We start from the raw sequence: 57,671 nt of genomic DNA, 5'->3' as shown, positions 1-57,671 counted from the left end.
TAGCTACTGCTTTGATGGCTTGGTTTAAGGCGCCTGCACCAATAGCTTGGAGCTCAGCAGCTCCACGCTCACGCAAAACACCTGCCAATGCACCTGCTACGGAGTTTGGATTGGATTTTGCTGAAACTTTTAATACATCCATAAATAGTACCTCCTCGGGAATGATGGATAGATTCCATTACCCATCATATTCTCAAGGTTTAACAAACATGCTATCGTAGCCAATTTAAATATTCACAATAGTTAGAATTATCTGCTAATCCATGAAGACTTGATCTTCATCATAACGGATAAGGTTAATTCCTTTGGCCAAACCAGTCTGATCGTTCAATTCAATCACAACAGCATGGAAATGCCATTTGCCCTCATCCGTTACGAATCGAACTGGAAGCTGAGTTTTGAACTTTTGCAGTACGGCATTACGTTCAACCCCAAGAATACCATCCCGCGGCCCTACCATCCCTACATCAGTTACATAAGCTGTTCCTTGCGGCAAAACACGGTTATCATTCGTTTGTACATGTGTATGGGTGCCGACAACTGCTGACACTTTACCATCCAAATGCCAGCCCATCGCAATTTTCTCAGAAGTAGCTTCTGCATGGAAATCTACGAATACAAATTTATGTTTTTTCTTATCCGCTTCAAGAATTTCGTCCACTTTGCGAAATGGGCAATCAATTGGCGGTAAGAATGTGCGTCCCTGCAAATTAATGATCAGCAATTCCTGATCCTTGACCTTAATGACCGTATGTCCTCGCCCCGGTGTTCCAGGAGGAAAGTTAGCGGGACGAACCATCTTCTCGTCACGATCAATGAAATCAAAAATTTCTTTCTGATCCCACGTATGATTGCCCATCGTTAGAGCCTGAATGCCCATCTCATAGATTTCCTTAGCAATTGCCGCTGTAATCCCTTTCCCTGCGGCAGCATTCTCTCCGTTAGCAATGAACACTGCGTGAGGATGAGCTTGTTTTAATCTAGGCATAATATTTTTCAAAGCTTTTCTTCCTACAGATCCTACGATATCTCCGATAAATACAATTTTCATAACAAATATATAGCTCCTTTATAAACCATAGATGCGAAGGCAAGCAATTCATAAATTCAATGACCAGCCTGAAAATAAGGAAAAGTGGCTATATCAGCCACTTTTCGCATTGGTATCTTATTTAGCGTACTCAACAGCTCTTGTTTCACGAATGACCGTAACCTTAATATGTCCTGGATAATCGAGTTCACCCTCGATTTTCTTCGTAATATCACGGGCTAAACGGAACGCTTCGGTATCATCCACTTTCTCCGGTTGAACCATAACGCGCACTTCGCGACCAGCTTGAATGGCATATGACTTCTCAACACCCTCGAATGATTCCGAGATCTCTTCAAGCTTCTCAAGGCGCTTGATATACGTTTCGAGCGTCTCTCTGCGTGCTCCAGGTCTTGCTGCGGATAATGCATCTGCAGCTCCTACTAACATCGCAATAACAGAGGTTGCTTCCACATCACCGTGATGCGAAGCAATACTATTAATAACGACTGGATGCTCCTTGTACTTCTTGCCAATCTCAACACCGATTTCCACATGAGATCCTTCAACCTCGTGGTCTAGCGCCTTACCGATGTCATGAAGCAGCCCGGCACGTTTCGCCAAAGTTACGTCTACCCCGAGCTCCCCGGCCATCAGACCAGCCAGATAAGCTACTTCCATGGAATGTTTCAACACGTTTTGACCGTAACTTGTTCTGAATTTCAAGCGACCCAAAATTTTGATCAAGTCAGGATGCAATCCGTGTACACCAACCTCAAACGTGGCTTGCTCTCCATATTCGCGAATACGTTCGTCCACTTCTTTACGGGATTTCTCAACCATCTCTTCAATGCGTGCTGGATGAATACGTCCATCAGCAACAAGCTTCTCTAAAGATGTACGAGCAATTTCGCGTCGGATTGGATCAAATCCTGATAAAATAACTGCTTCTGGCGTATCATCAATTATAAGGTCAATACCCGTCAATGTTTCCAGAGCACGAATATTACGTCCTTCACGACCGATGATCCGGCCTTTCATTTCTTCATTTGGCAATGATACAACTGAAACGGTAGTTTCAGCAACGTGATCTGCAGCACAACGTTGAATAGCGAGCGTGATGATTTCACGGGCTTTCTTATCGCCTTCTTCTTTGGCCTGCTGTTCGATTTCTTTAATAAGTTGTGCGGTTTCGTGACGAACTTCCTGCTCTACATTTGTAAGAATGATGCTCTTAGCCTCATCCATTGTAAGTCCAGAAATTCGCTCTAACTCCGAAACTTGGCTTTTATAAAGCTGATCAATTTGTGATTGTGTATCCTCGATCCGCTTCTCTTTGTTGGCAACTTGCTCTTCTTTACGCTCGAGAGATTCTAATTTTTTATCCAGCGATTCCTCTTTTTGCAACAATCGTCTTTCTTGTCGTTGAATTTCATTTCGACGTTCACGAATGTCTTTTTCAGCTTCGGACCTTAATTTATGCACTTCGTCCTTTGCTTCCAGAACCGTTTCTTTTTTCAGTGCTTCTGCTTCCTTCTTGGCAGATTCTCGAATCTGCTCAGCGGCTGTTTCAGCACTGGAAATTTTCGCTTCTGCAAGAGATTTACGGATAAAATAACCAATCCCTAAGCATGCAGCTCCAACAATGAGAATGATCGCGACCCAGATGAAAGTCATCTTGTTCACCTCCTCGTTGGTTTCTCCAAGGTGTTAGCCTGGGATACCCTTCGGTTTTTTAATCCGATTTTTAATTGTTTGACTAGTCATACATACCCTACTTATTAAGAGTATGGCTTTTAAATGAATGCGCACCGTGCGTTAGAGGCACTATAGTGCTAATAATCCATAATCAACAGTGTAAAAATTGGCGGTTTCTACATCTGTCCCCTCAAAATCAAAGAAAATGAGTATGATTTTGAATACATTATGAAAATATACACTGTTATTTTATCTTTTGTCGAAGAAGCTTGTCAAGCGATTGTCCCTTCGATGACGGAATAAGTATTTCCAGTACCCCAAAGGAATTTAATGACATTAACTAATTGATCCTATAATTAATGGCATTAATAATCAAACGAGTCATCTAAGATTTCATATTCCTCTTCACTCGATTCAGAGCTTAATACCCCCAAAACCTTGTTTACAATAGAGCCTGTATAGCCTCTCCGCATAAGAAAAGCTCCCGTCTTTCTTTTACGATCCACGGTCTTTCCTGAGGTTTGCTTCCATTTCGTTTGCCCCAATTTCATTGCCCCCGAATACTCATCTTCTGGATCGATAGTCTCCATGGCATTTTTGACTATTTCTTTATCTATGCCTTTTTGTTGGAGCTCTTGTCGAATGAGATTACGACCTTTTCGCTGCGAAATAATGCGATTATCTGTCCACATTTTCGCAAATTCCTCATCATTGATATAATTCTGCTGAACTAGCTTTTCACATGCCCATGCAATAATAGGCATTTCAAAGCCTTTCTCCTTCAGCTTGCGTTTTACTTCACTTAATGAATGAGGTCGTCTGCCTATCATACTTACTGCTTTTATATAAGCCATATTCTGTTCCTCATCAAGCGTTATACTCTCGATTTCTTGTGAAAGTATGGTTTCCCCTTTATTTAATCGATGCTTGATTAGAATGTCTTCATGAACCGAGAATGCGTACTCTTCATTTAGAAATATATTGTAGCGATGATTACCGCGCTTCTGTTTCTCAACCTTAGTTATAATCAATACTGGTTGCTCTTCATTATTCACAACTAACCAACTCCTTCCATGAAGAAAGCACCTTAACACAAGGTTTAAGGTGCTTTCATGTATGATCATTTAAACTTATTCGAAATCTGGTTCCAATTCATCATCTTCCTCGTCAACATTAACAGGGATTGCTTTGATTAAATTACTGTTTTCTCGAATCCGTAATTCAATCGTTTCCGAAATACTTTTGTTATCTTTTAAAAACTGCTTCGAATTCTCACGGCCTTGACCAAGACGCTCACCTTCATACGAATACCAAGCTCCGCTTTTATTAACGATATCCATCTCTGTTCCGATATCAATGATACTGCCTTCGCGTGAAATTCCTTCACCGTACATAATATCCACTTCTGCTTGTTTGAACGGCGGAGCTACTTTATTCTTAACGACTTTAATTCTTGTGCGGTTACCAACCATATCATTACCCTGTTTGATTGTTTCCACACGACGTACATCAAGTCGGACAGATGAGTAGAACTTAAGTGCACGGCCACCAGGTGTTGTCTCTGGGTTACCGAACATAACGCCAACTTTTTCACGTAATTGGTTAATGAAAATCGCGATAACTTTGGACTTGTTGATCGCACCAGACAGTTTACGAAGTGCTTGGGACATCAAACGAGCCTGCAGACCCACGTGGGAATCACCCATATCGCCTTCAATCTCTGCTTTAGGCACTAATGCCGCTACAGAGTCAATAACAATAATATCTACTGCACCACTTCGTACTAGCGCTTCAGCGATCTCAAGTGCTTGTTCACCGGTATCCGGCTGAGAGAGTAAAAGCTCATCTATATTAATACCAAGCTTGCTTGCATAGGAAGGATCCAATGCGTGCTCCGCATCGATAAAAGCCGCTTGTCCACCATTCTTCTGTACTTCTGCGATAGCATGTAGAGCTACCGTCGTTTTACCGGAAGACTCAGGTCCGTATACTTCAATAATTCTTCCGCGTGGAAACCCACCTATTCCAAGAGCGATATCAAGTGCAAGAGATCCGGATGATATCGTTTCAACTTGCATATGTGTAGATTCTCCAAGTTTCATAATGGAGCCTTTTCCGAACTGTTTCTCAATTTGACGTAAAGCATTATCAAGTGCTGCGCGACGATCTGACAAAACACTCACTTCCTTCTTCTATCATTATAGGTATATGATAACTTGTTTTCAGGTGTTTGCCAAGCATTTTTTCGAACATACATTCGACTTTTTAGCGAACAAACAAAAAACCGCAACAAAGTTATCGCTTTGCTACGGTTCTTCCGTTAACACTTAGTCTTATTATATGCGAACTCTAGCAATCTTTCAACTGTTTCCATAATTGGTAGAGCGCACTTTTGGCTGCTCTATGCTTAATGGACTCCCGATTACCAGAAAGCTGCAATGTGATAACCCTTGTTACTGCGCTCTTTTGAGCAAAACCTATATACACAAGCCCTACGGGCTTGCCTTCAGACGGACTTGGACCGGCTACACCCGTGACTGATAGTCCAAAGTCACTTCCGGTCACAGTAATCAATTGCTCCGCTAAGAGGGTCGCTGTCTCGCTGCTAACAGCACCTGGGGAACCTTCCCCTTCCAGCACTTCCATTGGAACACCGAGGAGCTTATGCTTTAAAGCATTGGAATAACAAATGATTCCTCCCAGAAAAGATTGGGAACTCCCCGGCACCGCAGTAATCAAATCACTTAACAATCCGCCTGTGCAGCTTTCAGCCACAGCAAGTGTCTGGCTCTTCTCGCCAAGCAATTGCAGCACAATCGTCTCGATGGGAACATCTTGCTCCGCATAGAGATGATCTCCTAATCGGGTTCTAATCTCCAGTTCAGTCGCTTGAAGTTTCCGTTCACCTTCTGAAGCCGTTTGTGCACGTGTTGTTAAGCGAATCGTTACTTCGCTTTCTTTGGCATATGGAGCAATTGTTGGGTCTGTTTGAGACTGGATTAAATCAAGTAATTGATGTTCCAAGTTAGATTCACCGATGCCGGCAAATTTCAGCATCTTGGAATAAAGCGGAATCTCATCCGTCATCCTTGCGCGCAGCCATGGAACCGCATACTTGGTGAACATCGGCTTCATTTCTTTGGGCGGGCCTGGTAGAAGAATGAAATGTGTCCCTTCGTAGGTAAATGCTATACCGACAGCAAGCCCTGTTTCGTTATGTAATGGATCACTTCCCTCTATCATCATCGCTTGTCGTCTGTTACTTTCGACCATATGGATCCCGCGCGACTGGAACAAATCCGTAATTGTTTTCATAGAGGGCTCATGTACAATCAATTCACGTCCTACAAACGCTGCAAGCACATCCTTCGTCAAATCATCCTGCGTAGGTCCAAGACCTCCAGTACAAATAACAACATCAGCCCTTGAAGCAGCTAATTTGAAGCTTTCTAGCAATCTCTGTTCGTTATCACCAACGACGGTTTGGAAATACATATCTACGCCAAGCACAGCACATTCTCTGGAGAGAAATTGAGCATTCGTATTTACAATTTGGCCTAGTAAAATTTCCGTTCCAACTGCGATTATCTCTGCTTTCATTTCAAATTCCCTCCTTAAAATAAGAACACCTCTTTCGAGGCCATTCAACTTATGCTTTCGTATGTAGTAGAAAAAGCAATAGGTTGCCCTATTGCGACTTTTCTGAAAAATCTATGACATGCTTATTCTTTACAAAGTACTCCACACCCGAATACACGGTAATAATTGCTGCTACCCAACTAGCTATAACATCAAAAGGGAAGTGCAGAAACGTAAAAGGAAAATTATTGATAAGTAGTGCAATGATGGCTGTAATCTGAGCTGCCGTCTTTGCTTTACCCCATTTGCTAGCTGCCATCACGGTGCCTTCCAATAGAGCAATTTGGCGAAGTCCTGTGACAGCCCACTCTCTACTGATAATGACAATGACAATCCATGCATCTACTTTACCCATTTCCACTAATGAGACGAGCACAGCCGTAACAAGCAGTTTATCCGCTAAAGGATCAAGCAGCTTACCCAAGTTGGTTACAAGATTACGTTTTCTGGCAATGTAACCATCTAAACTGTCTGTACTCGCTGCAATAATGAAAATTAAAGCAGCAATAATTTGATTATACGTTATGCTAAATTCCTCTATCCGTATATGAGGGAATTTCACCTTAATCAACAGAAAAAACATGATAATAGGTACTAATAAAATCCTCGCCACGGTGATGCGGTTAGCTAGGTTCATGCAATTACCTCCCCGGATAAGTCAAACTCATAAGAGTGGGTAATACGAACTTTAGCTAGTTCACCAATGTTAAGCTTCGCATTCGACACGAATACTTCCCCATCAATCTCAGGAGCATCAAATTGGGAACGTCCAATATACACATCACTTCTACCGTCGTATCTTTCGATTAGCACATCAATTTCCTGCCCGATGCGGCGTCCGCCACGCAGATTCGAGATTTCACGTTGAATTTCCATAATCGCATTCGCGCGATACTCTTTGACATCATCAGGAACTTGGTCCGGCAAACGTGCTGCTGGCGTATCATCTTCCTTAGAATATGCAAAAACACCGAGACGGTCAAACTGAACGTCGCGAACAAATTGTTTCAAGTTTTCGAAGTCCTGTTCGGTTTCACCTGGGAAACCTACAATGAGTGATGTGCGTAGGGCTACATCCGGAATCGCTTCACGAATTTTACGAACCAGCTCACGCGTATCCTTCTGGCGGCCAGGTCTACGCATCCGTTTGAGGATAGAGTCTTCACTGTGTTGAAGCGGCATGTCGATGTACTTACATACCTTCGGATTAGATGCCATGACAGCAATCAATTCATCGCTAAAGAATCCAGGGTAAGCATAGTGCAGACGCACCCACTCGATGCCTTCCACTTCACTCACTTTATTCAGTAAAGTAGGCAGCATGAAACCATCGTAAAGATCCGTTCCATAGTTCGTGGAATCCTGAGCAATGAGACTAATCTCTTTGACACCTTGAGCAGCAAGATTAGCAACTTCAGCAACGATAGACTCCATACTTCTGCTTTTGAAGCTGCCTCGCATAATTGGAATACTGCAGAATGTACATGCGTTATCGCAGCCTTCTGCAATTTTCACATAGGCTGTATATCGAGGAGTAGTCATGAGTCTTGGCAGGTCCGCATCATAATTAAACACCGGATTCCCAACAAGAACCGGTTTCTTACCGCGAAGCGCCTCATCTACAATATGGTTGATTTTATCGAAATCTCCGGTACCCACGATGCCATCGATCTCAGGCATTTCTTCCATCAACTGCTTTTTGTAGCGTTGTGTAAGACATCCGGAGACGATTAGCGCCTTGAGATTCGCAGTTTGCTTTAATTCTGCCATATCCAAAATTGTATTAACGGATTCTTCTTTCGCTGCATCAATGAACCCGCAAGTGTTCACGATAATGACAGTGGCATCTTCCTTGTTCTCAACAAGCTGAAAACCACGGCCATGAATTAATCCTGACATAATCTCGGAATCGACCAAATTCTTTTCGCATCCGAGAGTAACTACTTTAACCTTTTCTGTCATGAAAGAAACAACCTCCAATAGTCCTAAAAAACACTCCCTACCAGTATAATACAAGCCCTATAGGGTGTCAAAATGTAAAAACCCCCTACATGTAGGGGGAGACTCTCCAAAGAACATCGTATGTATGCCTATTTCAAGTTTACAAATTGTAAATCAAGAGGAATTTCCGCCTTACGCAGCAGCACAATAACGGCTTGTAAGTCATCACGACTCTTCCCGGTTACTCGGATTTGATCCCCTTGGATTTGCGTCTTAACTTTAAGTTTGGAGTCACGAATTAAAATGTTAATTTTTTTCGAGTTCTCTTGATCGACACCTTGTTTCATGCTAATTTTCTGCCTTACGGTGGAACCAGCCGCTGGTTCTACTTTACTGTACTCGAGATTTTTAATCGAGATACCGCGCTTCGTCATTTTGGCATGCATAATATCAAGGACATTCTGAAGCTTAAACTCATCATCGGAGGTGACAACAAGCTGGTCCTTATCCAATTTAATGCTGCTTTTACTGCCTTTAAAGTCAAAGCGGGTAAGGATCTCTTTTTCTGCCTGCTGAATGGCGTTATTTAGTTCCTGCATATCCACCTTGGATACGATATCAAACGAGCATTCTGAACTCATCTTAGACAAAACATCCTTTCCATCAAATTACAATAGCATTATAGCAAGAAGCTGTAAAAAAAGAAACATCCCAAGCCATCTCGGCTTAGGATATCTCTTGGTCATATTCATTACCCGGGAAAGCGCAGGAAACGTCAAAATGCTAGCTTTTTTGCAAATTGAGCTGTATCCTCTTAGGGTTTGGTGTATCCCCGACAGGAACGATTGTGCCATTCACAGTAAGTTCCAAAGCACTTGCTGCACCAACATTTAAATACGCTGAATTGGTCAAGTCAAAAGTGTCCGTGTCACCGGCTTTGTAAAGCTTCTGTCTAAGCATTTCTTTACCGCCTGCCTCAGTAAGAGAATCCACACGAATCCAACAAGAACCTGTTATTTTCATCTGAATATTCAGATTGGAAGTACCGGTTATCGTGTAATTATCTACACCTTTCTCGCTGGTGCTAAACTTAACCTGAACAGAAGGCGTTGGTGTCGGAACTGGTGTCGGTGTAGGAGTCGAAAGAGGCGCCACTTTACCGTCACCGGACGTATTCATTGTCGTACTAGGAGATGTGCTTGTCGCTGGATTCGTAGAATCAGTGATTCTTGGAGATTGCGTTTGAGCAGGTTTTTCATCTGCTGGCGTTCCCTTATAATTCTTGTATGTATAGTAGTATACGATACCGAATATAAGCAAAATGAAGCAGACAAACATCGTACCCGAAGCCCAGCGGCTCAATTTTTCAGTATTACGGACACTCGTTCTATTTTTACGAATCGTTTCTACAACTGGTTTCTCTATCGCGGGGGAGGGATTTGTCGTTTGGTACATGCCCAGAACTTCAGTAGGATCAAGTCCCACCGCCTCAGCGTAGCTTTTAATGAAAGCACGTACATAGAAACTGCCAGGAAGAACCTTATAGTTTCCTTCTTCAATTGCTTCCAAGTATCGTTTACGAATTTTCGTAACTTCTTGGAGATCGTCAAGAGAGATCTTTTTTTCCTGGCGTGTTTTGCGTAAAATGTATCCGAGATCAGACATATGGTCACCTCCCCGCGGGATCTACTTTATTTAATGACGTTACAGACATTAAAAAGGTTCGGACGTATACGTAAATGAATCATAATTGATTTCTTCATCCGGGCTATTTCGCAGCTCAATAATATAATCGAAGTGATTATAAGTGTATTCGGATTCCCGAATAAATATATCCGGATGCTCGATAACCTTCGTTGAAGGCATTCCCATAATGTCCTGCAACAGGCTGTAATGCTTCTCATTTGAACGAATAGTAGAAACGATTCCATCAATAATATATACATTATTTGGAGTCATTTCATCTTCGGATAATTGACTACGCACGGTTTGTCTGAGTAACGTAGAGGAAACGAATGTCCAACGTTTGTTTGCGCATACACTTCCTGCAATAATCGACTCCGTTTTACCCACTCGCGGCATTCCGCGAAGGCCAACGACTTGGTTCCCTTCTCGCTTGAAAATTTCACCAAGGAAGTCAACTAACAGTCCCAATTCATCACGAGTAAAACGGAAAGTTTTGCGGTCATCCGAGTCGCGCTCGATATACCGGCCATGACGGACAGCCAAAATATCAACAAGTTTAGGGGGTCTAAGAGCAGTAATAGTAATATTATCTACTTTTCTTAACATTTTACCCATTAAGTCAATTTTTTCTTCATCATTGGTTTGCAGAAGCATACCGCGTGTACGATCTTCTACCCCGTTAATAGTCACAATATTAATATCCAGCATCCCCATTAAGGAAGCAATATCCCCTAATAAGCCGGGACGGTTTTTGTGAATTTTGTACTCCATATACCACTCTTTAACGTCCAATCTTTCCACCTCATCGCAATATCTGTAACGAACAAGTCGCTACCTATATAATTAATTTCTACAATTTCCGTCAATGTCCTTCTTTTTTTGCGTAAATATTCACAAATTTATTTCATTTTTAGTTCTTTAAGCTCTTGTTCGTTGTAAATCGTACCGCCCTTTTTCCATGAGCTGCTTTTCATCATAGCAAGACGATTGTCCATGATTTGAGCCCAGTTGAGTTCAGCCGATACAGCTCCCGAAATATCAACTACCGATACACCGATAGACTTAGCCTTTTGTACTTGTGCATCTTCTACTGGAGTATAGAAAATTATAGTGTTGGAGTGATGCTGTCTCGTTTGGAAAGATAATTGCTGAAACCATTGTTCATTATTATCAAGTAAAACGATATGATCCGCTTCCTCCGAGGGTGCCCAAGCAGAAGGTATGGGACGATCGCTGCGAGTCACCCATTCCACAACAATGTTTTGTGCCAATAGGTCTTGGATCCATTTATTTTTCAAGGTCTCAACCTGAAGAGAATCAATTTGCAACAACGAGGCTTGCTCATTTACCTGACTTGTGATCCCTTTGGTATCAAGCTGACTTTGTAATAAAGTCCATTTACCCGCCGAAAGCCCTTGTCCGATCACCCCGTTAGCAGAAGGAAACAATTCATTACCAATGACATATATGTAATCATATTTGCTTTCTTTCAACTTTGTTATAATGCTTTCATCCAATTGATTCAAATCCTTGATCCAATCGAAGGCTATAAAATTCGCATCTCTCCACTGTTGAAGCGCATTTCCTACCGACTCTTTCGCTGGCGCAGACATGCTAGCACCCGTCAGCATTAGTACAGATAATTTATTATCCAATAATTCTTGCTTAATCGCTGGAATCCCACGATTTCCACAACCAGTTAAGATAAAAGATAAGAGCAAAAATGCAAGCACAAAACGTTTGATTACCATGAAATTACATTTCCTTTCTTCCTTATAAAGCGTGCAAAAGCCTCCGAAAGAGGAGGCTTTCACATAGTACCCTATTGAATTGTAAAACGGTTATTAACCTTTGTCTACTAATTTTACCATGAGGCGGGCAATTGTACGCTTTTCTTGCTCATCCCCTGCATCCCACAGTTCTTTGAGCACTCGTTCTTGTTCATTTTCGGGATCAACTTTATTGGCAAGAAATTCACCGATTTGAAAAGCGAGCTTAGAAATGGTTTCCTCACTCATCCCCGCATGTCCAGCCTGACTCACACGCTCAGCCAAAAACTCTTTCCACTTATCAAATACTTTAAGTACAGTAGCCATTGTAAGAAGCCTCCTTTGAGTTATGAGAAATGGTCATTACATACGTAATATTCGCTTCCCAGCTTAAAATTATGCGCGAGGCTTCCTACTCTGTACTCAGGTTAACCATCCACCGTTTGGACTTATGATTTGACCCGTAATATAACCGGATTCAGGCAGTGCTAGGAAATACACAAGCGAAGCAACTTCATCAGGCAATGCAAAACGACCTGCCGGAATTTCATTGGCAATCGCTTCCCGCTCCTCCGGTTGAAATCCTGCCATCATTTCGGTATGTACCGCACCAGGCGCTACAGCATTCACCGTCACGCCAGAAGGTGCCAGCTCCTTCGCTAACGCCTTCGTGAAGGCGTTCAATCCACCTTTGGCTGTTGAGTAAACAACCTCACAGGAGGCACCTGAGATGCCCCATATGGAGGATACGTTAATAATGCGGCCATACTTTTGTTTGACCATTGCCGTCATGAACGTTTGTGTACAAAGAAAGGCGCCTTTCAGATTAACATTCATCACCAGGTCCCAATCTTCTTCGCTTACATCAGAAAGCATACTAAAGTGAGAAATTCCCGCATTGTTCACGATTATATCAGGGACCATGTCTCTTTGTTCCAGCTTTTCTTGCATTTTGTTGATTTGCTCACGAGATTTGACATCTGCGGATACGGTTAACACTTTGGCGCCATGTTTCATACAGGATCTGGCCACTTCATTAGCAGCTTCATGTGACTCACGGTAGTGAATAACAACATTCATCCCTACCGCGGCAAAACGCTCCGCAATGGCTGCGCCGATTCCACGGCTAGCTCCTGTTATAAGAACCGTTTGTTCACTGAATGATTTATCGAACGTCACGATGGCTTACCGCTTTGCACAATGGATATTGCAAGTCTGCTCCAATCAAAATGCTCGCGGAATCGACGGTTCACTTCTTCAAGTGTAATCTGCTCGTAAACAGGCAAAATATCGAATAAATCAATATCTTTGAAACGGTATTTAGTGAATTCATTCGCAATGGATTCAGGTGAGTTCATCATCCGCAAGAAATTACCAATTTTCTTCTTACGACTCCGCTCGAAAGTGACTTCATCAAGTCCAGGATCCTTACGTTTCTCAACCTCTTCACGAATGCGCGCTACAAGTTGGTCCGGATCTTTGGTATCTCCTCCAAGAATGGAGAAAGCATATCCCTCGCTACAATTATACTCATGACCAAAATTATCAGAAATCAATTGTTCATCATATAAAGCCTGATAAATATCAGAGCTTGAACTGAACAAAACATCTAACATTAATTTCGTCGTCAATTCTCTAACTAACAAATCTTTCCCGCTTACAGAAGGCGCAGGCTCTTTGAATCCGATTAAACATTTTGGCATTGAAACAGGAAGAAGTGTTACTCTGCGCGCTTCCTTTACTTCTACTGGCTCCTCTGGGAAAAATCGGTGGATATCCCCTTGAGGTGGAAACGTTTTGGCAGCTTGGTTTTCTTTAACTAACGAAATAACCTCTTCTGGATCAACACCTCCAACAACAAACAGGCTCATATTGCTAGGGTGATAAAATGTGTTGTAGCACTCATAAAGGGTTTCTTTTGAGATTTCCGCAATGGACTCTACAGTACCGGCGATATCAATATGGATCGGATGTTTTGCATATAAGGATTCAATTAATCCATAATAGCTTCTCCAATCCGCATTATCCTCGTACATTTTGATCTCTTGACCGATAATGCCTTTTTCCTTTTCTACATTTTCATCTGTAAAGTAAGGATTTTGCACGAAATTAATTAATGTCGTTAAATTTGTCAAATAGTGATCCGTGGATGAAAATAAGTACGCTGTCCGATCAAAGCTTGTAAAAGCGTTAGCCGAAGCGCCGTTTGAAGCGAAAGTAGCGAATATATCCCCTTCTGGCTCCTCAAACATTTTGTGCTCTAGAAAATGAGCAATACCATCTGGTACTTGAACTGCATCTTTACCTTCAACCTGAAAAAAGTTGTCAACAGATCCGAATTGCGTCGTGAACGTCGCATAGGTTTTCTGGAAACCATCTTTGGGTAGAACAAATACATGTAGCCCATTATCAAGCTTCTCGTGATAAATAGTTTCACCCAGGTGTGGATAAGGAATAACCTGCATCTTCTACTCTCCCTTCTGGTCCCGCAAAAAGTATATCGTATCCAGTTGAACACGCTTGGCAGCCTCAGCAATAGCCGCTACATCTACCTGCTCCACAGATTCAATCAAGCTTGAAACCGTACGTTCTTTTCCAGATAAAATGGCATTAAAGTCAAAAGAAATTAATTCAAATGCGGAATCCTGAATTTCGCGCAGTTGATTGGCAATCATGGCTCGGGTTTGATTCCATTCAATATCACTGATCTCGCCTTGTTCCATGGCAGTGAGCTGCTTTCGAATGATATCTACCGCTTTTTCATAATTCGCCATTTCAATCCCCGATTGAATGGTCAGAATGCCCTTGTGACCATCAAACCGAGACGAGGCATAATAAGCAAGACTCGCTTTCTCACGAACATTCGTAAACAATTTGGAGTGAGGATAGCCTCCGAGAACACCATTATACATAAGAGCAACTGGGTACAGATCATCTCGATACGAAATATTTGTACGCAGTCCCATGTTCAGTTTCCCTTGATTAACATCCAAACGCTCAACGATTGTCTTCACATCACCTGTCGCTCCCCGCGGGGCAGATGTTACATAGCCGACATCCTCCTTACGTTCAATGGAGAATGCCTGTTTAACAATTCCTTCTACTTCAGAAAGCGTCGTATTTCCGACGACATAAATATCCATTGGTGCTGTTTGAAGCCAGTTTTTATATTGTTCGTAAAGCTGTTCGGCATTGATAGGGTCCAAATCATCTATTTTACCCAAAGGGTGAAGCCGATAAGGATCATCGCTGCACATTTCTTCGATACATCGTTCAGCTGCATAACGAATTTTATCGTTGATGACTGATTCTATGCGCTTCTGGAGAGTCTGCTTCTCAGCATCGACATATTTGTTTCGAAAATGTCCTTCTTCCAGCGCTGGCTTTGTCAAAGTTTCCCCAACGAATTCGAGTCCCTGCTTTAACAAAGATTGCGCTGATTTCACGAATCTGTCATTGATAATATCCATGCGTAACTGAACAATTTGGTAATCGCCCCGCTTGTAAATATCAAAACCGAATCCTGCACCATATAAATCATCTAAATATTCTCGAAATTGCTTCGTTTCTGGGCGTAATTGTGTACCTCTACGCAGTACAAATGGTGTTAATGCAGTACTCGTGACCGTTTCTTCTTCTAGAGGACGGCCTATGTACACAGAGATGGCAAACGTTTTAAACCGATCTGTCGGCAGCACATGTAATCGTATATGATTCCATGTAGTGCGCTCAAATTGTATATGTTTCAAAGGTCGATCTCCCTTCTTTGTCCGTGATATAAATCCATTATATTCCTATACGAAGAGGAGAAGCAACCAAAGCTGGTTCCTTCTCCTTGTCCATGTCTAAATTATTTACAGAAAATATGCTTCCCTATATTTTTCACTTGAGGCCTGCTCCAAATCCATTTGGAGGTCGCTGTTGCCGGGTTGAAATAATAAATACAACCGCCCGTAGGATCCCATCCACTCAGCGCATCTCTTACGGCTTTTTTCGTCGATTCGTTTGGCGTTAGCCAAATTTGACCATCTGCTACGGCTGTGAATGCACCAGGCTGAAAGATAACACCAGAAACCGTATTAGGAAAGCTAGCTGACTTCACCCGATTCAAAATTACAGCTGCTACGGCTACTTGTCCAATATAAGGTTCTCCCCGAGCCTCACCATGCACAGCATTCGCCATCAGATTAATATCCTGTTCAGATAAGCCCAGGTTATTAGAAGGCACCAAATTAGCTGGCTTTTGATTTGAAGTTGCACTATCATTGCCTGCATTATTGTTGCCTCCACCGCTTTGTCCTCCAGTGGATGGAGCAGTAGGCTTCCAATTCTTCGTAGCTTCCCACAGTTTAAGCTTGGTCTTGGGACCTACAATACCATCTACTTTCATCCCAAATTCACCTTGGAATCGCTTCACTGCCGTTAAAGTCTTATACCCATAATCTCCGTCTATACTGCCGTTATAGAAGCCAATGAACTTCAATCTGCCTTGCAGTTCGTTAACGTCAGGTCCTGTGGCTCCATAACGCACTTCATTTTTACTAAAAGTTTCTTCAGCAGGTGGATTAAACTTTCCTTTCAACTGAAAAGCGACAACTAGTACGAAAACAATACAAAATGTAAGTACAATTAATCGTTTATTCATTCCCCTTCTCAACCTCACTTTTCAAATTACAGCCTTTTCTTGCTTATTATGAGAAAGCGACTCTCTGTTTATGCAAAAAAAAACACTCTCCTTAGGAGAGTGCTTGTGCAATCGTTTATGTAAGCTAGGAACTGATCCGATTATGATGGTATTGTTCAATCGACATCAGCACTTCTCGAGGCTTACTGCCTTCGTAAGGGCCGACAACCCCTTTGGCTTCCATTGAGTCAACAAGTCTTGCCGCGCGTGTATAACCGACTCTCATACGTCGCTGCAGCAGGGAAACAGAGGCTTGCTTGGCTTCCAAAACAATTTGAACAGCCTGGTCGTACAGCTCGTCTTCAAATTCATTTTGCTGATCCGGCATTTCTTCAACATGCGGGACCAGTTCCTCTTGATAAATCGCCTGTTCCTGTGTGCGTACAAAGCCAACCACATGCTCAACCTCTTGGTCAGATAAAAAGGCTCCTTGGATACGAACAGGCTTGGACGCGCCTACTGGCAAATAAAGCATATCGCCTCGACCTAACAGCTTCTCGGCTCCGACCATATCTAAAATGGTCCTTGAATCCACTTGAGACGAAACACCGAACGCAATTCGTGAAGGAATATTCGCTTTAATCACGCCCGTAATAACATCAACGGATGGTCGTTGTGTAGCAATAATCAAATGAATACCCGCTGCGCGGGCCATTTGAGCAAGGCGGGTAATAGAATCTTCCACATCATTTGCAGCAACCATCATTAAATCGGCTAACTCGTCCACAATAACTACGTAATATGGCAGAGGAACTGCCGTACCGCTTTCTGTCAACATGGCGTTGTAGCCTTCAATATTTCGTGTTCCGCTTTTCGAGAATAATTCATAACGCTTTTCCATCTCAACGACGACTTTCTTAAGTGCTAATGAAGCTCGTCGAGGATCCGTTACAACAGGTGCCAGTAAATGTGGAATCCCATTATAGACATTCAATTCCACCATCTTTGGATCGATCATAAGAAACTTCACTTCATTTGGCTTGGCTTTGTACAAAATGCTCGTAATAATCCCATTAATACACACGGATTTACCTGAACCGGTGGCTCCAGCTACGAGTAAGTGAGGCATTCTTGCCAAATTTCCGACGATTGGTTGCCCAGAAATATCACGCCCGAGCACAACAGACAACCGCGAGCTGGATTCTTGAAAAGCGGATGTTTCCATGACTTCACGCATGGTCACGATCGAAACCTCCAGATTCGGCACCTCAATGCCGATCGCTGCTTTACCAGGAATCGGTGCTTCCATCCGAATATCCTTGGCGGCAAGCGCCAACGCGATATCATCGGTCAAGGAAACGATTCGGCTGACCTTCACACCTACATCGGGCTGTATCTCATAGCGTGTCACGGCTGGGCCTCTGACTACCTCCAGCACTTTGGCCCGAACCCCAAAGCTCTCCAACGTGGCTTCGAGCTTCCTTGCATTCGCTTTATAGTCCGCCATCTCACTGCCTTTGCCAACTGCAGGCTTTGCTAATAAATCTAGTGAAGGCATTTCATATGGCCGCGTTTGCACAATCGGCACATTCTCCTGAAATTCTAGCGTTACTGGCTCATCCTCCGTATCAACAGTCCCTGCTCCCTGTGCTTTAGAAACCGGAGCTGTAGAGGAAGCTGTAGGATGTTTGACTGCCTGTTGAGCTTCTTGAAATACCTGCTCTTGAAAATCACGAATAATAGGTGTAATCGGTTGATCTGCGGGTGGTGAATCTGCTTCGCCAGCTTGCTTCGCACTTGACTTATAAAGAACTTGTTCGGTTCCATCTGCTGCATCTATATCGTCTAATTCATCTGTATTTAAATGATTCTCGACTGCTGCTTTTTTCCGACTTTCCTTATTAGGACGAAGAAGCTCCATAAAAAGCGGAGTTTTCTTCACCCGTTTAACAGGCTGGAAAACCTCTTCATCGAATTCATCATCAACAGGAACGTAAGAGGATTTCTTCGCCTTTGTTGCAGTAGTACCAGCTGAGGCTGTTTGGGGCTGTCGTGTTTCGCGATCCTGCAGCCACTCTTTCATTCTATCTTTAAAATTTTGGCCAACATTACTAAATCGACCTTTCACGATATTACCAACGTCTACGTAAGAAATACCTGTTGCCAGAATAAAACCCATGACAAATAGCGCATATTGGATTAATCTAGCGCCCAAATAATCGAACAGAAAGTAAAGGATACTGTACAGCATAGCGCCAATCATACCGCCGCCAATACCATGTTCAAGTGCCGCTTTACCTGCTTCTGTTGGTTTCAGACCATCTAACATGGCATTCCATGTTGATCCAATGACTTTACCAGAAGTGAAACCGCCATCAGGATATAATTGAGCAAACAAATCTATGTGATTTTTTATTAGCAGTCCAAGAATGAACAGCAATATGCCTGCTTTCTTGGGCGTAACCATCTGTGGCCATGCTCTCTTAATCATCGCATACAAAGCCACATATATGAAAATCAGCGGTATAAGTGAATACCACGTTCCCACAAAAAATTTGAAAAGGTAAATCAACGAATTCCCGACATGCCCCTGATGAGCAAGTGCAATGACAGAGAAAATTAGAATGAGAATACCATATAACTCGAATAACAAGCTAGTTTTTAGTGCCTTACTTTTTTTCTTGCGTTTCGCCACGCTTGCCACCCCCAAGTCCACATTATACCATATTTGACTTGGGGGATGATACAGGAAGAGCACGCTAGAACGTTAAAGTTGCCTCAGCTACAGGACTATATGAAATAATAGTTCCAGGGGCATATTGATTGTTCAAATAGTCCTGAGGATTACAGCTGAACAGCCTGACAATTCGTGCCTGAAAGCCACTTATCGGTTCGATTTGCATTTTGACTCCACCCTGATCAATCTCGATAAATTTGGGTTCATACGTATCCATTCCTTCAAAAATTACATCCATAGGAATAACGGAGTAATGTATCATTGTACGATGCCTCCGTTCGCCGCTGATTTCTTAATTTCTATACGCTGATTAAGCTCGCGAATGGCATCCCCGATACCGCCTACTTGATCAATCAAGCCATATTTAACAGCATCAATACCAATGACCGTTGTTCCAATATCCCTTGTCAACTCACCGGTCTTAAACATTAACTCTTTAAACTTTTCTTCTGTTACATTTGAGTGCTTCGTTACAAACCGCACAACACGTTCCTGCATTTTATCCAAATATTCAAATGTTTGCGGGACTCCAATAATTAAGCCGTTTAATCGAATGGGGTGAATTGTCATCGTTGCTGTTTCGGCAATAATGGAGTAGTTCGCGGATACTGCGATTGGAACACCTATGCTGTGCCCGCCACCTAATACCAAAGCAATGGTAGGCTTCGATAAAGTTGCGACCATCTCCGCTATAGCTAGGCCCGCTTCCACATCTCCCCCTACCGTGTTTAAAATAATCATAACGCCTTCAATCTTAGGATTTTGCTCGGCGGCGACTAATTGCGGAATGATGTGCTCATATTTGGTCGTTTTATTCTGGGGAGGGAGAACGATATGCCCTTCCACTTGACCAATAATCGTGAGGCAGAAAATATTAGATTCGCCAGAAAGCGTATTAGTTTGACCTAACTGTTGAATGTTTTCAAGGACTGCATTTTTTTTACTTTCTTCTGTTTCCGGTTCTTGTTGTTTCGGTCCTGTGGGTTCTGCCACTGAAAAATCCCCCTTCGAGTTTTGCTTTTGCAAAAACAGCTTTGTAAGCTTAATCTGCATCATGCTAGCAAACTTTGCATGTACGATTCCTAATCTCCCATAGTATGAATAAATTTGCGTTCTTTCATGCATTTGCCCATCGAACTAAAATAAAAAAAGCTCCCTCCAGTGATGGAGAGAGCTTTACTATTTGCATAGGTTCAAGTGACTTGTTCGAGACTAGACTTCCATGATAATAGGAAGGATCATTGGTCTTCTTCTGGTTTGTTCATATAAAAAGCGTCCGAGAACATCTTTCACGTTTGTTTTTAAAGATGCCCACTCATTTACATTTTCATTCATTAATTTCGTTAATGTATTCGTTACGATACGATTGGCTTCTTCCAAGAGACCTTCAGATTCACGTACATACACAAATCCGCGAGAGATAATATCCGGTCCGGATAAAATTTTGCCATCTTGTTTGCTGAGAGTAACTACGACCACAAGGATCCCGTCCTGAGACAGTAATTTACGGTCACGCAACACAATGTTGCCTACATCTCCAACACCCAGTCCATCAATCAGAATGTTGCCGCTTTGAACTTTAGATCCTTTGCGAGCAACACCATTTTGAATTTCTACCGTGTCACCGATATCGCACATAAAAATATCTTCTTTAGGAATGCCGACAGACTCGGCAAGGATGCCATGTTGACGCAGCATGCGATATTCGCCATGAATCGGAATAAAGTACTTAGGCTTCATAAGATTGAGCATTAATTTCAATTCTTCTTGACTACCGTGACCTGATACGTGTACGCCAGTAACTGAACCTGGACCGTAAATCACATTAGCGCCAATACGGAATAACTCATCTACGGTACGGCCTACATAACGCTCATTCCCAGGAATTGGAGTTGCCGCAATAATAACCGTATCACCAGGTAAAATATCGATTTTACGATGAGTTGAACGTGCCATTCTCGTAAGAGCAGACATTGGCTCTCCTTGGCTTCCTGTGGAGAGAATGACAACGCGATCAGCGGCAAGCTTGTTAACTTCCTCTGGCTCAATTAGCATGCCATCCGGAATGTGCAAGTACCCTAACTCGCTAGCGATCGAAACCACGTTAACCATACTGCGACCGATTACGGTTACTTTACGATTTGTTGCTGCGGCTGCATCAAACACCTGTTGAACACGGTGAATGTTGGATGCAAATGTCGCAATTACAACTCTTTGCTTAGCTTTACGGAACACTTCTTCAATTTCAACCCCAACACTGCGCTCAGAGCCTGTGTAACCAGGGCGTTCTGCATTTGTGCTGTCGGAAAGCAAGGCAAGTACGCCTTTCTTCCCAATCTCTGCCATACGATGCAAGTCCGCATATTGATCATTTACAGGAGTTTGATCGAACTTAAAGTCTCCTGTATGAACAACAACACCTTCTGGTGTATCTAAAGCGACACCCACAGAATCAGGAATACTATGATTGGTTTTGAAGAAAGATGCTGTAAGAACACCTAAGGAAAGAACGGATTCCGAATTAATGAGGATCCTGTTCGTAGTACCGAGTAAATTTGCTTCCTTAAGCTTTGCTTCGATAAGTCCCATTGTAAGCTTAGTTGCATAAAGTGGAACGTTAAGATGCTTAAGCACATAAGGTAAGCCGCCAATATGATCTTCGTGGCCGTGAGTGATGATAATGCCGCGTACTTTATCCCGATTCTCCGTTAGGTATCCAATATCTGGAATGACGATGTCAATTCCAAGCATGTCCTCCTCTGGAAATTTCAAACCACTATCAATGACGATGATATCGTTCGCATACTGAACGCAATACATATTTTTTCCGATTTCGCCCACGCCGCCAAGAGCGAAGATCAAAAGTTTATCAATATTTTTTTTGGACAAGAATATACCTCCTTCTTAGATTGGACGACGAATTTTAAATGAAAAAACCGAACTAGTCACTTGCAACCATTATACATGAAAAAAAACAACAAATACAAGTTAATACCGATTACATTAGATTCCCCAAAAAAAGAAAACCGATGCCGGAAGCACCGATTCATTAGGCGTTATCATACAAAAAGTGATTGGATGAATTGTCCTTCTTGCTCGGATATTCGAACTAACGGAAGTCTTACGCCTCCAGTTTGAATGCCTTTCAGTGCAAGAGCATGCTTAATTGGAGCAGGACTCGGTACACGGAATATGCCAGTAAAAACAGGATGAAGCTTACGATGAAGTTCTGCCGCTTGCTGAATGTTACCTTCTAAATAATACTTTATCATAGATTGCATTTCTTTTCCAATCACATGACTTGCAACACTGATAATTCCCTGACATCCTACCGCTAGAGCAGGCAGCGCACTGCTGTCATCCCCGCTATAAACAAGGAAATTAGGAGCTGCATCATTAAGTATGCGTGTCAATTGATCCGTGTTAGCGCAATCTTTGGTAGCTACAATATTTGGAATCTGGGATAGACGAATGGTTGTCTCCGCATCCAAATTCACACCTGTGCGTCCCGGTACATTATAAAGCATAATCGATACCTGGACAGACTCGGCTACTGCTTTAAAATGCTGGTACAACCCTTCTTGGGAAGGCCGATTATAATAAGGAGCTACGATCAGTAACGCATCGACTCCAAGTTTCTCAACTTTTTGGGAAAAATGAATGGTGTGCGCAGTGTCATTACTTCCTGTGCCTGCAATAATCTTACAACGCCCACCGGCATAACGTACGGATAGTTCAATAAGCTTCAGCTTCTCATCATCTGATAAAGTTGGCGCTTCGCCTGTCGTACCACAAATAACAAGGCTATCTGACTGTTGCTCTTCAATTAAATAGTTAATTAATGGTTCCACTTGCTCCCAGTTCACTTGTAAGTTCTCGTCAAAAGGAGTGACCATAGCTGTAATTACTCTTCCAAAATCCAAAAGTTATACCTCCTCTATCTCACAATTTCACTTATTTAAATTGAACTTATGATGTAGTGCCCTCACCGATTTAATCATATCAACACCATGAACAAGTACCCAAATCGTTGTGTTTGAATCGGCTGATTGAAGGATACGTATGTCCTCTACTGTTAATGCCTCAACAATATGTGCCATAATACCTGGAACTCCATTCATACCGCCGCCGATCACCGAAACTTTCGCACATCCACTTACAGCCTTAGGATCATAACCTTGATCTATAAGCAGTTTTACAGCACGTTCCGCTTCATGATCGAACACCGTATAAACGACACCAGATGGATTGACATTTATAAAATCAACACTAATTTGATGCAGCGCCATCGTTTTAAATACACGAAGCTGAAGATCGAATTGACCTTCAACCGCAGCAACATGAATTTGAGTAATGTTCGTAAAATGGGCAATTCCAGTAACGAAGCGATCCTTCACTTGGCTCATATCTGTAGGGATACTGTCTGAAGCTGTAACCAACGTTCCTTCTTCTTTGGAAAACGTAGATCGCACGCGAATCGGAATGTTAGCCTGCATGGCTACTTCTACCGCGCGTGGATGTATAACCTTTGCACCATTATGAGCCATATTGCAGATTTCAGCGAAGCTTACGCGAACTAACGGTTTAGCATCCTCAACGATTCGTGGATCCGCTGTCAATATCCCGTTCACATCTGTGAAAATATCTACAATTTCAGCTTTAAGGGCAGCACCAAGAGCGGTTGCCGATGTATCACTACCCCCACGTCCTAGTGTGGTTAATTCGTCTTGACTTGTTTTACCTTGAAATCCGGTAACAATGACGACCATATCCTGCTCGAGCAATTCAAGGATCCGATTAGGCTGCATAGCTACAATTTGCGCATTTCCGTGAACATCATTCGTAAGAATACCAGCTTGCCCACCTGTCAAAACTGTAGACTTAATACCTGTTGCTTGTAATAAGCTGCACAAATGTACCGCAGAAATTAACTCTCCGCAGCCCATCAGCATATCGAGTTCCCGCGCTGGCAGCCCATCCCCGTTCTTTCGAACGAGGTCTAAGAGCGTGTCAGTCGCATAGGGTTCCCCTTTTCTTCCCATCGCGGATACAACAACAACTAATTTATAATGATTGATAAGTGCATCTTGAATGTGTCCAATAACATGTTCTCTAGCATGAGCGGTGGAAAGCGAAGTGCCTCCAAATTTTTGTACAAGGATTCGCATGAGTTTCCCCCATATTCACTGCATGATGATTAACGCAGTCCTACTTGCTGATTATTGTTCTATTGCAATATATTCAGCAATTTGTACAGCATTCCATGCAGCGCCTTTTAGCAAATTGTCAGAAACAATCCACATATTTAGCGCTTTCGGATTGCTCAAATCACGGCGTACACGACCAACGAAAGTTTCCAGCTTACCCGCTGCATCTGTTGCAAGTGGATATTGCTGTTCAGCCGGATTGTCAACAAGTACAATACCAGGGGCATTAGCAAGTAACGTCTTCACTTCTTCTACGTCGAAATCTTCTTTCAATTCAACATAGACAGACTCGGAATGACCGTAAACAACCGGAATACGAACACATGTAGCTGTAACTTCAATGGACTCATCGCCCATAATTTTTTTCGTTTCAAGAATCATTTTCATTTCTTCATTCGTAAAACCGTTATCGAGGAATTTATCAATTTGCGGAATTGCATTAAAGGCGATTTGATGTTTCACTGGCAACGAACCAACCGGCAAAATATCCGGATTCGCATCATTTCCTTCAAGCACTTCTTTGGATTGTCTCAACATTTCGTTTATCGCTTTAGCACCTGCTCCAGAAACAGCTTGGTACGTAGAAACGATGATACGTGAAATACCATAACGATCATATAAAGGCTTAAGTGTAGCTACCATTTGGATCGTGGAACAATTCGGATTTGCAATAATACCTTTGTGCTCGTTAATTTTCTCGACGTTTACCTCTGGAACCACAAGTGGTGTTTCAGGATCCATGCGGTATGCACTCGTATTATCGATACAAATCGTACCTGCCTTAACTGCGTGAGGAGCTAATGCCTTCGTAACATCGCCTCCAGCACTAAATAAAGCAATATCAACGCCTTGAAAACTTTCAGGTGTCGCTTCTTGAACAGTTACATCTTCACCTTTGAAAGTAAGCTTTACGCCCGCAGAACGAGCGGAAGAAAGTAATTTCAATTCCTTGATGGGGAAATTCCGTTCTTCCAATAGACGGATTATTTGTTCTCCTACTGCGCCTGTAGCGCCTACGACTGCAACGTTAAAAAGTTTCTGGTTAGACATGAGCTGGACTCTCCCCTTCAAGATGTTATATATGAATTAGTATTGAAATCTCTCAATAATCATGGGCTGCAATTGCTTGCCTTCAAGAGCAGCTTCACAGGCTTCCATAATCAAGTCCATCCGAGCTACCAACGAATTTGGCTTCGCTCCAGGTGCATCTTGACCATAGGGCACAAAATAAATGTTCTTGGTAATGAGAAGCTTAGCGATATTCATCGCGTTCAAACCCAGCCCATCATTGGTCGAAATCGCTAAAACTAGCGGTCGCAAATTTCTCATTTGCGCTTTTGCAGCCATAAGTACTGGACTCTCTGTCATTGCGTTTGCTAGCTTACTAGTCGTGTTCCCTGTGCATGGTGCAATAACCATCACATCAAGCAGCTTGGATGGACCTAGCGGCTCAGCGGCTACAATCGTAGATATAATTTCGTTCCGAGTTATATCCCTGATCTGTTGCTGCCAATCTACAGCATTGCCAAAACGAGTGTCGGTGGTCATGACTGTATTCGATACAATCGGGATGACACGTGCACCAGCATCTACAAATCTCTTAATCTGCGGCATGACTTCTTCTAATGTACAGTGAGAACCCGTTAAAGCATAACCGACTGTTTTCCCTTGCCAATTCATTCCACATCGCTCCTGTCTTTGAAGTCTTCCTCGATCAGCTGACTTAGTGTGTTTGCCATGATGCGGCCAGCTGTTTTGGGGGCGACGATGCCAGGTAAACCGGGCGCTAGCATCGCTTTGATGCCTCTTTTCTCGGCAAATCGGAAGTCCGTTCCGCCGGGTTTGGAAGCCAAATCGATGATGAGCGCGCGATGTGGGATATTAGTAATAACTTGCGCTGTGACTATCATAGTCGGAATTGTGTTAAAAAGCAAGTCAATATTCCCCACTTCCGGGTACAGATCCTTTGTATAAAAAGGCTGAAAACCCATCTCCCACGCCCTTGCAAAATGCTCCGGTTTCCTCACGCCAACCTTCACGGTTGCCCCTAATCCTTGCAAAGTTTTGGCCATTGTAAACCCTGTACGACCAAAACCTAAAACCATACTAACGGAACCATGGATGGTAATATCGGTGTTCTGGATCGCCATCATTAGCGCACCCTCGGCTGTCGGTATGGAGTTATAAATCGCAATATCATCACGCTCGAATAACTCCACAACCTCAATCCCATTTGCTGCACAAAGCTTTTTCAGAAAGCTTTTGGCCATTCCTGTATACACTTTGGCATGCTTTGGCAGTGAAGACATAAGATCGTCCGTCAGTCTCATTTCTTCACTCGAGAATATAGATTCCACTTGTCCTGAATCATCCGTACCTACAACTGGCAAAATAAGTACATCAACGGTTTGAAGCAGCATGGGATCGAGTTTAGCATTTGAAACACCGCTAAATTGCCTCCCTAAATTATCAAAGCCGAATAATGTCACCGTAGCATCAAGTTCAATAAATTTTTGAATTACTTCAAGTTGCCGGGCGTCTCCACCCATAATAGCAACCGAAATTCCAGTGAGCATTCTCGCTTACACCCCTTTCTCGGTCCGTTTCGATACGTTATAGTATGCGTTCGCCTAAGGATGGGTGACTTTCCGTGCTCAGTTCCATGGAAAACAAAAAGAACCCCTTCTATTGGAAGGGGTTCTTGCATTTATGCTTACATAATTAGTAGATCTATTTACCGTCCTGTATGACCGAAACCGCCTGATCCTCGCTCCGTCTCCGTTAATTCCGAAACCTCACCCAGCTGGATCTGCGGCACAAGCTGGAAAACCATCTGCGCAATTCGCTCATTCCGTTGAATGGTGAACGGCTCCTGCCCATGGTTAATTAGGAGCACTTTCACTTCCCCGCGGTAGTCAGCATCGATCGTACCCGGTGAATTCAGAGTTGTGATGCCATGCTTATAAGCGAGCCCGCTCCGCGGTCTGATCTGAGCTTCAAGCTCAGGCGGCATACTGAGTGCAAATCCTGTCGGGATGAGTTTACGCTCACCCGGACCTAGCACTACCGGCTCGCTCACTGCGGCATGTAGATCAAAGCCGCTGGCAGCGGCGGACATTTTCTGAGGCAGAAGAATATCCTCCTGTCCGGATACCCGTTTTATTTGAACATCAAAATTATAGAGAGACAAGCTGATCCCTCCTGAAGCCGTTAATGACATCATCCGAATTCCCCACCATGGACAGAGCAAAAGGAGCCTGGAATAGGGTTTTCGTTAATTGACGAATATCCTCCATCTGAACGCTTTCAATTCGCTCGATCATCTCGTCGAGACTGTAATGCTTACCTGTCATCAGCTCGTTTTTCCCGAATCGATTCATACGGCTGCTAGTGCTCTCCAAACTAAGGATCAAGCTGCCTTTCAACTGCTCCTTGCCTTTCTTGAGTTCAGAATCCGTCATACCTTTCACGGCAATATCATGCAGCAGCTCCATTGTCACTTTGAGCACTTCTTCCGTTTGTTTCGGTGCTGTGCCTGTATAAATCGTGAACATACCGCTGTCAATATGCGAGGAATGGTAGGAATAAACGGAATAGGCAAGGCCGCGTTTCTCACGAATCTCCTGGAACAATCTGGAACTCATTCCACCGCCAATGGCATTATTGAGCAGTACCATCGGATATAGATTCTCTTCTTGAAGAGAGAGACCTGGCAGCGAAAGACAAATGTGATTTTGTTCCGTTTTTTTCGCATGAAAAATCAATTCTCCAAGGAAGTCCGGTGAATCATAACTGGTTTCCACGCCTGTTTGAGCGAATTCACCGAAATGCTTCTCGATAAGCTCACGTACACTATCATCAATATTTCCTGCAATGCTAAGAACCGTATTATCCGTATTATAGTATTGCTTCATATAGTTACGCAGATCTTCAGATTTCATTTTCGATAAATTGTCTTGGGTTCCAAGGATCGTATATCCTAGCGGATGTGAGCCATAGGAAGCTTTGGCCAATAAATCATGAACCAAATCGTCTGGTGTATCTTCATACATAGAGATTTCTTCATATATGACATTCTTCTCTTTTTCTAACTCGCTCTCATCAAATGCAGAATGGAAAAACATGTCCGAAAGCATATCCATGGCAAGAGGCAAATGATCATCAAGAACCTTCGCATAATAGCATGTATACTCTTTGGAGGTGAATGCATTCACATTTCCTCCGATTCCATCAAATATCTCTGCGATATCTTTGGCTGAATGACGCGCTGTCCCTTTGAACAACATATGTTCAATAAAATGCGAAATGCCGTTATTCTCATGAGACTCATTACGCGAGCCCGTCTTCACCCAAATCCCGAACGTTACCGATCGAAATGTAGGAATTTGTTCCATGACGACTCTCAAGCCATTATGTAAGCGATATTTGATCACCAAGGTTCCTCCTCGAATTGTAGCACCTAAAGTCCTATTCCCAAATTATACTTACTCAGTCTAACAAAAATGTGCCAACGACTCAACTTTCCAGCTGATCCATCGATTATTTCGCGATTTGACCCGCTTCAGCAACACGTTTAGAGGATAAAAGCTCTGATACGGTGCCAATCGTCAATCCTTTATTTTTAATGATACGAATCATACCTTGCAATGCTTCTTTGGATGAGGGGGTTGGATGCATCAAAATTAGTGAGCCTGGCTCGACACTTGTCGATAACCGTTGCAGGATTCGCTCAGACCCTGGATCCTTCCAATCTATCGTATCGAAAGTCCAAAGTACGGTTTGCAAATTGAACTCCGAAGCAACTTGAATCGTTTCTTGGTTAAAATAACCCGAAGGAGGAGCAAACAGCATATTCTTCACACCAAGCTGCTGCTTCAACAGATCCTCTGTTTTAGCTATTTCCTCAACAACTTTACTACGCGTTATACTTCTCATATCCTTGTGCGAATAAGCGTGATTAGATACTTCATGCCCTTCGCTTTGGATCTTTTTAGCCATTTCCACGTTCTTCTTCAACCACGAGCCATCCAGAAAGAAGGTCGCATGTACATTTTCATTGCGAAGAGTCTCTAGCATACTAGGCAGATACTCATTTCCCCAAGCAACATTGATCATGAAAGAAGCCATTGGCTTTTTGGGATTCCCTTTATATATTGGATTCGGACCGAGATCGTTCAATTGAATACTTGGCTCTACTTCCTTCATTACATAATTGATTTTATTCGGCGTCAAGTGATGCTCTGCAAGCTTGAGCGTCTCCTCGATGTCGACTTCCAATCCATTGTAACCAGGAATAGCTTTCCAAACAGGGTCAAGTTTGGCGTTAATAGGAGGAATCTTTCGTTTTTCAGCCTCTTTCATAATCGTTTCTAGTAAAATGCTTATCTTTGACTTCTTCTGTTCGTTTGAAATCAAAGTCGCTGATGCAAAGACTGGAAGTGCTTCTTCGTCCATCCAATTGGAGTCTGCTAGATATGAAATTTGATTATTCTTCACTGCGTTAATATAAGTTCCTACGCTAGGGATTGCATCCAATGTAAGCAGAACCATAGCAAAAAAACTTCCAAGCAGAAGCCATTTTTTGTGGAGCATACACAGATCCCCCTTCCTTATTTCCTGATTTTATGCAGGAAAGGACAAGAGTAGAACGAGGCATGTCCAGGTAAGACTAAACAGCAAAAAAGAGACAGATAGATCTGACTCTTTATCCAAAACTATTTAAAAGGGACTTCACAAGTCACGCGGCTTAGGTTTGAGCCGGGACTTGCGAAGTTAATGTTGCTTTGCGAGAAAGATTTACTCTTCCTTGTTGGTCAATCTCGGTTACTTTAACAGTGATTTGATCGCCAATGTTCACTACGTCTTCTACTTTAGCTACACGCTCTGTAGAGATTTGTGAAATATGAACCAAACCTTCTTTGCCAGGTAAAATTTCTACGAATGCTCCGAATTTCTCAACGCGTTTTACTGTTCCTAGGTAAGTTTCACCCACAATAACTTCGCGTACGATGCCTTCGATAATTGAACGTGCTTTTTCGTTCATCTCTTGATTGGATGAAGCGATGAATACACGGCCATCTTGTTCGATATCGATTTTCACGCCGGTTTCTTCAATAATTTTATTGATGATTTTACCGCCTGCGCCAATAACATCACGGATTTTGTCCGGGTTGATATTCATCGTAAGAATCTTAGGCGCATATTTGGAAAGAGCTTTTTTAGGCTCAGAAATACGAGAAACCATTTTACCCAAAATGTGCAAACGGCCTTCTTTGGCTTGCTGCAAAGATTGCTGAAGGATGCTGCGATCAATCCCATCGATTTTGATATCCATTTGCAGGGCTGTAATCCCTTCAGCTGTACCCGCAACTTTAAAGTCCATATCACCAAGATGATCTTCCATACCCTGAATATCGGAAAGAATGGAGAAATGATCTCCGTCTTTGATCAGACCCATCGCGATTCCAGCTACAGGAGCTTTAATTGGAACACCAGCATCCATAAGAGCAAGTGTGCTTGCACAAATACTAGCTTGGGATGTGGAACCGTTCGATTCTAATACTTCAGATACGAGACGAATTGTGTATGGGAATTCGACTTCATTAGGAATGATAGGCTCAAGTGCTCTCTCACCTAATGCACCATGTCCGATTTCACGACGGCCTGGTGGACGAAGCGGTCTTGCTTCCCCAACGGAAAACGGAGGGAAATTGTAGTGATGCATGAAACGTTTCGTTTCAGTAAGATCCAAGCCATCCAATATTTGAACATCACCTAAAGCGCCTAATGTACAGATACTAAGTGCTTGTGTTTGCCCACGTGTGAACAAGCCAGAACCATGGGTACGCGGCAACAAATCAATATCACAATCAATTGGACGAATTTCTTCTGGTTTACGTCCATCTGGTCTCACTTTATCATGCGTGATCAAACGACGTACTTCTTCTTTAACGATATCATAAAGCGTTTCTTTCACATCACCAAGTAGACCAGGAGTTTCTGCATACAAAGCTGTAAAATGTTCCACAGCCTCGGCATTCACCACATCAATTGCTTCTTGTCTAGCATGTTTCTCAGGAATTTTAATCGCATCAACTAATCTAGCTTGAGCAAATTCACGAACAGCACGATTAACCTCGGCATCAACTGTATGAAGTTTAACCTCCATTTTCGGTTTACCCGCTTGTTCAACCAATTCTTCAATCACCGCAACGATCTTACGGATTTCATCGTGTCCAAACATGATAGCTTCAAGGACAACTTCCTCTGAAACTTCATTCGCACCAGCTTCTACCATCATTATCGCATCTTTGGTGCCAGCAACCGTCAAGTGAAGATCACTTTTATCTGCTGTCTCACCTGTTGGGTTAATAACGAATTGTCCATCTACTCGTCCAACAATTACGCCACCAACAGGGCCATTGAAAGGAACGTCAGAGATTGCTAATGCAGCAGAAGTACCAATCATTGCTGCCATTTCTGGCGGGCACTCTTGGTCTACGCTCATAACGATAGAAACGATTTGCACATCATTACGGAAGCCTTCTGGGAAAAGAGGGCGAATCGGACGATCCGTTAAACGGCTCGCAAGGATTGCTTTCTCACTCGGACGTCCTTCACGTTTAATAAAACCACCAGGAATTTTACCTACGGAATACAATCTTTCTTCATAATTAACCGTTAACGGAAAGAAATCCAGATCTTTCGGACCGCTTGACGCCGTTACTGTACATAGCACGACCGTATCGCCATAACGTACTGTTACAGCTGCATTGGCTTGTTTGGCCAGCCTACCCGTTTCAAGAATGAACGGTTTGCCGCCAAGTTCCATTTGTACCCTTTTCTCCATAACATCCTCCTAAGGAATTGTTCTATTCAATTCATATGTGTTTGATAAACATGCACAGAACGTAAGGATCAGAAATCTTTACTATTATGCTCCGTATGTACTCAAAAATTGCCTAGTGCTGGAGTCATCCACTATTTCTGCGTAATGTCTAGTATTTCCTTCTTTTTCCGTTTTAAAAATACAAGAAAAAGCAACCTCGTTGCTATTCTTCGCCAAAGCTTTATCAAGCCCAGCAAAGGAGCAACAGGTTGCTTCTCATTGTCGGTTTTATCGACGCAAACCAAGCTTTTCAATCAAAGCACTATAACGGCTCACATCTTTGTTCTTCACGTATGCTAGCAGCTTACGGCGTTGACCAACCATTTTGAGCAAGCCACGGCGGGAGTGATGATCTTTCTTGTGAGTCCGCAGATGATTTGTCAGGTTGACAATGTTTTCTGTAAGGATGGCTACTTGTACCTCAGGTGAACCCGTATCGGTATCATGTACCTTGTGAGTTTGAATCAGTTGTGTTTTACGCTCTTGAGTTAATGCCATGATTGTTCATCTCCTAAATTCTATTGTATCCCCGCTAGCCTAGAAATCGCCGATGATAGCGCATGTCCAAGCTAAGGTTCATGCCAGAAGGTATAGATCCTTTTGGCAACGTTATTCAGTATATCATAATCGCACAGTAGAAGTAAATGCTTGTTTCAACTGAAACGTTATAATTTGTTTTTGGCCTTCTCGACGTCAAGTTTAATTTGAGCAACCAAATCGTCAAGAGATGAGAATTTCCGTTCTGGTCGAAGGAAAGCAATGAGCTCAACATTCATATGTTCGCCGTAAATTTGTTCGGAGAAATCAAATAAATGAGCTTCGAATGAGGGCTTCAATTCTCCGGTAGTAAAGGTAGGTTTTACTCCAATGTTCATAACCCCTTTATAGGTTTCCCCTTTAACAGAGGCTTTAATCGCATAAACACCATTTGTAGGGATGACGTAAGACTCATCCAATTGAATGTTGGCGGTAGGAAAGCCAAGTGTTCTCCCACGCTTCTCTCCATCCACAACGATGCCGCTTATACTATAGGGACGCCCTAGAAGTCTGGTGACAGTTTCTATGTCCCCTTGCTGTAATGATTCACGAATGAGTGTACTGCTAACTTTTTCGCCATCCATATGAAAGGGTCTCACCACTTCTACAGAAAATTTCCCATGACTCAACTCACAGAGCGAATCCGGGGTACCTTTACCTTGAAAACCAAATGTAAAATCAAAACCGCATATGACACTTTCAACACCGAGTCGATCCAATACTTGATCCACGAAATGTTCCGGGGATAACCGCATTAGAGAGGCATCAAAGGTAACGATGTAGGTATGGTTCACCCCTAGTGATTCAAACATCTTCATTTTCTTACTCATCGGAGTTATGAGGTCCGTATATTTATCTTGACCCATTACGGCTCTAGGATGTGGGTGAAAGGTCATGATTGATGCCTTCAGCCCAAGTTTCTTAGCTGTACGCAGGGCTCGTCCAATGACTTCCTGATGTCCCAAATGCACACCATCGAAATCACCAATTGCCACCACTTGCTCTCCTACTATTAGGTCCAAATCATCCATATTAATGGGGTATGATATTGGTATTATGCGCATAAGTTCATTTCACCTACCCATGTCAACCTGTCCCGTGACGTTATAATTAGAGGAAAACTTTGGCTGGGTTCAGGACTTGGCTAGCGCTGTTCCATTCATACAAACCAAGAAAACGTTTATCAGGCGAATAAGCCCTGAAAATGGTTTGCGATGCATCTGCATGAGCCGTCCGATTCGCAGTCATAGCTATTTTCTTCCCCTGTAGTGCATGTACGGCTTCCCCGGCAGATAGTTCAATGAATGGGATATGTGAAATCGCCTGATCCATAGGAATCATATGCGCCTGCAGTAATCCTTGAACCTTCATTTGCTCAATCTGTTCAAATGTTAAACACTGCTCTTGGCGAATACTGCCCGTCGATGTACGAATCAGACTTTTCATCACCGCTGGATATCCAAGAGCCTTGCCAATATCTACACATAAGGTTCTTATATAGGTTCCTTTGGAGCAAGAAGCACGAAATTGAATTTCTGGATGCTTTTGCTTTAGGTCCATATGGAGAATGTCTAGCTTATGGATCGTCACTTTACGTGACTTCCTCTCTACTTCTTTGCCTTCTCGAGCTAGTTCATAGAGGCGTTTCCCATCAATCTTGACCGCCGAGAACATCGGTGGAATCTGTTCAATTTCTCCGACAAAAGAATGAAGAACCTCACGGACCCTCATTTCATCCAAAGTCACCTGTGAAACTTCTTCCAACACAGTACCCGTCATATCCTCCGTATCAGTAGAAAGACCAATTCGGAGCTCAGCTTCATATTCCTTAGGCAGTTCCTGAATGTATTCAACCATTCGAGTTGCTCTACCGATACATAATGGCAAAACACCGGTTACTTGCGGGTCAAGCGTACCCGTGTGGCCGATGCGTTTGATCCCCAGGATACCTCTAACTTTGGCTACAACATCATGAGAAGTGAAGCCCTCTGGTTTCCATACAGGCAAAATGCCTTCTAACGTCATATTAGCTCGTTCCCTACTTCCTGAACCATTTTGGCAACTGCTTCCTCAAGTGTACCATGGATTGTACAGCCTGATGCACGAACATGGCCGCCACCACCCAGTGATTGCGCAATAGCAGCAACATCAACAAGTCCTGATGAGCGGAGACTTACTTTAATGACACCGACTGCTTTCTCTTTAAATAGCATGCCCACTTCTACGCCTTCCACATTACGAGGGTAGTTGACAAGCCCGTCCAGATCATCGCTTGAGGCACCCGTTAACACTAAATCTGCCAGAGAAACAGCAAGCCACGCCAATTTACGATTATTTGCAAATGAAAGTGTAGATAAAGCTTTCTGCAGAAGAACGATTTGCGAATAGGTGACTCGTTCCAGCACTTGCTCAGCTATGACAGAGCCCTGAACACCAAGAGATAACAGCGTTGCTCCAATCTGCATGACCTCAGGTGAGGTATTCGAGTACCGAAATCCGCCTGTGTCTGTCAGTAAGCCCGTGTAAATGCAATCACCAAACTCCAAATTCGGTACAAGCTTCATATGTATGGCTAAATCATACAAAATTTGAACAGTTGCAGCGGCATCATGTTTAATCAGATGGCAGGAACCAAATCTATCGTTCGTTGGATGATGGTCAACATTGAGCAGCTGTGCTTGGTCATCAAAAAGAGTGCTGATCCTACCCATTCTGGAGAAATCAGCACAATCTACACTTATGATGGTTTGATAAAGTCTTTCAGGAGTTTCCTTGCCAAAATCAAGAACTTGATCACTTCCCCATAAATAGGAAAATTTTGAGGGCATAGCGCCCTCATTGATCATAGTAAACGATTTTCCCAGTTGTTGAAGAATCCAACCGATGGCATACGTAGAACTAGCGGCATCCCCATCCGGTTGGATGTGAGATACCACCAGGAAATCATCATGCTGCTCGATAAACTTAGCTGCTGCTGCCAGCTGCTGGCTGTACTCGGTGGCATGGTTCATTCCACTGCTCATACGTTTGAATTTCCTTCCTGATTAAGCTTGTGCAACAAGTTATCGATATGACTTCCATAATCAATAGAAGCATCAAACTTAAATTGCAACTCTGGAATTTTACGTAAACGAATTCGTTTGCCTAATTCCGAACGAATATAACCAGAACCTACAGAAAGAGCTTTAAGTGTCGCTGCTTTCTCTTCTTCTGTCCCCATGACGCTAAGAAAAACACGTGCTAAGGATAAATCGTTTGTTACTTCTACACCCGTAACAGTCAAGAAACCAATACGTGGATCTTTCAATTCGGACTGAACGATCTGGCTCAATTCTTTCTTGATTTGTTCGCCAACTCGACCTACACGAACTCTAGCCATTTGTCATCACCTCTCAACGGACTCCATGATGAAGGCTTCAATAATGTCGCCCTCTTTAATATCATGATAACGCTCAAGAGATATACCACACTCATAACCTTGTGCCACTTCTTTTTGGTCATCCTTGAATCGTTTCAGGGAGTCAATTTTGCCTTCGTGCACGACAATACCGCTGCGGATCAAGCGAGTTTGTGCGTTACGAGCAATCTTGCCTGATGTAACCATACATCCAGCAATTGTACCTGAACCCGTAATTTTGAACACATTACGTACTTCTGCTTGACCAAGAACAACCTCTTTGAAGATCGGATCCAGCATGCCCTTCATCGCTTGCTCGATTTCTTCAATTACGTTGTAGATAATGTTATGCATACGGATATCAACTTTCTCTTGATCTGCCGTTGCTTTCGCTGCAGGTTCAGGACGAACATTGAAACCGATAATAATTGCATTAGATGCAGAAGCCAGAATAATATCAGACTCTGTAACAGCACCAACACCGTTGTGAAGAATTTTGACGCGAACGCCTTCGACTTCGATCTTCTCAAGAGAGCTTTTGAGGGCTTCAACGGAGCCTTGAACGTCACCTTTGATGATTACATTCAACTCTTTGATCTCGCCGTCTTTAATGTGTTTAAAGAGGTCATCCAGCGTGACGCGTGAATTTGCCGTCATTTCGGATTGTCGAAGTGCAATGGAACGACGATCTGCAATGTCTCTTGCCTTCCGCTCATCTTCATAAGCAAGGAATGGATCCCCAGCTTGTGGAACTTCTGTAAGACCCGTGATTTCAACCGGAGTTGAAGGACCCGCTTCTTTCAGACGTTTACCTTTATCATTCACCATCGCTCTTACGCGACCGAAGCATACGCCAGCTACGAAGCTATCTCCAACTTTCAATGTACCATGTTGAATGAGGATTCTGGCAACTGGACCACGACCTTTATCCAACTCGGCTTCAATGACAGTCGCTCTAGCACGTTTGTTCGGGTTAGCTTTATACTCTTGAACTTCTGCAACAAGCAGAATCATCTCAAGCAAATTTTCAAGTCCAATCCGTTGTTTTGCGGAAATTTCGCAGAAAATCGTATCTCCGCCCCACTCTTCCGGAACCAACTCATAAGCCGTAAGTGCTTGTTTGATTTGATCTGGATTTGCGCCTTCTTTATCAATCTTGTTAACTGCCACAATGATCGGAACGCCTGCCGCTTTAGCATGATTAATAGCTTCAACGGTTTGCGGCATTACGCCGTCATCAGCAGCAACAACGATAATTGTAATATCGGTTACTTGTGCACCGCGGGCACGCATGGTTGTAAAAGCTTCGTGACCAGGCGTATCCAAGAAAGTGATTTTCTTTTGGTTAACTTCAACTTGATAAGCACCGATGTGCTGCGTAATACCGCCTGCTTCACCCTCGGTTACACTTGTTTTACGAATCGCATCAAGTAATGTTGTTTTACCATGATCGACGTGCCCCATAATCGTAACAACTGGCGGACGCTCAATCAGATCTGCCTCATCGTCAATTTCTTCGAAAGTCTCGAAATTATCTTCTTCGACTTTAATCTTAATTTCAACTTCAACGCCAAACTCGGATGCAATCAATTGAATAGCTTCCAAATCAAGCTCTTGGTTGATTGTTGCCATTGTACCCAAGAACAAAAGCTTTTTGATAACTTCAGAAGCATCTTTGTGAAGTAATTTCGCTGTTTCACCAACGGTCATACTGCCGCGAACGATGATTTTCTTAGGTGTATTGTCAATTTTCTCTTTTTTAACGGTTTCTTGTTGGTATCTGCCTCTGTTGTTACCGCGTTGATTGCCTCTGTTTTGTCCACCAGGCCCGCGATTTCCGCCGGAACGGTTATCATCAAAACGCTTTGGTGTTGGTTTGGATTTCTTAGTTGTAATTACGCCTGCTTTAGCTGCTGCATCATCCAATTCAGCTGCTGTTGCTCCAACGTGGAACTGCGGCTTCGCTTCTTGAATGACAGGTCTTCCGCTTTGATTATTGTTGCGGTTATCAAACGGTTTAGACTGACGGTTTGGACCTGCGCTGCGGTTCGGGCCTGCATTTTGCGGACGGCCGCTGTTCGCGCTTTGTCCACCACCAGCTCCCGGTCCTCCAGTTCCCTGACTCGGACGTGAACCTGCATAGTTGCTATTCGTACGTGGAGCTCCGCTTTGGCCGCCTTGGCTGTAGCCTTGACCGCCGCTAGGACGTTGGCTATTATAGCCGCCAGTTGAGCCGCTTGGACGCTGGCCACCTGGGTTAGATCCTTGATAACCTGTACGTTGTCCACCTTGGCTGGAGCCTTGACCACTAGGGCGTTGGCCGCCCGGATTGGATCCTTGATAGCCCGTACGTTGTCCGCCTTGGCTGGAGCCTTGGCCGCTAGGACGTTGTCCGCCTGGATTGGATCCTTGGTAACCTGTACGTTGTCCGCCTTGGCCCTGACTGTTTGGACGTTGTCCGCCTTGCGATGAGCCTTGACCGCTTGGGCGTTGATCCCGCCCAGGCTGAGTAGGACGACTAGCCGTATTAGGCGTAGATTGTCCTTGAGGCGCTGTTACAGCGCCATTGGTAGTTGTGCTGTTCGTTGGTTCTGAAGCAACTGGCTTCGAAGCCGGTGTTGCTGCACCTTTATTCTCTTGTGCTGGAGCCTGCGTTGCAGGATTCTGATTCGTCGTAGATGAACTCACATTTCCTCCGTCCGTAGCTGCTCGTTTGGCAGCCGCATTGGCTTTAATATCTCTAAAAAACTTTTCTACACTGCTAACTGCGTCATTTTCCATTACACTCATATGATTGTTAACGGGAATATTCAGACGTTTGAGGATGGTTATAATTTCTTTGCTGCTCATATTGAGTTGTTTTGCGTATTCGTATACGCGAGTCTTATCTTTATTGTCTTGTTTATTGGTCAATATGTTTCACCTCCGCAGGATTATCTTGACTCTTCTGCAGCATCTGCGCGAAGCCTCCGTCCAATACACCTATGGTGACACGCATTTCTTTCCCAATGCTGCGGCCCAATTCATACTTCGTACCTATTTCCATGAGTTTAATCCCATAAAATTGGCATTTGTCTTGAAATTTCTTACGTGTATTAGCGGATGCATCCTCCGCCATAATGACAAGTTTGGCTTCACCCGAGCGAATCGCTTTAAACACACCTTCATCACCGGTAACTAGTTTCCCTGCCCGCATCGCCAAACCCAATTGGGATAGAAATTTAGGATTCATCCTCAGATTCCTCCTCTTTAGAAGAGAGGAATTCATCTTCGACACGAATGAAATCTTGCTCCAGTTGGTCATAAATATCGGCACCAACGGCATGCTTCAGCGCTCTATCCAGGGCTTTACTTTTCTTCGCCAATTTAAAACAAGAAACTTTACCGCACAGGTAGGCACCGCGCCCTGACTTTTTCCCTTTAAGATCAATGAGAATTTCATCTTCAGGCGTTTTGACGATGCGGATCAAGTCCCTCTTCGGCATCATTTCCTGGCAGGCCACGCATTTTCTCAGAGGGATTTTTCTCTGCTTCATTCCGATCACCCCTTGCTCCGTACAAAAACTTAATCGACACTCACAGAATCTTGGTGCATTTCTTCTGAATAAGTTTTCACTCTGCCATATTCTTGTTCGGCTTGTGTTTCACTTTTGATGTCTATTTTCCAACCTGTCAATTTGGCAGCAAGACGAGCATTTTGCCCTTTGATTCCAATCGCCAGAGAAAGCTGATAGTCAGGTACAATGACACGCGCCATTTTTTCATTTTCATGAATTTGCACTTCAAGCACTTTGGAAGGACTTAGCGCATTGGCTACGTATTCTTCCACGCTTTCCATCCAACGTACGATGTCTATCTTCTCGCCGCGCAGTTCGCTTACAATCGTTTGAACACGTAATCCTTTAGGCCCTACACAGGATCCTACTGGATCGACTTCAGCATTGCGGGAATGAACAGCAATTTTGGATCGGAAACCAGCTTCACGCGCAACCGAACGAATTTCAACCACACCATCAAAGATTTCAGGCACTTCCAGTTCAAAAAGACGTTTCAACAGTCCTGGATGTGTTCTGGATAAAATGATTTGCGGTCCTTTCGTCGTATTTTCCACTTTCGTGATATACGCTTTAATCCGATCGCCTTGTTTGAACTTATCTGTAGGCATCAATTCAGTCAAAGGCAGCACTGCCTCAACTTTACCCAAGTCTACATAAATGTTACGTTGATCTTGGCGCTGAAGGATACCTGTAACGATATCTTCTTCCTTATCGATAAAAGCATTATAAATTAAGCCACGCTCGGCTTCACGAATACGCTGAGTCACTACTTGCTTAGCAGTTTGAGCAGCAATACGTCCGAAGTCACGAGGAGTCACTTCAATTTCAACGATATCTTCCAATTGGTAATTCGGATTAATCTCACGAGAAGCGTGAAGTGAAATTTCCAATCTTGGATCTAATACTTCCTCAGTTACGGTTTTACGAGCAAATACCTTGATGAGGCCAGTATGGCGATTGATATCAACTCGCACATTCTGTGCGGTGTTGAAATTACGTTTATAACTTGAAATCATCGCCGCTTCAATTGCATCGATAAGTAACTCCTTTGAGATACCCTTCTCACGTTCAATTTCCGACAGCGCTTCGATAAAATCCGTGTTCATTTGAACTGAGTCCCCCCTTTCAATAAGTAACGGTCACTAAAAAACGATAGCTAGACGAGCGCTTGCTACTTTAGCGAACGGGATAATAATTTTCTTTTTGCCAATTTCAATAACGAGTTCTTCCTCGTCAAAGGAAAGCAGCAAACCTTCAAATTCCTTGGAACCGTCTATCGGTTCATAGGTGGTAACAAATACATGACTATTCACAGCCTTGTGATAATCTTGTGTCTTCTTAAGCGGACGTTCCGCGCCTGGTGAAGAAACTTCCAAGAAATAGGCATCAGCAATAGGATCTTTCTCATCCAATTGAACACTTAAGTATTCACTGATGCGGCCGCAATCATCTATATCAATTCCGCCTTCTTTGTCTGCATAGACACGAAGGAACCAGTTGCTGCCTTCTTTGACATATTCAATATCCACGAGTTCAAATCCATTTTGTTCAATGAAATCCTTCAGCATGTCCTCAATGACGGATTTGATTTGCGCTTGTGTAGCCACAGATAAATGTACCTCCTAAATTGACTTTCCTTTATCATATTCCGAAAAGTCCTATATCAAAATGTAAAGAGTGGGTTTCCCCACTCTTTAATCACAAGATGATATCCTCATTATTGCCAATAAAAATTATACCATAACCATTCTTTGCATTACAATAGCAAACTTGTTAATCATTTTCACTTGACAGCCTAAAGTTTTCTTTAGAAAACTTACTTCGGAAGCATCAACTTCAAAGTTTTTCGTAGAAAAACTGGCTTCGGAAGCATCAACTTTAAAGTTTTTTTAGAAAACTACCTTCGGAAGCTTAGAATAAGGACAATTGATTCGATTCCGGCAGTCCGCGGAAACATCCCATCGAGCTGAGCATCTCGATAACCGTCTTTGAGGCTTTGGATCGATTTTGAAAATCTTCGATTGAGAGGAAGTCCCCTTCCTCTTTGGCAGCGGCAATATTTTTGGCTGCATTATCTCCGATACCTGACATTGCCGCAAATGGCGGGATAAGGGAAGTACCATCGATAATAAACCGTGTCGCATCCGAACGATAGATATCAATCGGTTTGAAACTGAAACCGCGCGACGTCATTTCGAGAGACATCTCCAAAATGGATACCATCGCTTTCTCTTTCGGCAGCGCCTGGAAGCCTTTTTCTTCAATCTCAATCAACTTTCTAAGAATGGCATCATATCCTTGGCACAGCAGCTCTAGATCAAAGTCAGCTGCACGAACACTAAAATAGGTGGCGTAGTAAGCTATCGGATGATAAACCTTAAAATAAGCAGTACGTACAGCAGAGATAACGTAAGCAGCAGCATGCGCTTTTGGAAACATATATTCAATCCGTTCACATGATTCAATATACCAGGCTGGCACATTACAGCGTTTCATCTCATCTTTCCATTCATCTGTCAGTCCCTTACCTTTACGTACACTCTCCGTGATTTTGAAGGCAAGACCTGCATCCATTCCTGCTTTATAAATCAAGAAGAGCATGATATCATCCCGACAGCCAATAACGGTCTTAATGTTACAAATCCCTTTTTTAATAAGCTCTTGTGCATTTCCCAACCAAACGCCTGTTCCATGGGACAATCCCGAAATTTGCAGTAAATCGGCAAAGGAGCTAGGCTGAGTTTCCTGTAACATTTGACGCACAAATTTGGTTCCCATCTCTGGGACGCCGTACGTAGCAACTGGGGAACGAATTTGATCCGGTCTGACCCCCAGCGCTTCTGTCGAGTTGAAAATACTCATCGCTTTCGCATCGTTCATCGGTATGGTCGTTGGATCAACGCCGGTTAAATCTTGCAGCATCCGCATCATCGTCGGGTCGTCGTGTCCAAGAATATCAAGTTTCAATAAATTGGCATCGAAAGCATGATAATCAAAATGGGTCGTTTTCCATTCCGAATTCTTATCATCGGCCGGGTATTGTACGGGTGTGATGTCATCAACTTCCATATAATCCGGTACAACGACAATACCGCCGGGATGCTGACCTGTACTTCTCTTCACACCTGTACAGCCCGCAGCTAATCGGCTAATTTCAGCACCGCGCCATTTCTGGCCTTGCTCTTCTTCATACTTTTTTACGAATCCGAATGCCGTCTTCTCGGCGACAGTACCGATGGTACCCGCACGGAATACATTCTTCTCACCAAAAATTTCTTTCGTAAAATTATGCGCAACCGGTTGATATACGCCAGAGAAGTTCAAATCGATATCGGGAACCTTATCCCCTTTAAAGCCAAGAAACGTCTCGAACGGAATGTCGTGACCGTCACCTTTTAAATTACCGCCGCAATTCGGGCAAACTTTGTTCGGAAGATCGAATCCACTCGGAACGCTCCCGTCCAGGAACCACTCACTATACTGACAAGATGCGCAAATATAATGAGGAGGCAGCGGATTAACCTCGGAAATACCTAACATCATCGCAACAACCGAAGACCCAACGGATCCCCTTGAACCTACGAGATAACCGTCCGCATTCGACTTTTTCACAAGCCGTTCGGAAATCAAATAGTTGGCAGAGAAACCGAACTTAATAATCGGAACAAGCTCTTTCTCAAGCCGGGCTATAATGACTTCCGGAAGTTCATCCCCATACATAGCCTTCGCTGTATTATAACAGGTCGTTCGAATTTCTTCGTCGGCCCCTTCGATGATGGGTGTGAACAACTTATCCGGGAATAGTTCAATGACTTCGAACCTATCTGCCAGGTCATTCGTACTGCGCACGACAACTTCAAGTGCTTTTTCTTCACCAAGAAACTTGAATTCTTCCAGCATCTCTTTGGTTGTACGGAAATGAGCATCCGGTTTTTTCATAGCTTTAAGTGGACTAAACCCAGTAATTCCATTAATGGCAATATCTCTGCATACTTTCTCACGAGGATTCAGATAATGCGCGTTCCCTGTAGCAATAACCGGTTTGCCAGTCTTATAACCAATTTCACATACACGTCGTACTGCATTTTCCAAATCTTCGACGCTGCCAACGAGACCTTTTTCAACCAAATGCATGTTATAGCTCACAGGTTGTATTTCGAGAATGTCATAAAACTCGGCCACTTGCTCTGCTTCTTCGATCGATTTGTTAAGTACAGCTTCAAAGAATTCCCCTTTTTCACAGCCTGACGTGATAAGAAGACCTTCTCTTAATTCGACCAGCACACTTTTGGGAATTGTTGCGGAGCGTTGTAAATAGGTTGTATGGGATAAGGATATAAGTTTGAATAAGTTCTTCTTCCCAACGGCATTTAGCGCATAAACACAACAATGGAAAGGACGCTGATTTGACAAATCTTTTCCTACATAATCATTCAATTTAGCAAGATTCGTGATTTGTCGATCATTAGCCTCGTTAATTAAATGATATAAAACAAAACCTAATGCAATAGAGTCATCAATAGCGCGGTGATGGTTATCCAAGCCTACCTTGAATTTATCAGACAAAGTATTCAATCGATGATTCTTCATGGAAGGGAATAAAAATCTAGCAAGCTCCAGGGTATCAAGAACGGAGTTCGTAACCTCCGGCAATCCCATACGTTTCAAATTCGCTTGAAGGAAACCCATATCAAATCGTGCATTATGAGCTACGAGAACGCAATCACCAACAAACTCAATGAACTTAGGAAGCTCTTCCTCGATATCAGGTGCATCTTTTACCATTTCATCGTTAATATTCGTCAATTGTTGAATGTTATAAGGAATTTTCTCGTGAGGATTAATGAACGTTGCAAACCGCTCAATTTCTTTACCGTCCTGCATTTTAACACCTGCAAGCTCGATAATTCGGTTATTAGTAACAGAAAGTCCAGTTGTCTCTACGTCGAATATCACATATGTTGCTTGCTTCAGATCCATATCTCTACCGTTCATCACAATAGGGACAGAGTCATTCACAACGTTGGCTTCCACACCATAAATTACTTTAATTCCGTGCTTTTTGGCTGCTTTTCCCGCATCAGGGAAACATTGAATGTTACTATGATCGGTAACCGCGATGGCTTTATGTCCCCATTTAGCTGCCATTTTCACATATTGATCGATCGGTGTTAATGCATCCATGGTACTCATGGTTGTGTGAAGATGGAACTCAACACGCTTCTCAGCTGCATCGTCCATCCGATCCTTAGGAGCCATGACTTCATACAGGTCATTTGGAATCATGACAAGTTCAGGAATTTGCATGAAACGATCATACTCGACCTTGCCTCGCGCTCTAATCCATGTTCCATTTGCAAGCAAGCTCATAATCTTCACATCATCTTTGGTTTTCGCAAATACTTTCATCGCCAAAGAATCAGTAAAGTCGGTCAGGTTAAATGTAAATAACGTGTTTCCATTTCTCAATTCCTTGACGTCTAATCCAAATACGGTACCTTGAACCGTCACTTTTTTCTCTTCTTCTTGAATGTTCTTGAGTGGGGTCGGTACCTCTTTGATATCTATGCCCATGACAAGCTTGAGATCCGTATCTGGTAAGGAGGATTCTTCTTCTTCCATGTCGATGGACATCATGATTTCTTGGGTGATGGTCTTCTCGCCTTGCTCGCGCTGCTTCGCAAATTTCTCATATTCAGCTTCGATCTCGGTAGAATCACTAATCGCATATTTTACATTTAATTCGGTTTGAAAAAAATTATGAAAAAAATTCCGTATGAACATATCTACATTTTTCTTTTTAGCAAGTTCAAGTCCAATCTGATCTAACATAATGAGCGTTAGCGTATGACCTTGTACCTCAAACCTAGCTTTCGACATCCAGCCATTAATTGATGCTACTTCACGCTGCAGCCACTCCATAAAGAGGCTCCAGTATTCATCCACCAAAGCTGCGGGTTCTGCTTGCTCAAATTTCCAGATAAAACGAATCTTCGCAATTTGAGTGAACTTCTCTTGAATCATTTTACAGAAGGAGCGATAAATATTCTGAGGCACTATTTCATTTTTCACCAAATAAAAGGTCCAGTCGCGATTTTTTCGACTAATTTCTACTTGATCGATATATCCTTCTGCAAAAAATGAGCGCATCATATCGGCTGGAATCTCGGCTTGCTGCATCAAAAGCTCAAAGCGATTCCGTTTATCAGCCAAATTACTCATGAACAGCCTCCCCATAAAAATACGAAGGGCAATGGAATTGTTGCTTCCATTTGCCCTTGATTGTAATTAATAACTTCGGCCAAAAACGACCGTATGTTTAGCAGCATCGCCGCAAACCAGACATGTTGATTTTGTTTCAGAAGGTTTGAAAGGAATATTCCGGCTTGTTGCACCCGTTTCTTGCTTCACTTGCTCTTCACAAGCGTTAGAGCCGCACCAGCCAGCTAAAGCAAACCCGCGTTTGGATTCCAAGAACGTTTTGAACTCATCAATGGAATCCACCGCTATGTAATGCTCGTCACGGAACTGCTTTGCTTTATCATACATCTGCTGATGAATCTCAGCAAGTAAATTTTGAATTTCTTCGACAAAATTCGCTTGTAGAACTGTTTTCTTCTCCCCGGTTACTCGAGAAACAAGAACAACTTGTCCATTTTCCATGTCGCGAGGACCTAATTCAACACGAATCGGTACACCGCGCATTTCATATTCATTGAATTTCCAACCTGGGCTTTGGTCGGCACTGTCATCCACTTTAACGCGAACGCCAGCTTTCTTAAGCTCAGCATACAATTCGTCTACCCGTCCAATCACCTGTTCACGTGTTTTTGGCGGACCAATCGGAATCATGATGACTTGTGTAGGGGCAACTTTAGGCGGCAATACCAATCCACGATCATCGCCATGTACCATGATAAGTGCACCGATGAGTCGAGTGCTAACTCCCCATGAAGTTGTATGAGCAAATTGATGCTGATTTTCACGGTCCAAGAACTTGATATCGAAAGCGACAGCAAAATTCGTACCCAGATAGTGAGAGGTCCCTGCTTGCACCGCTTTCCCATCTTTCATCATCGCTTCAATGGAGAACGTATCAACAGCTCCCGCAAACTTCTCAGAAGGCGTCTTCTGCCCAACTATGACTGGGATCGCTAAGAAATCTTCCGCAAATTGGCGGTATACCTCCAGCATTTGCATCGTTTCGCGGCGAGCATCCTGCTCATCTTCATGAGCCGTATGACCTTCCTGCCACAAGAACTCCGTAGTTCGAAGGAACGGCAATGTGCGCTTCTCCCATCGAACGACGTTAGCCCATTGATTAATCAAAAGCGGAAGATCGCGATAGGAGTTGATCCATTCCGAATACATGTGACCAATCATCGTTTCTGATGTTGGACGAATAGCTAGACGTTCTTCGAGCTTCTCTCCCCCTGCTTCAGTGACCCAAGGCAGCTCTGGATTAAAGCCTTCCACGTGTTCTTTTTCCTTTTGGAAAAAACTCTCTGGAATAAATAAAGGGAAATACGCGTTCCGGTGACCCGTTTCTTTGAATTTGCTGTCTAGTTCACGTTGTATGTTTTCCCAAATTTCAAAGCCATCCGGTTTAAACACGATACAGCCGCGCACTGGCGAATAGCTCATTAAATCAGCTTTCTTGATCACATCTATGTACCAACGGGAGAAATCCTCTCCCTGTGGTGTAATCTCTTTAACAAACTGTTTATCGTTTGACATAAACCCTCCTACGCAATTAGGACTATCCCTTAATTAATCTTAAAATGTCATTGTAAGTAACTGCCACCATGAGCAGCATGAGCAGTGCAAAACCAACAAAATGAACCATACTTTCTCGATTCGGATCAATTGGCTTCCCGCGTAATGCCTCTAGACCCATAAATAGAAGTCGACTTCCATCTAAAGCTGGAATAGGCAGGAGATTAAATATACCTAGATACAAGCTTAACGTGGCTGCCCACGAGATTAAGTAGGTTATTCCCATTTTGGCAAACTCAGCTGATACTTGAGCTGTCCGGACAGGTCCGCCAAGATCATCCAATTTAAACTGCAGCATAACAAGTTTCTTTAAACCAGTCACGATGCCAATCGTTGTTCCAACGACTTGTTCGTAGGTGCCAGTTATCACTTCACTAAAGGTAGCGCTTCTGCGATCTCCAGAAATGACTACGCCGAGCTTACCAGCCCCTGCTTCCATTTCGGGTGTAACTTTAAGTGTAATTGGATTTCCTGCACGATCCACAACCCAGGTCATCGGCTTTCCGGCAGATGATTGAATGGAGGTGACAAGCTTCTCGCGGTCATCACCAATCGGCTGATTATCAATCGAAATGATGATATCCCCTTTGTGGAGTCCCGACTTCTCGCCTGCTTTACCTGCAAGCACGGAATCAAGCTTAACGTTCGTAAATACGCCAGACATAATAACAACGATTAAGAACAACACAATGGCGAGTATGAAGTTCATAACAGGCCCCATCACAATAGCAATTGCTCTTTGGCCAACCGTTTTCGATCCAAACTGACGATCATATGGAGCAATCTGTGTTTCTGTCCCCTTGGTCACCATCATAGCTTGTGGATCTATGGGATAAGTAACACGTTCTCCGTCAACATCAAGTGACACTTGAAGCGTTCTTTCTAAATCAATTTGTTCCACGACTCCAATGATTACATTCGAGCGTCGATCTAATTGATCAAGATATAGAGATGACACTTGGTTTTGTTTATTAAGTTTAACCGCCACCGTTTGTCCGGGGTTCACTTGGACGATTTCGGGGTCTTCACCTGCCATCCGAACGAATCCACCAATCGGCAATATGCGCAAGGTGTAGCGAGTTTCCCCTTTTTTATATGAGAAAATTTTGGGTCCAAAGCCAATTGCAAATTCTCGAACTAAGATGCCTGCACGTTTCGCAAAGTAAAAATGACCCCATTCATGAATCGTAACGAGAACGAAAAACAACAAAATAACCTTCAATCCAACTTCTATGGCTGACAAGTCGTATTTCCTCCTTCGAGTTTTCTTCAGAAAACTTACCTATGTTTGCAAAAACCATAATGTTTTCATTTGAAAACCTGCCTTTTAGGCATCCACTTATGGACAGCATGTTCTTAGATTAACATTATTGAACTGCTGAATACAAGCTATGCTCTTTTAGCACAGTATACGAGCTAGGAGTTTGAATTAGACTTTACTTTATAAAGCGCCTAGGGGATAGATTGAAAAAAGAGCCGAGCCAACCTCGCTGACCTAAGCTCTCATGAAATTAAAATAGAATGGATGATGCAAAGGCTCTTGCCCAAATATCCTGCTCATGAATGACGTCTAGATGAGGGTTTGAATGGGATTCGTGTTTTTGCAAAACAGCCTCAATGATCTGTTCAATTTGCAAAAACGTAATCTCACCTTTGAGGAAGCGCGCAACAGCGATTTCATTCGCTGCATTATAAACCGTAGGGGAAGTGCCCCCCTGTTTGCCGCTTTCAAAGGCCATTCGTAAACAAGGATACCGATTATAATCCATCTCGCGGAAATGAAGCTTTCCGATAGCAGCCAAATCAAGACGATTGGTCGGCGTCGGATATCTGTCAGGATAAGTTAGAGCGTATTGTATAGGAACTCGCATATCCGGATTACCAAGCTGGGCGATAACACTATTGTCAACAAATTCTACAAAGGAATGGATGACACTTTCGGGATGAATAAGGACATCAATTTGGTCATAGGAGAGATCAAATAACCAATGAGCCTCAATGACCTCAAGACCTTTATTGACCATCGTCGCGGAATCAATGGTGATCTTAGCTCCCATCGACCAATTCGGATGTTGGAGAGCTTGTTCGACCGTTACGCCATCTAATTCATCGCGCGTCCGATCTCGGAACGAACCACCAGAAGCAGTAAGTGTTATTTTCGCAATTTGCGAGTGATTCTCTCCATTCAAACATTGAAAGATAGCCGAATGCTCACTATCAATAGGCAGTAAAGACACTCCTTTACGACGAATAGCATCCTTTACAATATGGCCTGCACTCACAAGCGTCTCTTTATTTGCAAGACCAATGTGTTTGCCAGCTTCAATCGCTGCCATTGTAGGCTTAAGCCCCTGACTCCCTACCAACGCTGTTACTACTAAGTCAGCATCTGTTGAAGCAGCGACTTCCATTAATCCCTCTTCACCATATAATACCTTGGTTGATGACGGAACATGTTTGGAAACTTCATCGGCCAACTCCTTAGTCGCTACCGATACAACTTTGGGGTGAAACTTATTAACCTGTTCAATCAATAATTGACTATTATAACCGCCAGATAATGCTTCAATCTTAAATTTATCTGGGGCGTGCTGGGCAATATCTAAGGTTTGTGTACCAATAGACCCTGTTGAACCCAGAATGGCAATCCGTTTCATCCTATTCCACCTCGTCTATGACTATTAGTGAGTAAGAATTCCAAGCCAATGAATAAATGGAAATACGATAAGCCAACTATCCATTCGATCTAGTACACCACCGTGACCGGGAAGTAAGGTTCCCGTATCTTTAATGCCCTTAACTCGCTTATAAGCCGACTGTATTAAGTCACCGACTTGTCCAACAACAGCAATTACGAAGCCAAGCAATACTGCCTTGCCAATCCCAAGCATATCCGGTGCATACAAAGCGAAACCTATTGCGGCAATCATCGAAATAACGACACCACCGATAGCTCCTTCAATGGACTTCTTAGGACTGATTTGAGGCCATAGAGGATGTTTCCCCAGCTTCGAACCGACAAAATAAGCTCCTGAATCCGAAGCCCAAATACATACAAACACAACGATTGACCAAAATAAGCCATGCTCCGCCAAGCGTGTAGTTATCATATAATTGAATCCAAAACCTATGTAAATAACACCAAGTAAAATAATAGAAACCTGATCTATTGTAATCATATTTTTTGAAGCGACTGTGATGAAAAGCAAGACTAACATCGTCAGCCAAATAATGGCCGTCGAAGAAACGGGAAGTGAACCACCAAACGTTTCCCACGGCACCGTTAAGTATAACAAGGAGATTAAACCAACAGCCGCTGTTAATTTATACTTCGTGAAGCCGTTCATTTGCATATATTCACGATAGCCGATAATTGACAGTAACACGATTAACCCCGTATACCAATAACTACCTAGTACTAATAACGTAATGAATACGAGCCCGGCAATGACTCCCGTGACGATCCTTTGCTTCAAGATGAATCCCCCTAGATGAACACGCGCCGGAAGCATACGAAGTGATTAGATACCTCCGTATCTTCTCCCGCGGCGCTGATATTCTGCAATTGCTTGCATAAATAATGATTCCGTGAATTCCGGCCAGTACGCCTCCGTAAACCAAAGCTCCGAATATGCTAATTGCCAAAGAAGAAAGTTGCTTAGTCTAAGCTCACCACTAGTTCGAATTAACAAGTCTGGATCTGGTAAATCCGAAGTTAACATATAGGAAGAAAAACTTGCCTCATCCAAATCTTCGATTTGTAGTTTGCCATTTTGAACATCACGAATCATATCCTGAACACCAGCGATCATTTCTTTACGTCCACCATAATTTAAGGCAAAGTTCAGAATGAGGCCTGTATTATCTTTCGTCCGTTCGATAGCTCCCTCAATGGCTTTGAGTGTGTAGTCAGGTAAGCCTTCTTTCCAACCAGTCATTCGGATTCGAACATTGTTTTCGATCAGCTCTTCAATTTCTAAAGGAAAAAATTCTTGAGGAAGTTTCATCAGAAATTCAACTTCTTCCTTCGGTCTTTTCCAATTTTCCGTTGAAAAAGCATACATCGTTAACACTTTAACACCGATCTCATTTGCAGCCATCGTAATTTTCTTAACATTTTTCATCCCGGAATGATGCCCTGCTACACGAGGCAAGCCTCTTTGCTTAGCCCAACGACCGTTTCCGTCCATAATAATAGCGACATGTGCTGGCACTTTATCTAATTCGATAGCTGGTATAGCTGAAGAAACAGACTTAACATTAATTCCTAACCATTTCTTAATTAGCTTGAGCACAGTTGTTCCTCCCAACTAGGGAAAGATGAAAAACCCCCAGCGAATACCCGGGGGCATATCTATCTTATACTTCCATGATTTCTTTTTCTTTAGCAGCCAAAACTTTCTCAACTTCAGCTACGAATTTATCCGTGAACTTTTGGATATCTTCTTGATGTTTACGGGATTCGTCTTCGGAAATCCCTGCTTTTTCTAACTTTTTGATCTCATCGTTTGCATCACGACGAATGTTACGAATAGCGATCTTTGCTTCCTCGCCAAATTTCTTCGTCATTTTCACAAGGTCGCTACGACGCTCTTCTGTAAGAGCAGGAATGACAATTCGAATAACCAAGCCGTCATTAGATGGCGTTAATCCCAAATCTGACTTCATAATCGCTTTCTCAATCGACGTCATTGAACTTTTGTCCCATGGTTGAATGAGTAAAGTGCGTGAATCCGGTGTTGTTAAATTCGCAAGTTGATTCACAGGTGTCATCGCTCCGTAATATTCCACTTGGATGCGATCTAATAAAGATGGTGTAGCGCGACCTGCACGAAGCGAAGTTAAATCTCTTCTCAAGGCGCCAATGGCTTTATCCATCCGATCTTCTGCATTCTTTTTTACTGATTGTGGCATGGTTTAGACACTCCCTTTAACTGTAGTCCCTATTTTCTCGCCAAGGACCACGCGTTTTATATTCCCTTTTTCTGTGATATTGAACACCACTAACGGGATGTTATTATCCATACAAAGGGAAGATGCGGTGGAATCCATGACACCAAGATTGTTGCTGATAACTTCCATATAGGTTAACGTCTCGAATTTCTTCGCTGTTGGATCTTTGAATGGATCTGCCGAATATACGCCATCCACTTTATTTTTGGCCATGAGAATAACTTCTGCTTCAATTTCAGCTGCTCTTAAAGCTGCCGTTGTATCCGTTGAGAAGTATGGATTCCCAGTCCCAGCCGCGAAGATAACAACTCTACCTTTCTCAAGGTGACGCATTGCTCTTCTACGGATGTATGGTTCAGCCACTTGCTGCATAGTAATTGAAGATTGGACTCTCGTAGGCACATCCAGATTCTCAAGCGCATCCTGCAGAGCCAATGAATTCATGACTGTTGCAAGCATACCCATGTAATCGGCTGTCGCACGATCCATACCCTTCTCACTGCCTGCAATACCACGCCAAATGTTTCCACCGCCTACAACGATAGCGACTTCTACATTTAATTCCACAACATCTTTTACCTGTTGGGCAATGGAAGTAATCACTTCCGAATCAATGCCATAACCCTGCTGTCCTGCCAAAGCTTCGCCGCTCAATTTTAGCACTATTCTTTTATAAAAAGGTTGACCCAACTTGTATAACCTCCGTTTCAATGCTTGAAAAGATCTCTCTTATGGGCTAAAAAAGAAGGAACACCAAGTGTTCCATCTTTTTTAAATGCCTATTATAGTTTAACTTGGGACATAACTTCTTCCGCAAAGTTCTCTTGTTTTTTCTCAAGACCTTCACCAAGGCCGAAACGTACGAAACGACGAATGGAGATGTTCTCACCGATTGCAGCGATTTTCTCGTTCAATAATTGGTCAATCGTTTTATCTGGATCTTTAACGAATTGTTGCTCCATCAAGCAGAACTCTTCGTAGTATTTACCAATTCGACCTTCAACCATTTTGTCGATGATTTTCTCTGGTTTGCCTTCATTCAAAGCTTGGTTACGAAGAATTTCTTTTTCTTTCTCCAAAGCTTCTGTTGGCACTTCTTCGCGACGTACATAAGTCGGGTTAGCCGCTGCGATATGCATAGCGATGTCTCTGCAGAATGTACGGAATTGCTCTGTTTTACCAACGAAGTCAGTTTCACAGTTGATCTCAACAAGTACGCCTACTTTACCGCCAGCGTGAATGTAAGATTCTACAGCGCCTTCTGTAGCAATACGGCCTGCTTTGTTAGCTGCAGCAGAAAGACCTTTCTCGCGAAGCAATTCGCCTGCTTTGGTGATATCACCGTTTGCTTCTTCAAGCGCTTTCTTACAATCCAACATACCTGCGCCTGTTTTTTCACGTAACTCTTTCACTTGTGCTGCTGTAACTGCCATTGAAAGAAACCTCCCGATAGTTGTTATTGGTATGTAATACCTATTGATTCTTTAAAAAAAGGGTGGTGACAGGCTGTTACACCTTCCAACCACCCTTTTCACATTCCTATAGATTAAGCTGTTGTTTGCTCGCCTTGGTGTGCTTCGATAACTGCATCAGCAATTTTAGCTGTTAATAATTTAACGGCACGAATCGCATCATCGTTACCTGGAATCACGTAATCAATTTCGTCCGGATCGCAGTTTGTATCAACGATACCAACGATTGGGATACCCAATTTGCGAGCTTCCGCAACAGCAATACGCTCTTTGCGTGGGTCGATAATGAAAAGTGCGCTAGGCAGACCTTTCATGTTCTTGATTCCGCCCAAGAATTTCTCAAGACGATCTTTCTCTTTACGGAGAATGATAACTTCTTTCTTAGGAAGAACTTCGAAAGTGCCGTCCTCTTCCCATCTTTCAAGAGTTTTCAAACGGTCAATACGTTTTTGAATTGTTTGGAAGTTTGTAAGCGTACCACCCAACCAACGTTGGTTGATGAAGTACATTCCGCAACGTTCTGCTTCTTCAGCAACGGAATCTTGAGCTTGTTTTTTCGTTCCTACGAAAAGAATCGTACCATTATCTTCAGAAACGGATTTAACAAAGTTGTAAGCTTCTTCAACTTTTTTAACCGTTTTTTGTAGATCGATAATGTAAATACCGTTTCTTTCTGTAAAGATGTATTTGTCCATTTTCGGGTTCCAACGACGTGTTTGGTGACCGAAATGTACGCCAGCTTCTAAAAGCTGTTTCATGGAGATAACTGCCATCCCCAATCCCTCCTCTAAAATGGTTTATTTGGTATCCGCCGCCTATCGCATCTTTGCATAAAACTTACCGAAGTAAGCACCATTATGCAAATTGACGGGCGTGAGTTTTTAACACCGTGAATAAATATACCACAACTGAAAAGCCTATGCAACCCTTTGTCATGTTAGTCATTTAAGCCCTACTAATGCATGTTAATGTATAGAAACAACAAAAACAGACCTCATGATAAAGATCCATTTGTCGGACTATCTATTGAACTGTAATTAAATTGGTCACGACTTTGGGGATTTCCGTAACACCTTCAAAAACATGGTAACCGATTTGAATTTTGGTGCTGCCACCTTGTTTATCAAGCTCCGTAATAAAAGCTTTACGATCGGTTATGATGCCCGATTTCACGAGAAGTTCGCTAACAGCTGTTGCATCAAGATTTGGTTGTACATAAATAATTATTTTTGGAGTAACTTCAGGTGTATTTACTTTGGGCTTGTCCTGAGGTTTACCAGCCGCCAATTTGTCTGTTTCTTCTTTGACCTTTTTCAACACCGTTTCATCTAGCTCAGTTTGCGTAAATACCTTTGTATTCTTATCGAATACTTGGTAGTATTTCGCAGCTTCAACCTTTAACTTCTGAGGATCCATCTCATCCAATGCAAGGCCCGTTTGACCAGGCGCGCTGGCGCGAACAGACATCAATTGCAGAAGTATGGCTCCTACAATAATTCCAGTCCCAATTCCAAAAACGTACGACCTATTTTTAAACACGGGTCATTTCCTCCTGTCTGGATAATTGAAGGATTAGGCTGACCTCGCCTTTATTCATGCCTAGCTTTTTAGCAATGGCTTCGACGCCTTTTCCTTGATCATACAACGAAAATAGCTCTTTGTATCTGCTCTTCATACTCAATCCCGTGTATATGGGTTCTTCCACTACGGACTCTATAGTAGGCGCAACTAGCTCAGACGCAGTTACTTGAACAGAATGGGCTGGATTACTAACAGGTATTTCAGATATAACAGCATTTTGAAGACCAGAAAGCACGTCAGTTGCCGCATTTGTTCTTTGATTCAATTGATGATTGACATGTACTTTCGTTAATTCTTGCGACAGTTCATGTTTTTGCTTTTCCAATGATTCCAGTCTGCCTGCAAGCTTAGCAAGCTCTATCTCGTAATCTTGTTTCGTTTTAGAGAACAGATTGAGCAGCGTTTGATTTTGTTCATCCATCTCCGCAGCGAAATGCTCGATGGTTTCTTCGATTTCTTGGACTACGTTCATCTTAGTGGACGCGGCCGCTTGCTCTTTAGGTAGGAAACGCGCATAGACAATTAAGATAAGACCTAGTAGTACGACATACATCCACGGCTGCATAGCCATTGGGTTCACCTTTTTCTATATATGAGATAACTTGTTATAAGGATAAATCAATATGATGCCCTTTATATGGATGATCTGGCTGATGGCTGCCTTCAGGGGAAGCGGAATCTGTCTTCCCTTTGTTCGCAGCCTTACCTTTATTAGACTGTTGACGTTTATCGCCATGATCCTTCATATCTGTACGAACGCTCTCTTCAAGCTTGCTGCTGCGATGGCGATCCTTCTCCGTTAATTGGACGGCTTGATTCTCCAAGATCGTTTCGTCCTGCCGCGGTTTTTGCATAAGCTGATTTTGACGGATGCCCGCTTCATCGTTTTTGTGTACGGCGAACTGTAAATCGATGGCTTTAAAACTCATCGCTTACCCTCTCCCTCACTCACACATTGGCACTCATAGAAATATCGCCATCACTTAAACGAAATGTCATACGGCTTGTTGGATCTTTGACAAATTTCGTATATCGGCCAATGACAATCTTCGTTCCCCCGTACATTGTAGACAATACTTCTACTTTTGCTTTATCGGAATCTTCTAACGATTTCTCAATCTCAAGAATACGTTCTTTGATGATATTTTGCTCTTCTAAAGCTTGCTTTTTCGTATGAGTCAACTTAATTCGCATGGCCACTTTGTCTGGGCTAAGTTGACCTGCCGCTGCTAATTGATTTAATAGCGTAAGCGCTTTATCCGTTTTATCCATATTTTCCATGTATACTTTAAGTTGATTGCGTAGATCAATCATTTCATTCCGAAGCTCTGGAAGTACGCCAACTTCAACAACTGTAGCCGTAGACATCGAATTCCCTATCGTCCTCGCAGTAACTCGCTCACCAGCTTGAATGGTGCCTCCGACTATGAGTCCTTTGGAACCATTACAATTTACAGCCTTGCCTGCTCTAATTGTTGAATGCATGATACTCTGAGAAACCGTTAATTCTCCCGCGACTTCAACAATAGCATCTTGAATGAAGGAACTTTTAACATTCTTACCCGCTTTGACATGTGCTTTATTCTGCCCTACAATGCCTGCACTAATTTCAATAGAACCCTTCGCTTCAAGTTCTGCGGCTTCCACGCCACCAGTGACACGAATATCCCCAGCTGCACGGATTTTAAAACCAGGAAGAACATTTCCTCGAATAACCACTGTACCGATAAAATCAATATTCCCAATATTATAATCAACATTTCCATTCACTTCATAGACAGGAAACACATTAATTTTGTCACGATCAGTTCTTACCACCATGCCATCAATTGTAGAATAAAGGCTCATTTGTTCAGCATCTGTTACCACATTCTTACCTAATTTAAATCTAGCTTCTTTCCCCGCTTTAGCAAAAAGAGTCTCTCCTGTAACAGCTCTGCCTGGTGTGCCTTCCGTTGCCAGAAAACGCTGTCCAATAAGCTGTCCTTTTCTAACATTATGAAGCGACACAACTTCTTTATAATTTACCCTGCCGTCATCCAGCTCTTGCGGTTTTTTTTCATCCTCATCAAAATCAAAAATAAATTTATTTGATTATCCAACTAGCTCAGGATAGGTAATCGTCGTAGACGATAGGCAACAATGAACTAACCTATTGAATAACTCGCTTTTGACCTCA

At 42.9% G+C, this 57,671-nt stretch carries 53 protein-coding genes and 1 pseudogene (1 of these 54 running past the window's edge); all 54 read right to left on the bottom strand.

Features of this window, described 5'->3' with window-relative positions; all coding sequences use genetic code 11:
* Window positions 1–142: the 5' portion of a stage V sporulation protein S gene (locus G519_RS0114220; protein ID WP_028558349.1), read on the bottom strand. The gene continues 119 nt to the left of window position 1, outside the view; only the first 142 of its 261 coding nucleotides appear in the window; it begins with the start codon at window positions 140–142; its stop codon lies off the left edge, out of view.
* Window positions 143–256: 114 nt separating this feature from the next.
* Window positions 257–1,051 carry a TIGR00282 family metallophosphoesterase gene (locus G519_RS0114215; RefSeq protein WP_029195281.1) on the bottom strand — a complete coding sequence of 265 codons (795 nt, stop codon included), beginning with the start codon at window positions 1,049–1,051 and terminating at the stop codon, window positions 257–259.
* A gap of 117 nt (window positions 1,052–1,168) precedes the next feature.
* Complete coding sequence (gene rny, locus G519_RS0114210; RefSeq protein WP_036632922.1) at window positions 1,169–2,707, bottom strand: ribonuclease Y; 1,539 nt, start codon at window positions 2,705–2,707, stop codon at window positions 1,169–1,171.
* A gap of 386 nt (window positions 2,708–3,093) precedes the next feature.
* Window positions 3,094–3,783 carry a regulatory protein RecX gene (locus G519_RS0114205; RefSeq protein WP_029195279.1) on the bottom strand — a complete coding sequence of 230 codons (690 nt, stop codon included), beginning with the start codon at window positions 3,781–3,783 and terminating at the stop codon, window positions 3,094–3,096.
* A gap of 75 nt (window positions 3,784–3,858) precedes the next feature.
* Complete coding sequence (recA, locus tag G519_RS0114200; protein ID WP_029195278.1) at window positions 3,859–4,902, bottom strand: recombinase RecA; 1,044 nt, start codon at window positions 4,900–4,902, stop codon at window positions 3,859–3,861.
* 175 nt (window positions 4,903–5,077) lie between these two features.
* The gene (locus G519_RS0114195; RefSeq protein ID WP_029195277.1) at window positions 5,078–6,328 is read right to left on the bottom strand and encodes a competence/damage-inducible protein A; all 1,251 of its coding nucleotides are present in this window, start codon (window positions 6,326–6,328) and stop codon (window positions 5,078–5,080) included.
* A gap of 88 nt (window positions 6,329–6,416) precedes the next feature.
* Window positions 6,417–7,004, bottom strand: a complete 588-nt coding sequence (pgsA, locus tag G519_RS0114190; protein ID WP_029195276.1) for a CDP-diacylglycerol--glycerol-3-phosphate 3-phosphatidyltransferase — start codon at window positions 7,002–7,004, stop codon at window positions 6,417–6,419.
* Window positions 7,001–8,329 (bottom strand): 30S ribosomal protein S12 methylthiotransferase RimO, encoded by a 1,329-nt coding sequence (gene rimO / locus G519_RS0114185; protein ID WP_029195275.1) that lies wholly within the window; start codon window positions 8,327–8,329, stop codon window positions 7,001–7,003. The genes pgsA and rimO overlap by 4 nt, the downstream gene beginning before the upstream one ends.
* Before the next feature lie 128 nt (window positions 8,330–8,457).
* Window positions 8,458–8,949, bottom strand: a complete 492-nt coding sequence (locus tag G519_RS0114180; RefSeq protein WP_029195274.1) for a YajQ family cyclic di-GMP-binding protein — start codon at window positions 8,947–8,949, stop codon at window positions 8,458–8,460.
* 142 nt (window positions 8,950–9,091) lie between these two features.
* A complete protein-coding gene (locus tag G519_RS0114175; RefSeq protein WP_029195273.1) occupies window positions 9,092–9,973 on the bottom strand; it encodes a helix-turn-helix domain-containing protein in 882 nt (293 codons plus the stop codon).
* Between the two features lie 48 nt (window positions 9,974–10,021).
* Window positions 10,022–10,765 (bottom strand): DUF3388 domain-containing protein, encoded by a 744-nt coding sequence (locus G519_RS0114170; RefSeq protein ID WP_373291262.1) that lies wholly within the window; start codon window positions 10,763–10,765, stop codon window positions 10,022–10,024.
* Window positions 10,766–10,893: 128 nt separating this feature from the next.
* Window positions 10,894–11,745, bottom strand: coding sequence for a hypothetical protein (locus G519_RS0114165; RefSeq protein WP_029195271.1), 852 nt, complete (start codon window positions 11,743–11,745; stop codon window positions 10,894–10,896).
* A gap of 93 nt (window positions 11,746–11,838) precedes the next feature.
* Window positions 11,839–12,090 carry a DUF3243 domain-containing protein gene (locus tag G519_RS0114160; RefSeq protein ID WP_029195270.1) on the bottom strand — a complete coding sequence of 84 codons (252 nt, stop codon included), beginning with the start codon at window positions 12,088–12,090 and terminating at the stop codon, window positions 11,839–11,841.
* 96 nt (window positions 12,091–12,186) lie between these two features.
* Window positions 12,187–12,942, bottom strand: a complete 756-nt coding sequence (ymfI, locus tag G519_RS0114155; RefSeq protein WP_029195269.1) for an elongation factor P 5-aminopentanone reductase — start codon at window positions 12,940–12,942, stop codon at window positions 12,187–12,189.
* Window positions 12,939–14,228, bottom strand: a complete 1,290-nt coding sequence (gene yfmH, locus G519_RS0114150) for an EF-P 5-aminopentanol modification-associated protein YfmH (RefSeq protein WP_029195268.1) — start codon at window positions 14,226–14,228, stop codon at window positions 12,939–12,941. Before yfmH ends, ymfI begins: the two co-directional genes overlap by 4 nt.
* 3 nt (window positions 14,229–14,231) lie before the next feature.
* Entirely contained in the window at window positions 14,232–15,512 is a 1,281-nt protein-coding gene (gene yfmF / locus G519_RS0114145) for an EF-P 5-aminopentanol modification-associated protein YfmF (protein ID WP_029195267.1), read from the bottom strand.
* Window positions 15,513–15,613: 101 nt separating this feature from the next.
* Complete coding sequence (sleB, locus tag G519_RS0114140) at window positions 15,614–16,408, bottom strand: spore cortex-lytic enzyme (protein WP_029195266.1); 795 nt, start codon at window positions 16,406–16,408, stop codon at window positions 15,614–15,616.
* A 124-nt stretch (window positions 16,409–16,532) separates the two neighbouring features.
* Window positions 16,533–19,082 carry a DNA translocase FtsK gene (locus G519_RS0114135; RefSeq protein ID WP_029195265.1) on the bottom strand — a complete coding sequence of 850 codons (2,550 nt, stop codon included), beginning with the start codon at window positions 19,080–19,082 and terminating at the stop codon, window positions 16,533–16,535.
* 64 nt (window positions 19,083–19,146) lie between these two features.
* Window positions 19,147–19,386, bottom strand: coding sequence for a YlzJ-like family protein (locus G519_RS0114130; RefSeq protein WP_029195264.1), 240 nt, complete (start codon window positions 19,384–19,386; stop codon window positions 19,147–19,149).
* Window positions 19,383–20,117 (bottom strand): ClpP family protease, encoded by a 735-nt coding sequence (locus G519_RS0114125; RefSeq protein ID WP_029195263.1) that lies wholly within the window; start codon window positions 20,115–20,117, stop codon window positions 19,383–19,385. Before G519_RS0114125 ends, G519_RS0114130 begins: the two co-directional genes overlap by 4 nt.
* Window positions 20,118–20,336: 219 nt before the next feature.
* A complete protein-coding gene (locus G519_RS0114120; RefSeq protein ID WP_029195262.1) occupies window positions 20,337–22,013 on the bottom strand; it encodes a ribonuclease J in 1,677 nt (558 codons plus the stop codon).
* Window positions 22,014–22,183: 170 nt separating this feature from the next.
* The gene (dapA, locus tag G519_RS0114115; RefSeq protein WP_029195261.1) at window positions 22,184–23,047 is read right to left on the bottom strand and encodes a 4-hydroxy-tetrahydrodipicolinate synthase; all 864 of its coding nucleotides are present in this window, start codon (window positions 23,045–23,047) and stop codon (window positions 22,184–22,186) included.
* 27 nt (window positions 23,048–23,074) lie between these two features.
* Window positions 23,075–24,292, bottom strand: coding sequence for an aspartate kinase (gene dapG / locus G519_RS0114110; protein WP_029195260.1), 1,218 nt, complete (start codon window positions 24,290–24,292; stop codon window positions 23,075–23,077).
* 51 nt (window positions 24,293–24,343) lie between these two features.
* Window positions 24,344–25,381 (bottom strand): aspartate-semialdehyde dehydrogenase, encoded by a 1,038-nt coding sequence (locus tag G519_RS0114105; RefSeq protein ID WP_029195259.1) that lies wholly within the window; start codon window positions 25,379–25,381, stop codon window positions 24,344–24,346.
* Between the two features lie 36 nt (window positions 25,382–25,417).
* Complete coding sequence (locus G519_RS0114100; protein WP_029195258.1) at window positions 25,418–26,011, bottom strand: dipicolinate synthase subunit B; 594 nt, start codon at window positions 26,009–26,011, stop codon at window positions 25,418–25,420.
* Window positions 26,008–26,907, bottom strand: a complete 900-nt coding sequence (gene dpsA, locus G519_RS0114095) for a dipicolinate synthase subunit DpsA (RefSeq protein ID WP_029195257.1) — start codon at window positions 26,905–26,907, stop codon at window positions 26,008–26,010. Before dpsA ends, G519_RS0114100 begins: the two co-directional genes overlap by 4 nt.
* Before the next feature lie 158 nt (window positions 26,908–27,065).
* Window positions 27,066–27,521 carry a dUTP diphosphatase gene (gene dut / locus G519_RS0114090; RefSeq protein ID WP_036632917.1) on the bottom strand — a complete coding sequence of 152 codons (456 nt, stop codon included), beginning with the start codon at window positions 27,519–27,521 and terminating at the stop codon, window positions 27,066–27,068.
* Window positions 27,508–28,764 (bottom strand): M16 family metallopeptidase, encoded by a 1,257-nt coding sequence (locus G519_RS0114085; RefSeq protein WP_029195255.1) that lies wholly within the window; start codon window positions 28,762–28,764, stop codon window positions 27,508–27,510. Before G519_RS0114085 ends, dut begins: the two co-directional genes overlap by 14 nt.
* Before the next feature lie 106 nt (window positions 28,765–28,870).
* Window positions 28,871–29,923 (bottom strand): polysaccharide deacetylase family protein, encoded by a 1,053-nt coding sequence (locus tag G519_RS0114080; protein WP_029195254.1) that lies wholly within the window; start codon window positions 29,921–29,923, stop codon window positions 28,871–28,873.
* Between the two features lie 154 nt (window positions 29,924–30,077).
* Window positions 30,078–32,180 carry a polyribonucleotide nucleotidyltransferase gene (pnp, locus tag G519_RS0114075; protein ID WP_029195253.1) on the bottom strand — a complete coding sequence of 701 codons (2,103 nt, stop codon included), beginning with the start codon at window positions 32,178–32,180 and terminating at the stop codon, window positions 30,078–30,080.
* Window positions 32,181–32,447: 267 nt separating this feature from the next.
* Window positions 32,448–32,717, bottom strand: coding sequence for a 30S ribosomal protein S15 (gene rpsO, locus G519_RS0114070; RefSeq protein ID WP_029195252.1), 270 nt, complete (start codon window positions 32,715–32,717; stop codon window positions 32,448–32,450).
* Window positions 32,718–32,884: 167 nt separating this feature from the next.
* Entirely contained in the window at window positions 32,885–33,787 is a 903-nt protein-coding gene (locus tag G519_RS0114065) for a bifunctional riboflavin kinase/FAD synthetase (RefSeq protein ID WP_246309247.1), read from the bottom strand.
* Window positions 33,788–33,866: 79 nt separating this feature from the next.
* Window positions 33,867–34,781 (bottom strand): tRNA pseudouridine(55) synthase TruB, encoded by a 915-nt coding sequence (gene truB / locus G519_RS0114060; protein WP_029195250.1) that lies wholly within the window; start codon window positions 34,779–34,781, stop codon window positions 33,867–33,869.
* Window positions 34,778–35,779, bottom strand: a complete 1,002-nt coding sequence (locus tag G519_RS0114055) for a DHH family phosphoesterase (protein ID WP_036632913.1) — start codon at window positions 35,777–35,779, stop codon at window positions 34,778–34,780. The genes truB and G519_RS0114055 overlap by 4 nt, the downstream gene beginning before the upstream one ends.
* A complete protein-coding gene (rbfA, locus tag G519_RS0114050) occupies window positions 35,776–36,135 on the bottom strand; it encodes a 30S ribosome-binding factor RbfA (protein ID WP_029195248.1) in 360 nt (119 codons plus the stop codon). Before rbfA ends, G519_RS0114055 begins: the two co-directional genes overlap by 4 nt.
* Window positions 36,136–36,141: 6 nt before the next feature.
* Complete coding sequence (infB, locus tag G519_RS0114045; protein WP_029195247.1) at window positions 36,142–39,066, bottom strand: translation initiation factor IF-2; 2,925 nt, start codon at window positions 39,064–39,066, stop codon at window positions 36,142–36,144.
* Window positions 39,056–39,385 carry a L7Ae/L30e/S12e/Gadd45 family ribosomal protein gene (locus G519_RS0114040; RefSeq protein ID WP_171648885.1) on the bottom strand — a complete coding sequence of 110 codons (330 nt, stop codon included), beginning with the start codon at window positions 39,383–39,385 and terminating at the stop codon, window positions 39,056–39,058. The genes infB and G519_RS0114040 overlap by 11 nt, the downstream gene beginning before the upstream one ends.
* Window positions 39,375–39,689, bottom strand: a complete 315-nt coding sequence (gene rnpM, locus G519_RS0114035; protein ID WP_029195245.1) for an RNase P modulator RnpM — start codon at window positions 39,687–39,689, stop codon at window positions 39,375–39,377. The genes G519_RS0114040 and rnpM overlap by 11 nt, the downstream gene beginning before the upstream one ends.
* Window positions 39,690–39,718: 29 nt before the next feature.
* Window positions 39,719–40,816 (bottom strand): transcription termination factor NusA, encoded by a 1,098-nt coding sequence (gene nusA, locus G519_RS0114030; protein WP_029195244.1) that lies wholly within the window; start codon window positions 40,814–40,816, stop codon window positions 39,719–39,721.
* A 36-nt stretch (window positions 40,817–40,852) separates the two neighbouring features.
* A complete protein-coding gene (gene rimP, locus G519_RS0114025; protein WP_029195243.1) occupies window positions 40,853–41,317 on the bottom strand; it encodes a ribosome maturation factor RimP in 465 nt (154 codons plus the stop codon).
* A gap of 304 nt (window positions 41,318–41,621) precedes the next feature.
* Window positions 41,622–45,932 carry a PolC-type DNA polymerase III gene (locus G519_RS0114020; RefSeq protein ID WP_029195242.1) on the bottom strand — a complete coding sequence of 1,437 codons (4,311 nt, stop codon included), beginning with the start codon at window positions 45,930–45,932 and terminating at the stop codon, window positions 41,622–41,624.
* Between the two features lie 66 nt (window positions 45,933–45,998).
* Window positions 45,999–47,447, bottom strand: coding sequence for a proline--tRNA ligase (gene proS, locus G519_RS0114015; RefSeq protein ID WP_029195241.1), 1,449 nt, complete (start codon window positions 47,445–47,447; stop codon window positions 45,999–46,001).
* 22 nt (window positions 47,448–47,469) lie between these two features.
* Window positions 47,470–48,729 carry an RIP metalloprotease RseP gene (gene rseP / locus G519_RS0114010; protein ID WP_029195240.1) on the bottom strand — a complete coding sequence of 420 codons (1,260 nt, stop codon included), beginning with the start codon at window positions 48,727–48,729 and terminating at the stop codon, window positions 47,470–47,472.
* A 268-nt stretch (window positions 48,730–48,997) separates the two neighbouring features.
* Window positions 48,998–50,143: a 1-deoxy-D-xylulose-5-phosphate reductoisomerase gene (locus tag G519_RS0114005; protein WP_029195239.1), complete on the bottom strand. Its 1,146-nt coding sequence runs from the start codon at window positions 50,141–50,143 to the stop codon at window positions 48,998–49,000.
* A 24-nt stretch (window positions 50,144–50,167) separates the two neighbouring features.
* On the bottom strand, window positions 50,168–50,962 hold the full coding sequence (locus tag G519_RS0114000; protein WP_029195238.1) for a phosphatidate cytidylyltransferase: 795 nt from the start codon (window positions 50,960–50,962) through the stop codon (window positions 50,168–50,170).
* Between the two features lie 45 nt (window positions 50,963–51,007).
* A complete protein-coding gene (locus G519_RS0113995) occupies window positions 51,008–51,781 on the bottom strand; it encodes an isoprenyl transferase (protein WP_029195237.1) in 774 nt (257 codons plus the stop codon).
* A gap of 64 nt (window positions 51,782–51,845) precedes the next feature.
* On the bottom strand, window positions 51,846–52,400 hold the full coding sequence (frr, locus tag G519_RS0113990) for a ribosome recycling factor (protein WP_029195236.1): 555 nt from the start codon (window positions 52,398–52,400) through the stop codon (window positions 51,846–51,848).
* Between the two features lie 3 nt (window positions 52,401–52,403).
* A complete protein-coding gene (gene pyrH / locus G519_RS0113985; RefSeq protein ID WP_029195235.1) occupies window positions 52,404–53,129 on the bottom strand; it encodes a UMP kinase in 726 nt (241 codons plus the stop codon).
* Between the two features lie 92 nt (window positions 53,130–53,221).
* On the bottom strand, window positions 53,222–53,872 hold the full coding sequence (tsf, locus tag G519_RS0113980) for a translation elongation factor Ts (RefSeq protein WP_029195234.1): 651 nt from the start codon (window positions 53,870–53,872) through the stop codon (window positions 53,222–53,224).
* A 113-nt stretch (window positions 53,873–53,985) separates the two neighbouring features.
* Entirely contained in the window at window positions 53,986–54,684 is a 699-nt protein-coding gene (gene rpsB / locus G519_RS0113975) for a 30S ribosomal protein S2 (protein WP_029195233.1), read from the bottom strand.
* 250 nt (window positions 54,685–54,934) lie between these two features.
* Window positions 54,935–55,450, bottom strand: a complete 516-nt coding sequence (locus G519_RS0113970) for a hypothetical protein (protein ID WP_029195232.1) — start codon at window positions 55,448–55,450, stop codon at window positions 54,935–54,937.
* Window positions 55,443–56,063, bottom strand: a complete 621-nt coding sequence (locus G519_RS0113965; RefSeq protein WP_051253387.1) for a hypothetical protein — start codon at window positions 56,061–56,063, stop codon at window positions 55,443–55,445. The genes G519_RS0113970 and G519_RS0113965 overlap by 8 nt, the downstream gene beginning before the upstream one ends.
* Window positions 56,064–56,097: 34 nt before the next feature.
* Window positions 56,098–56,421, bottom strand: coding sequence for a hypothetical protein (locus G519_RS0113960; RefSeq protein WP_029195230.1), 324 nt, complete (start codon window positions 56,419–56,421; stop codon window positions 56,098–56,100).
* Between the two features lie 19 nt (window positions 56,422–56,440).
* A pseudogene (locus G519_RS42960) lies at window positions 56,441–57,580 on the bottom strand (DUF342 domain-containing protein); the annotation flags it as partial.
* Window positions 57,581–57,671: the final 91 nt, after the last annotated feature.

Source organism: Paenibacillus alginolyticus DSM 5050 = NBRC 15375 (assembly GCF_000422905.1).
Taxonomy (GTDB): Bacteria; Bacillota; Bacilli; order Paenibacillales; family NBRC-103111; genus Paenibacillus_E; species Paenibacillus_E alginolyticus.
This window is presented reverse-complemented; position numbering and strand designations above follow the sequence as displayed.

Excerpts from the sequence above, each read along its gene's own strand:
- G519_RS0114130 (WP_029195264.1), bottom strand. The coding sequence starts at position 19,386 with ATGATACATTACTCCGTTATTCCTATGGATGTAATTTTTGAAGGAATG.
- G519_RS0114175 (WP_029195273.1), bottom strand. The coding sequence starts at position 9,973 with ATGTCTGATCTCGGATACATTTTACGCAAAACACGCCAGGAAAAAAAG.
- sleB (WP_029195266.1), bottom strand. The coding sequence starts at position 16,408 with ATGAATAAACGATTAATTGTACTTACATTTTGTATTGTTTTCGTACTA.
- rpsB (WP_029195233.1), bottom strand. The coding sequence starts at position 54,684 with ATGGCAGTTATCTCCATGAAACAGCTTTTAGAAGCTGGCGTACATTTC.
- dapG (WP_029195260.1), bottom strand. The coding sequence starts at position 24,292 with ATGCGAATCCTTGTACAAAAATTTGGAGGCACTTCGCTTTCCACCGCT.
- G519_RS0114005 (WP_029195239.1), bottom strand. The coding sequence starts at position 50,143 with ATGAAACGGATTGCCATTCTGGGTTCAACAGGGTCTATTGGTACACAA.
- G519_RS0114040 (WP_171648885.1), bottom strand. The coding sequence starts at position 39,385 with ATGAATCCTAAATTTCTATCCCAATTGGGTTTGGCGATGCGGGCAGGG.
- G519_RS0114065 (WP_246309247.1), bottom strand. The coding sequence starts at position 33,787 with ATGGATGATTTGGACCTAATAGTAGGAGAGCAAGTGGTGGCAATTGGT.
- pgsA (WP_029195276.1), bottom strand. The coding sequence starts at position 7,004 with ATGAACCTAGCTAACCGCATCACCGTGGCGAGGATTTTATTAGTACCT.
- G519_RS0114180 (WP_029195274.1), bottom strand. The coding sequence starts at position 8,949 with ATGAGTTCAGAATGCTCGTTTGATATCGTATCCAAGGTGGATATGCAG.
- G519_RS0114080 (WP_029195254.1), bottom strand. The coding sequence starts at position 29,923 with ATGCTCCACAAAAAATGGCTTCTGCTTGGAAGTTTTTTTGCTATGGTT.
- G519_RS0113965 (WP_051253387.1), bottom strand. The coding sequence starts at position 56,063 with ATGGCTATGCAGCCGTGGATGTATGTCGTACTACTAGGTCTTATCTTA.
- G519_RS0114215 (WP_029195281.1), bottom strand. The coding sequence starts at position 1,051 with ATGAAAATTGTATTTATCGGAGATATCGTAGGATCTGTAGGAAGAAAA.
- G519_RS0114170 (WP_373291262.1), bottom strand. The coding sequence starts at position 10,765 with ATGGAGTACAAAATTCACAAAAACCGTCCCGGCTTATTAGGGGATATT.
- tsf (WP_029195234.1), bottom strand. The coding sequence starts at position 53,872 with ATGGCAGTTACAGCAGCACAAGTGAAAGAGTTACGTGAAAAAACAGGC.
- G519_RS0114100 (WP_029195258.1), bottom strand. The coding sequence starts at position 26,011 with ATGAATTGGCAAGGGAAAACAGTCGGTTATGCTTTAACGGGTTCTCAC.
- pnp (WP_029195253.1), bottom strand. The coding sequence starts at position 32,180 with ATGGAGAAAAGGGTACAAATGGAACTTGGCGGCAAACCGTTCATTCTT.
- G519_RS0114165 (WP_029195271.1), bottom strand. The coding sequence starts at position 11,745 with ATGGTAATCAAACGTTTTGTGCTTGCATTTTTGCTCTTATCTTTTATC.
- yfmH (WP_029195268.1), bottom strand. The coding sequence starts at position 14,228 with ATGCAGGTTATTCCTTATCCACACCTGGGTGAAACTATTTATCACGAG.
- G519_RS0114105 (WP_029195259.1), bottom strand. The coding sequence starts at position 25,381 with ATGTCTAACCAGAAACTTTTTAACGTTGCAGTCGTAGGCGCTACAGGC.
- frr (WP_029195236.1), bottom strand. The coding sequence starts at position 52,400 with ATGCCACAATCAGTAAAAAAGAATGCAGAAGATCGGATGGATAAAGCC.
- G519_RS0113960 (WP_029195230.1), bottom strand. The coding sequence starts at position 56,421 with ATGAGTTTTAAAGCCATCGATTTACAGTTCGCCGTACACAAAAACGAT.
- rny (WP_036632922.1), bottom strand. The coding sequence starts at position 2,707 with ATGACTTTCATCTGGGTCGCGATCATTCTCATTGTTGGAGCTGCATGC.
- rimO (WP_029195275.1), bottom strand. The coding sequence starts at position 8,329 with ATGACAGAAAAGGTTAAAGTAGTTACTCTCGGATGCGAAAAGAATTTG.
- dpsA (WP_029195257.1), bottom strand. The coding sequence starts at position 26,907 with ATGCTCACTGGAATTTCGGTTGCTATTATGGGTGGAGACGCCCGGCAA.
- truB (WP_029195250.1), bottom strand. The coding sequence starts at position 34,781 with ATGACGTTAGAAGGCATTTTGCCTGTATGGAAACCAGAGGGCTTCACT.
- rpsO (WP_029195252.1), bottom strand. The coding sequence starts at position 32,717 with ATGGCATTAACTCAAGAGCGTAAAACACAACTGATTCAAACTCACAAG.
- G519_RS0114020 (WP_029195242.1), bottom strand. The coding sequence starts at position 45,932 with ATGAGTAATTTGGCTGATAAACGGAATCGCTTTGAGCTTTTGATGCAG.
- rbfA (WP_029195248.1), bottom strand. The coding sequence starts at position 36,135 with ATGGCTAGAGTTCGTGTAGGTCGAGTTGGCGAACAAATCAAGAAAGAA.
- nusA (WP_029195244.1), bottom strand. The coding sequence starts at position 40,816 with ATGAACACGGATTTTATCGAAGCGCTGTCGGAAATTGAACGTGAGAAG.
- G519_RS0114055 (WP_036632913.1), bottom strand. The coding sequence starts at position 35,779 with ATGAGCAGTGGAATGAACCATGCCACCGAGTACAGCCAGCAGCTGGCA.
- proS (WP_029195241.1), bottom strand. The coding sequence starts at position 47,447 with ATGTCAAACGATAAACAGTTTGTTAAAGAGATTACACCACAGGGAGAG.
- rnpM (WP_029195245.1), bottom strand. The coding sequence starts at position 39,689 with ATGAAGCAGAGAAAAATCCCTCTGAGAAAATGCGTGGCCTGCCAGGAA.
- G519_RS0114160 (WP_029195270.1), bottom strand. The coding sequence starts at position 12,090 with ATGGCTACTGTACTTAAAGTATTTGATAAGTGGAAAGAGTTTTTGGCT.
- G519_RS0114195 (WP_029195277.1), bottom strand. The coding sequence starts at position 6,328 with ATGAAAGCAGAGATAATCGCAGTTGGAACGGAAATTTTACTAGGCCAA.